The sequence below is a fragment of the Streptomyces sp. yr375 genome, assembly GCF_900110755.1.
Taxonomy (GTDB): domain Bacteria; phylum Actinomycetota; class Actinomycetes; order Streptomycetales; family Streptomycetaceae; genus Streptomyces.
Genome location: NZ_FOFF01000015.1, coordinates 113986 through 160099, shown reverse-complemented (window position 1 = coordinate 160099; position 46114 = coordinate 113986). Strand labels below are relative to the sequence as shown.

46 protein-coding genes and 1 pseudogene (1 of these 47 cut by a window edge) are annotated in these 46114 nt (G+C 71.5%); 24 read left to right on the top strand and 23 right to left on the bottom strand.

The window, feature by feature from the left end; genetic code table 11:
- Positions 1-95: 95 nt before the first annotated feature.
- The 4 genes from BMZ82_RS17895 to BMZ82_RS17880 all read right to left on the bottom strand — a co-directional run bounded on the left by BMZ82_RS17895 (position 96) and on the right by BMZ82_RS17880 (position 4330).
- Positions 96-782: an ABC transporter ATP-binding protein gene (locus tag BMZ82_RS17895; protein ID WP_093776877.1), complete on the bottom strand. Its 687-nt coding sequence runs from the start codon at positions 780-782 to the stop codon at positions 96-98.
- A 55-nt stretch (positions 783-837) separates the two neighbouring features.
- Positions 838-2322, bottom strand: a complete 1485-nt coding sequence (locus BMZ82_RS17890) for an ABC transporter permease (RefSeq protein ID WP_093776875.1) — start codon at positions 2320-2322, stop codon at positions 838-840.
- A 144-nt stretch (positions 2323-2466) separates the two neighbouring features.
- Complete coding sequence (locus BMZ82_RS17885; RefSeq protein ID WP_093776873.1) at positions 2467-3732, bottom strand: L,D-transpeptidase; 1266 nt, start codon at positions 3730-3732, stop codon at positions 2467-2469.
- Between the two features lie 199 nt (positions 3733-3931).
- The gene (locus BMZ82_RS17880) at positions 3932-4330 is read right to left on the bottom strand and encodes a hypothetical protein (RefSeq protein ID WP_093776871.1); all 399 of its coding nucleotides are present in this window, start codon (positions 4328-4330) and stop codon (positions 3932-3934) included.
- A gap of 109 nt (positions 4331-4439) precedes the next feature.
- Here BMZ82_RS17880 and BMZ82_RS17875 point away from each other — a divergent pair, with 109 nt between their 5' ends.
- Both BMZ82_RS17875 and BMZ82_RS17870 read left to right on the top strand, forming a co-directional pair.
- Positions 4440-4784, top strand: a complete 345-nt coding sequence (locus BMZ82_RS17875; protein ID WP_177244534.1) for a cell wall protein — start codon at positions 4440-4442, stop codon at positions 4782-4784.
- Positions 4785-4826: 42 nt separating this feature from the next.
- Positions 4827-5624, top strand: coding sequence for a hypothetical protein (locus BMZ82_RS17870; protein WP_093776867.1), 798 nt, complete (start codon positions 4827-4829; stop codon positions 5622-5624).
- Positions 5625-5673: 49 nt separating this feature from the next.
- Here the strand turns inward: BMZ82_RS17870 and hutH are convergent, their stop codons facing one another.
- The 3 genes from hutH to BMZ82_RS17855 form a co-directional block, all read right to left on the bottom strand.
- Positions 5674-7212, bottom strand: coding sequence for a histidine ammonia-lyase (gene hutH / locus BMZ82_RS17865; protein WP_093776865.1), 1539 nt, complete (start codon positions 7210-7212; stop codon positions 5674-5676).
- Positions 7213-7314: 102 nt separating this feature from the next.
- Positions 7315-8457: a GGDEF domain-containing protein gene (locus BMZ82_RS17860; protein ID WP_093776863.1), complete on the bottom strand. Its 1143-nt coding sequence runs from the start codon at positions 8455-8457 to the stop codon at positions 7315-7317.
- Positions 8458-8567: 110 nt separating this feature from the next.
- Positions 8568-9374 (bottom strand): enoyl-CoA hydratase/isomerase family protein, encoded by an 807-nt coding sequence (locus BMZ82_RS17855; protein ID WP_093776861.1) that lies wholly within the window; start codon positions 9372-9374, stop codon positions 8568-8570.
- Between the two features lie 196 nt (positions 9375-9570).
- Between BMZ82_RS17855 and BMZ82_RS17850 the strand changes: the two genes are divergently transcribed.
- On the top strand, positions 9571-10305 hold the full coding sequence (locus BMZ82_RS17850; RefSeq protein ID WP_256251965.1) for a hypothetical protein: 735 nt from the start codon (positions 9571-9573) through the stop codon (positions 10303-10305).
- Between the two features lie 16 nt (positions 10306-10321).
- Here the strand turns inward: BMZ82_RS17850 and BMZ82_RS17845 are convergent, their stop codons facing one another.
- Entirely contained in the window at positions 10322-11476 is a 1155-nt protein-coding gene (locus BMZ82_RS17845; RefSeq protein ID WP_093776859.1) for an adenylate/guanylate cyclase domain-containing protein, read from the bottom strand.
- Positions 11477-11570: 94 nt separating this feature from the next.
- Positions 11571-12443 (bottom strand): biotin--[acetyl-CoA-carboxylase] ligase, encoded by an 873-nt coding sequence (locus tag BMZ82_RS17840; protein WP_093776857.1) that lies wholly within the window; start codon positions 12441-12443, stop codon positions 11571-11573.
- Positions 12444-12553: 110 nt separating this feature from the next.
- Between BMZ82_RS17840 and BMZ82_RS17835 the strand changes: the two genes are divergently transcribed.
- The 4 genes from BMZ82_RS17835 (at position 12554) to BMZ82_RS17820 (ending at position 15299) form a co-directional block, all read left to right on the top strand.
- Positions 12554-14176 carry an acyl-CoA carboxylase subunit beta gene (locus BMZ82_RS17835; RefSeq protein ID WP_093776855.1) on the top strand — a complete coding sequence of 541 codons (1623 nt, stop codon included), beginning with the start codon at positions 12554-12556 and terminating at the stop codon, positions 14174-14176.
- 10 nt (positions 14177-14186) lie between these two features.
- Positions 14187-14396, top strand: coding sequence for an acyl-CoA carboxylase epsilon subunit (locus tag BMZ82_RS17830; RefSeq protein ID WP_093776853.1), 210 nt, complete (start codon positions 14187-14189; stop codon positions 14394-14396).
- A 142-nt stretch (positions 14397-14538) separates the two neighbouring features.
- On the top strand, positions 14539-14667 hold the full coding sequence (gene mmpB / locus BMZ82_RS41855; protein WP_093776851.1) for a morphogenic membrane protein MmpB: 129 nt from the start codon (positions 14539-14541) through the stop codon (positions 14665-14667).
- Between the two features lie 26 nt (positions 14668-14693).
- Positions 14694-15299 (top strand): Maf family protein, encoded by a 606-nt coding sequence (locus BMZ82_RS17820; protein ID WP_093776849.1) that lies wholly within the window; start codon positions 14694-14696, stop codon positions 15297-15299.
- On the opposite strand, the gene BMZ82_RS17815 is transcribed toward BMZ82_RS17820, so the two are convergent.
- Complete coding sequence (locus BMZ82_RS17815; protein ID WP_093776847.1) at positions 15268-15699, bottom strand: hypothetical protein; 432 nt, start codon at positions 15697-15699, stop codon at positions 15268-15270. The genes BMZ82_RS17820 and BMZ82_RS17815 overlap by 32 nt on opposite strands.
- A 351-nt stretch (positions 15700-16050) precedes the next feature.
- Here BMZ82_RS17815 and BMZ82_RS17810 point away from each other — a divergent pair, with 351 nt between their 5' ends.
- Positions 16051-17823: an acetyl/propionyl/methylcrotonyl-CoA carboxylase subunit alpha gene (locus tag BMZ82_RS17810; RefSeq protein WP_093776845.1), complete on the top strand. Its 1773-nt coding sequence runs from the start codon at positions 16051-16053 to the stop codon at positions 17821-17823.
- A 193-nt stretch (positions 17824-18016) separates the two neighbouring features.
- Here BMZ82_RS17810 and BMZ82_RS17805 read toward each other — a convergent pair whose 3' ends face one another.
- The gene (locus BMZ82_RS17805) at positions 18017-18982 is read right to left on the bottom strand and encodes a DeoR/GlpR family DNA-binding transcription regulator (protein ID WP_093776843.1); all 966 of its coding nucleotides are present in this window, start codon (positions 18980-18982) and stop codon (positions 18017-18019) included.
- A gap of 131 nt (positions 18983-19113) precedes the next feature.
- Entirely contained in the window at positions 19114-20562 is a 1449-nt protein-coding gene (locus BMZ82_RS17800) for an NAD(P)H-quinone dehydrogenase (RefSeq protein WP_093776841.1), read from the bottom strand.
- Positions 20563-20659: 97 nt separating this feature from the next.
- Here BMZ82_RS17800 and BMZ82_RS17795 point away from each other — a divergent pair, with 97 nt between their 5' ends.
- The 3 genes from BMZ82_RS17795 (at position 20660) to BMZ82_RS17785 (ending at position 23829) form a co-directional block, all read left to right on the top strand.
- Positions 20660-21106, top strand: a complete 447-nt coding sequence (locus tag BMZ82_RS17795) for a gamma-glutamylcyclotransferase family protein (protein WP_093776839.1) — start codon at positions 20660-20662, stop codon at positions 21104-21106.
- A 115-nt stretch (positions 21107-21221) separates the two neighbouring features.
- A complete protein-coding gene (locus BMZ82_RS17790) occupies positions 21222-22058 on the top strand; it encodes a purine-nucleoside phosphorylase (protein WP_093776837.1) in 837 nt (278 codons plus the stop codon).
- 139 nt (positions 22059-22197) lie between these two features.
- Positions 22198-23829, top strand: coding sequence for a phospho-sugar mutase (locus BMZ82_RS17785; protein WP_093776835.1), 1632 nt, complete (start codon positions 22198-22200; stop codon positions 23827-23829).
- 402 nt (positions 23830-24231) lie between these two features.
- On the opposite strand, the gene BMZ82_RS17780 is transcribed toward BMZ82_RS17785, so the two are convergent.
- On the bottom strand, positions 24232-24978 hold the full coding sequence (locus BMZ82_RS17780; protein ID WP_093776833.1) for a PH domain-containing protein: 747 nt from the start codon (positions 24976-24978) through the stop codon (positions 24232-24234).
- 123 nt (positions 24979-25101) lie between these two features.
- Between BMZ82_RS17780 and deoC the strand changes: the two genes are divergently transcribed.
- Genes deoC through BMZ82_RS17765 form a run of 3 tightly spaced genes read left to right on the top strand, consistent with a single transcriptional unit; the run spans position 25102 to position 28395 of the window.
- The gene (gene deoC, locus BMZ82_RS17775) at positions 25102-26061 is read left to right on the top strand and encodes a deoxyribose-phosphate aldolase (RefSeq protein ID WP_093776831.1); all 960 of its coding nucleotides are present in this window, start codon (positions 25102-25104) and stop codon (positions 26059-26061) included.
- Positions 26062-26066: 5 nt separating this feature from the next.
- Positions 26067-27503: an aldehyde dehydrogenase family protein gene (locus BMZ82_RS17770; protein WP_093776829.1), complete on the top strand. Its 1437-nt coding sequence runs from the start codon at positions 26067-26069 to the stop codon at positions 27501-27503.
- Positions 27496-28395, top strand: coding sequence for an aldehyde dehydrogenase family protein (locus BMZ82_RS17765; protein WP_093776827.1), 900 nt, complete (start codon positions 27496-27498; stop codon positions 28393-28395). The genes BMZ82_RS17770 and BMZ82_RS17765 overlap by 8 nt, the downstream gene beginning before the upstream one ends.
- A 73-nt stretch (positions 28396-28468) precedes the next feature.
- On the opposite strand, the gene BMZ82_RS17760 is transcribed toward BMZ82_RS17765, so the two are convergent.
- Positions 28469-28876, bottom strand: a complete 408-nt coding sequence (locus BMZ82_RS17760) for a hypothetical protein (protein WP_093776825.1) — start codon at positions 28874-28876, stop codon at positions 28469-28471.
- Positions 28877-29003: 127 nt separating this feature from the next.
- On the opposite strand from BMZ82_RS17760, the gene BMZ82_RS17755 reads away from it, so the two are divergent.
- Positions 29004-29642, top strand: coding sequence for a uridine kinase family protein (locus BMZ82_RS17755; RefSeq protein ID WP_093776823.1), 639 nt, complete (start codon positions 29004-29006; stop codon positions 29640-29642).
- Between the two features lie 257 nt (positions 29643-29899).
- Here the strand turns inward: BMZ82_RS17755 and BMZ82_RS17750 are convergent, their stop codons facing one another.
- On the bottom strand, positions 29900-30598 hold the full coding sequence (locus tag BMZ82_RS17750) for a SigE family RNA polymerase sigma factor (protein WP_093776821.1): 699 nt from the start codon (positions 30596-30598) through the stop codon (positions 29900-29902).
- A 324-nt stretch (positions 30599-30922) separates the two neighbouring features.
- Here BMZ82_RS17750 and afsQ1 point away from each other — a divergent pair, with 324 nt between their 5' ends.
- From afsQ1 to BMZ82_RS17725, 5 genes are all read left to right on the top strand, one after another.
- Positions 30923-31600: a two-component system response regulator AfsQ1 gene (gene afsQ1 / locus BMZ82_RS17745; protein WP_093776897.1), complete on the top strand. Its 678-nt coding sequence runs from the start codon at positions 30923-30925 to the stop codon at positions 31598-31600.
- A 20-nt stretch (positions 31601-31620) separates the two neighbouring features.
- A complete protein-coding gene (locus tag BMZ82_RS17740) occupies positions 31621-33225 on the top strand; it encodes a sensor histidine kinase (protein WP_093776899.1) in 1605 nt (534 codons plus the stop codon).
- Positions 33225-33851, top strand: a complete 627-nt coding sequence (locus BMZ82_RS17735; RefSeq protein ID WP_093776819.1) for a hypothetical protein — start codon at positions 33225-33227, stop codon at positions 33849-33851. The genes BMZ82_RS17740 and BMZ82_RS17735 overlap by 1 nt, the downstream gene beginning before the upstream one ends.
- Positions 33852-33948: 97 nt before the next feature.
- A complete protein-coding gene (locus BMZ82_RS17730; RefSeq protein WP_093776817.1) occupies positions 33949-34500 on the top strand; it encodes a VanZ family protein in 552 nt (183 codons plus the stop codon).
- Between the two features lie 95 nt (positions 34501-34595).
- Positions 34596-34796 (top strand): PspC domain-containing protein, encoded by a 201-nt coding sequence (locus tag BMZ82_RS17725; protein WP_093776815.1) that lies wholly within the window; start codon positions 34596-34598, stop codon positions 34794-34796.
- 109 nt (positions 34797-34905) lie between these two features.
- On the opposite strand, the gene BMZ82_RS17720 is transcribed toward BMZ82_RS17725, so the two are convergent.
- Positions 34906-35259 carry an ATP-binding protein gene (locus BMZ82_RS17720; RefSeq protein WP_093776813.1) on the bottom strand — a complete coding sequence of 118 codons (354 nt, stop codon included), beginning with the start codon at positions 35257-35259 and terminating at the stop codon, positions 34906-34908.
- A gap of 143 nt (positions 35260-35402) precedes the next feature.
- Positions 35403-36566: an adenosine deaminase gene (locus tag BMZ82_RS17715; protein ID WP_093776811.1), complete on the bottom strand. Its 1164-nt coding sequence runs from the start codon at positions 36564-36566 to the stop codon at positions 35403-35405.
- A gap of 137 nt (positions 36567-36703) precedes the next feature.
- On the opposite strand from BMZ82_RS17715, the gene BMZ82_RS17710 reads away from it, so the two are divergent.
- Positions 36704-37468 (top strand): alpha/beta hydrolase, encoded by a 765-nt coding sequence (locus tag BMZ82_RS17710; protein WP_093776809.1) that lies wholly within the window; start codon positions 36704-36706, stop codon positions 37466-37468.
- Positions 37469-37691: 223 nt separating this feature from the next.
- Here the strand turns inward: BMZ82_RS17710 and BMZ82_RS17705 are convergent, their stop codons facing one another.
- Complete coding sequence (locus tag BMZ82_RS17705; protein WP_093776807.1) at positions 37692-38645, bottom strand: LysR family transcriptional regulator; 954 nt, start codon at positions 38643-38645, stop codon at positions 37692-37694.
- Positions 38646-38707: 62 nt separating this feature from the next.
- On the opposite strand from BMZ82_RS17705, the gene BMZ82_RS17700 reads away from it, so the two are divergent.
- From BMZ82_RS17700 to BMZ82_RS17690, 3 genes are all read left to right on the top strand, one after another.
- Positions 38708-40012 (top strand): MFS transporter, encoded by a 1305-nt coding sequence (locus tag BMZ82_RS17700; RefSeq protein ID WP_093776805.1) that lies wholly within the window; start codon positions 38708-38710, stop codon positions 40010-40012.
- A 108-nt stretch (positions 40013-40120) separates the two neighbouring features.
- Positions 40121-41254, top strand: a complete 1134-nt coding sequence (gene dnaN, locus BMZ82_RS17695) for a DNA polymerase III subunit beta (RefSeq protein WP_093776895.1) — start codon at positions 40121-40123, stop codon at positions 41252-41254.
- A gap of 152 nt (positions 41255-41406) precedes the next feature.
- Positions 41407-42435, top strand: coding sequence for a sigma-70 family RNA polymerase sigma factor (locus BMZ82_RS17690; protein WP_093776803.1), 1029 nt, complete (start codon positions 41407-41409; stop codon positions 42433-42435).
- Positions 42436-42465: 30 nt separating this feature from the next.
- On the opposite strand, the pseudogene BMZ82_RS41850 reads toward BMZ82_RS17690, so the two are convergent.
- The 5 genes and pseudogenes from BMZ82_RS41850 to BMZ82_RS17665 all read right to left on the bottom strand — a co-directional run.
- Positions 42466-42615: pseudogene (locus BMZ82_RS41850) on the bottom strand (hypothetical protein); the annotation flags it as partial.
- An 81-nt stretch (positions 42616-42696) separates the two neighbouring features.
- Positions 42697-43335 carry a Uma2 family endonuclease gene (locus BMZ82_RS17680; protein WP_093776893.1) on the bottom strand — a complete coding sequence of 213 codons (639 nt, stop codon included), beginning with the start codon at positions 43333-43335 and terminating at the stop codon, positions 42697-42699.
- Between the two features lie 87 nt (positions 43336-43422).
- Positions 43423-44706 (bottom strand): thymidine phosphorylase, encoded by a 1284-nt coding sequence (locus BMZ82_RS17675; protein WP_093776799.1) that lies wholly within the window; start codon positions 44704-44706, stop codon positions 43423-43425.
- A gap of 90 nt (positions 44707-44796) precedes the next feature.
- Complete coding sequence (locus BMZ82_RS17670; protein ID WP_093776797.1) at positions 44797-45210, bottom strand: cytidine deaminase; 414 nt, start codon at positions 45208-45210, stop codon at positions 44797-44799.
- Positions 45207-46114 carry the 3' portion of an ABC transporter permease gene (locus BMZ82_RS17665; protein ID WP_093776795.1) on the bottom strand. It continues 355 nt past the right edge of the window, so the window shows 908 of its 1263 coding nt (coding positions 356-1263); its start codon lies off the right edge, out of view; the stop codon is at positions 45207-45209. Before BMZ82_RS17665 ends, BMZ82_RS17670 begins: the two co-directional genes overlap by 4 nt.

Here is a 46114-nt window from a genome sequence, read left to right as displayed (position 1 = left end):
ACGCCGGACGGGCTGAAAAGCAGACACCCGACCAGCGCTTGGATCGGTGCCGGACGGGCTGAAATTCCCGGGCCGAACTCCCCCGTGTGACCCGGTCAGGGCGTTTTCGCGTTCTCCTTCACCGTGAGTTTGCCCTTGCGGATTGTTGCCACCCTTGGGGCCTTCTTCGCTATCGACGAGTCGTGGGTGACCATGATGAAGGTCAGCCCGTGTTCCTTCCACAGGGTGTGCAGGACGTCCATGATCTCGTCGCGCATGCTTTCGTCGAGGTTGCCGGTCGGCTCGTCGGCGAGGAGTACCTTCGGCTGTTTCACCAGGGCGCGGGCGATCGCGACGCGCTGTTGCTGGCCGCCGGACATCTCGGACGGCAGGTGTCCGAGCCGCTCGCCGAGTCCCACCGACTTCAGTGCCTCGGCGGCCCGTTCGCGGCGTTCCTTGGGCTTCACGCCGAGCGGGACGAGGGCGGTCTCGACGTTCTCCTGTGCGTTGAGCGTCGGGATGAGGTTGAAGGACTGGAAGACGAAGCCGATGTTCTCGCTGCGCACCTTCGTCAGCCTGGCCTCGGAGAGCTTGGCCAGGTCGACGCCGTCGAGGACGATCTCACCCTCGGACGGCCGGTCGAGCGCGCCGATCATCTGGAGCAGCGTGGACTTGCCGCCGCCGGTGGGGCCCTGGATGACGAGCCGGTCGCCGTCCGGGATGGTCAGGTCGACGCCGGCCAGGGCGTGGACCGTCTCCTTGCCCCGGGTGTAGCGCTTGGTGACGCCTTTGAGTTCGTACATGGGGACTACAACTCCTGTCGGTCGTAGGGGGGTTCGTTGGGAGGGGTGGTGGTGGCTACTCGACTCGGCGCAGTGCGTCCGCCGGGCGCAGTCGTGATGCCCGCCAGCCGCCGAACGCCCCCGCGATCAGGCCGCCGGCCACGGCGAGGCCCACCGCGACGGCCACCGTCGTGACGCTCACCGGAGCCGTCAGCGCGACGTCGAGGGTCTTGGCCGCCGCCCGACGACCCGCACCGCCGAAGCCACCACCACCGAAGCCACCGGGACCGCCCTGGCCGCCGCCTCCCCCGCCGCCGCCCAACTGGGCTTGCAGCGTGGGGCTGATCGCCGTCACCGCGTACGCGCCCGCCAGGCCCAGCGCGATGCCCAGAGCGCCGCCCAGCAAGCCGTTGACCATGGCCTCGCCGACCACCTGCCGGGTGACCCGGCCCGACTTCCAGCCCAGCGCCTTCAGCGTGCCGAACTCCCGCACGCGCCTGGACACCGCCGAGGAGGTGAGCAGCCCGGCGACCAGGAACGCGGCGATCAGGACCGCGATCGACAGCCACTTGCCGACGTTCGTGGCGAGGGAGGAGGCCGTGGAGAGGGAGCCGGAGACGGTGTCGGCGAGGTCGGCGGAGGTCGTCACCGTCGTACCCGAGACGTTCTTCTGGATGGTCGACTTGACGCCGTCGATCCGCTGCGAGTCGGTCGCCTTGACGTAGATCGTGGTGACCTTGTTCTTCGAGTCGCTGAGGGTCTGGGCCTGGGCCAGCGGAAGGTAGACGTTGGCGGCGGCGTCGCCGCTGTCCGCCGTGGCGATGCCGATCACCGCGAACTTCACGCTGTGGATGGTGAGCGTGGAGCCGACCTTGAGCGACTTCTCCTTGGCGTACGCCGAGTCGACGACGGCGACCTTGCCGCTGCTCTCCGTCGTCTTGAAGGTACGGCCGCCGGTGATCGTCGACGAGGTCAGCGGGCCGAGCGCGGGCTTGGTGACGTCGGTGCCGTAGACGGAGTAGCTGTCGACGTCGAAGTCCGCGCCGCCGCCCCGCACTTCACCCTGCGGCTGGCCGCTGCCCTGCCTGCCGCCATAGCCGCCTCGGCCGCCACCGCTACCCCTGCCGTTGCCGTTCTGCTGGAACTGGCCGCGGGTGAACTGGCCGTCGACCTTGAGCACGCGCAGGCTCAGTCCGCCGACCGCGTCGGAGACCCCGCTCTGCTCGCCGACCTTGGCGACGGTCGCGCTCGACAGGGTCTGGAAGCCCTGCACCATGACGCGGTCGGTGCTCTGCTGCGCGCCGGAGTCGTTGTCCTGCGCGTCGAACTGGAAGCGCGGGCGGCCCGAGGCGTTCGCGGTGGGCGTCGCGGCCTTGGTGACCGTCATGTCCGTACCCAGGCCGTACAGGGACTGGAGGACCTTGTCCTGGGCCTTCCCCATGCCCGCCGACACGGAGGTGACCACGATGACCAGCGCGATGCCCAGCGCCAGTCCGGAGGCGACGACGAGGGCCGCTTTTCTGCGGCGGCGCAGTTCGCGCCTCAGGTAGGTGAAGAACATGGCCGCACGGTAGGTACGCCGCGTGATGAAGCCATAAGGCCGACATAAGAGAACGATGAGAAGGCTGTGACCGGGCCCGGAAACACCGATGCCGCCCCTGAGGGCGGCATCGGAAAGCTGTGAGCGGACTGTCGGTCGGGTCGGTCAGACGGCCGAACCGGCCTTCCACTGCGCCCAGTCCATGTTCCAGCCGTTGAGGCCGTTGTCCGGGGCGACCGTCTTGTCGCCGGTGTTCTTGACCACCACGACGTCACCGACGATCGAGTTGGTGAAGAACCAGTAGCCCGCCGTGCCCGTGTCGTTGGCACCCTTGGTGTCGGACAGGCCCACGCAGCCGTGGCTGGTGTTCACCGAGCCGAAGACGGACTTCGCGCCCCAGTAGTTGCCGTGCACGAAGGTGCCGGAGTTGGTGAGGCGGATGGCGTGCGGCACGTCCTTGATGTCGTACTCGCCCTTGCCGTCGTCGTCGGTGAAGCCCACGGTCGCGCCGTTCATGCGCGTCTCCTTGAACTTCTCCGACATCACCATCTGGCCCTCGTACGTCTTGTTCTCGGGCGAGCCGGCGGAGATCGGGATGGTCTTGATGACCGCGCCGTTGTGCGTGATCTTCATCTGCTTGGTCTGCGCGTCGACGTAACTCACCTGGTTACGGCCGATCTTGAAGGTGACCGTCTTCTGCTGGACACCGAAGACACCACTGGCGCCCTCCACACCGTCGAGCGCGAGCTTGACCGTGACGGTGGAGTTCTCCTTCCAGTAGTCCTCGGGCCGGCAGTCCATGCGCTGGGTCGAGAACCAGTGGCAGACGACTTCCTGGCCGCTGGTGGAGGTGACGGTGACGCCCTTCTGGACGGCCGCCTTGTTGGTGATCTCCTTGTTGAAGTTGATCGACACCGGCATGCCCACGCCGACGGTCGAGCCGTCCTCAGGCGTGAAGTTGCCTATGAAGCTGTTGTCCGGGGAGACCGTGGTGAAGGAGGCGTTCTCGTGGGCTTCGAGGCCCGCGGAGTCCTTCGCGCTGGCCGCCACCTTGTAGGTGGTGGAGCGCTCCAACTGACCGGTCGGCTTCCAACTGGTCTTGTCGGCGGAGAGCGCGCCCTCGACCGCGGTCCCCTCGGCGGTGGTCATCGTCACCGTGGTGAGCGTGCCCTTGCTCACCGTGACAGCCGCCGAGTTGTTGATGGAGGCGTTGTCCGAACCGTCCGCCGGCGTGATCTTGATCTGGGCCTCGGAGGACTTCTTGGCCGCCGCCTCGTCGGCCTTGGCCTGCGAGGAGCCGCCTCCGCCGTCGGAAGCGCCGCTGTCGCCGCCGCCGGAACACGCAGAGAGCATCAGAACACCGCCGAGCAGTGCGGACGCCGTCATGAGACCCCGACGCCGCCTACTGTCCGTCATCACACGCTTCTCCATCGTTGCCGATTACAAAACCCGCGAGAGTTCCCGTCGAAACAGTTCAACGCCACGACCGGTTCGTCCCGTTCCGCATTTCCCGAAGATGTGGGGCACGCCACCTTGGCGACGCGAGTGACTCGGGTGACACGGGACGCAGTCAGAGACGAAGGAACCCCGGCCGGCGGTTGCCGTCCGGGGTCACAATTTCCCGAGACGCTCAGCCGATACGGACTTCTTCCGCGGACTCCTCGCCCTCGGACTCCTCGCCCTCGGACTCGTCGTCCTCGGACCCCTCATCCTCGTACTCATCATCCTCGTCGAGGTCCCACTCCGGCGAATCCGGGTCGTAGTCGATCCGCTCGCTGGACCAGGAGGCCTGCTGGAGTTCGACCCCGGGCACCTGACTGACCAGGTCGAACGGGTCGACGAGGTAGGCGAGGGACTCCGCGGTGTCTTCCGTCACAGCGGACTCGGCGTGCGCGCGCTCGTCGTCCGGCAGTTCCGCGTCGCCGGCCAGCTTCCGCAGAGCCGCCGCGGTCACGGCGTCCTCCTCGTGAATCTCGAGGACGAGTTCCACCCGAAGCCGTACAAAACGTGATGTCTCTTCAGTGTTCATGGCCGGAGCGTACGGCTCACAGCTCCCGCAACTTTCCCACGACCCGCGCCTTTCATTAGCATCGGACCACACGGCCAATTCGCCAGCGTCACAAGGGGATCGATATTCCGTGTCATCCGCCCGCCGTCCGTTGCTGACCGCCACCGCCGCGGGGACCCTGCTGGGTGCCCTGTGGTTCGTCCCGTCCGCCAACGCGTCCCAGGACGCCCCGGTCAGAACGGAGCCGACGAAGCAGGTCACGACCCAGGCACGGGCCGTGTCGACGACGACGTCCGACGCGACGTCGCAGTCCACGGCTTCCACGGCCCGGACGACGGCCGCCGACGACGGCATCCGGCTCGCCGACACCGGAAGCTTCGACACGACCCCGTACGTCGTCGGCGGGACCACGTTTCTCGCGCTGGGCGCAGGCTTCGTCGTGTATTCGGTTCGTCGCGAACGTCTCGATTTTTAAATGAACTTGACTGTTCTTTGACACGTTCTTCATAGTTCGGCCATGAACAGAACATCGGGGGCGCGGCTGTGCTCCACGGCCGCAATAGCCGCACTGTCGCTCTCCCTTCTCACCGCCTGCTCCGGCGAGGGCTCGAAGAACTCCGCGGACTCCAAGACGTCCGCGTCCGCATCGGCTTCGGCTTCGGCTTCCGCGTCGGACTCGTCGGCTCCGGCCGCGAAGGCGCTCACCGTCGCCGAGTTGAAGAAGCTGCTGCTCGCGCAGGGCGACCTCAAGGGCTACAAGGTCGACGACGACGAGGCCGTCGAGACCAGCAAGTCGGCGGTGAAGGTCGACAAGGCGGCGTGCGCCCCGCTCGCCTGGGCCACGAACGGGCTCCCGCCGGGCGACACGGAGGCGAACGTCTCCAACAGCCTCACCGAGGAGAAGGGTTCGGCCGCAAGCGAGCAGCCGAAGGACGTCGAGGACGCCCTCGACCTCACCATGACGTTCGTCGCCCTCTCCTCCTACGAGGCCGACGGCGCCGCGAAGACCGTCAAGGCGCTGTCCGACGGCGTCACGGCCTGTGCCGGCGGGTACGGCTTCACCTCCGAGGGCGAGACCTCGAAGGTCACCAAGGTCGCCGCGGAGAAGGGCTCCGGGAAGGGCGACGAGTCGGTGGCGTTCGCCCAGGACATCGTGGTGGAGGGCCAGACGATCACCGCCCACACCGAGGTGATCCGCAAGGGCGGCACCCTCGCCACCCTCTTCACGATGAACATCACCGCGCTCACGAAGGGCGGCGACATGGGTGCCATCCCCGTGGCCGTGGCCGACGCCCAGATCGCCAAGCTCAAGTAACCCCGCCAGCTCCCGCACCGCACAGGGGCCCCGCTGCGTCCCAACTGCCTTACCGCAGCGGCCCCGTGACCGTCTCCGCCGCCGTGACGACCCCTCCGGCGCGTACGAACGCGTCCGCCGCCGCGAGGTCGGGGGCGAGGTAGCGGTCCGGGCCGGGGCCCTGGACGCCCGCCTTGCGTACGGCGTCGATGACCGCGCGGGTCGCGGGCGCCGGGGTCAGCCCCTCGCGCAGCTCCACGCCCCGGGTGGCGGCGTACAGCTCGACGGCGAGGACGCGCGTGAGGTTGTCGACGGCGGTGCGCAGCTTGCGGGCGGCGGACCAGCCCATCGACACGTGGTCCTCCTGCATCGCGGAGGACGGGATCGAGTCGGCGGACGCCGGTACGGCCAGCCGCTTCAACTCGCTGACCAGCGCGGCCTGCGTGTACTGGGCGATCATCAGCCCGGAGTCGACGCCGGCGTCGTCCGCGAGGAACGGCGGCAGGCCGTGGCTGCGGTTCTTGTCCAGCAGCCGGTCCGTGCGCCGCTCGGCGATGGAGGCGAGGTCGGCGACCGCGATGGCGAGGAAGTCGAGGACGTAGGCGACCGGCGCGCCATGGAAGTTGCCGTTGGACTCGACACGGCCGTCGGGCAGCACCACCGGGTTGTCGACGGCCGACGCCAACTCCCGTTCGGCGACGAGCCGGGCGTGCGCCATGGTGTCGCGGCCGGCGCCGGCGACCTGCGGGGCGCAGCGCACCGAGTAGGCGTCCTGGACGCGGGGCGCGTCGTCCTGATGATGCCCGGTCAGCTCCGAACCGGCGAGCACCGCGAGCATGTTGGCGGCGCTGGCCCCCTGTCCCGGGTGCGGGCGGATGGCGTGCAGCTCGGGCGCGAGGACCTTGTCGGTGCCGAGCAGGGCCTCCAGCGACAGCGCGGCCGTGACGTCGGCGGACTTGTAGAGCATGTCCAGGTCGGCGAGGGCCATGACCAGCATGCCGAGCATGCCGTCGGTGCCGTTGAGGAGCGCCAGCCCCTCCTTCTCTCGCAGCTCGACGGGGACGATGCCGTGCTCGGCGAGCAGCTCGCCCGCGGGCCGTACGACTCCGTCCGGGCCCTCCGCGTCGCCCTCGCCCATGAGTGTGAGGGCGCAGTGCGAGAGCGGGGCCAGGTCGCCGGAGCAGCCGAGGGAGCCGTACTCGTGGACGACCGGGGTGATGCCGGCGTTCAGGATGTCGGCCATGGTCTGCGCGACCTCGGGCCGCACGCCGGTGTGCCCGGAGCAGACGGTCTTCAGCCGCAGGAACATCAGCGCCCTGACGACCTCCCGCTCCACGCGCGGGCCCATGCCGGCGGCGTGCGAGCGGACGATGTTGCGCTGTAGTCGGGCGCGGAGTTCGGGGCTGATGTGCCGGGAGGCGAGGGCGCCGAACCCGGTGGAGACGCCGTAGACCGGCTCGGGCTTGGCCGCCAGCGCGTCCACGATCCCGCGGGCCGCGGCGAGGGCCGCCACCGCCTCCCCGGAGAGCTCGATGCGGGCGCCGTCGCGCGCCACCGCGAGTACGTCGGACGCGGTCACGCCGGACGTCCCCACCACCACAGTGTGCATATCCATATTCAGGAGCGTACGCAGTGAAGACGAAGATGTCACCAGTGGATGGGGGGTTCACCCCTTACCGAATACGTCACACCCGCCGGGGCGACTTCGGCCTCAGGGCCGCCCCCTGAACCTCCGCCGCTCGGCGGCCCCCTCGCGCGACGGCTCGTCGGCCAGGCGTACGACCGGGTCCTCGGGACCCTCGCGGCCCGCGACCACCGGGCGGGCGGCCCGTACGGCCTTGGCACGGTACTGGGCGGCGTCGGCGAGCCGGAAGAGCCGACGGGCGGAGCACACCGGCCCGATGGGGTCCTCGGTGGACGCGACCCCGCAGGCCACGCCCTCGCCGAGCTCCAGCTCCCCGGCCCTGCGGCACAGTTCACCGGCGACCTCGACGACGTCGTCGGCGGGCGGCCCGACGGCCAGCAGACAGAACTCGTCCCCGCCGAGCCGGGCGGCCAGCGCGCCGGGCAGCATGGCCCCGCACAGCGACAGCACCGACCCGAACCGCTCCAGCAGCCGGTCCCCGACGGCGTGCCCAAGGGTGTCGTTGACCCGCTTCAGCCCGTTGAGGTCACACACCGCGAGGCTGACGACGACCCCCTCGGCGCGATGCCGCTCGACCGCCTCCTCCAGCCGTACGTCGACGGCGCGGCGGTTGGCCAGACCGGTGAGGGCGTCGGTGAACGCCAGCCGGCGGGCCTCCTCCAGCCGCTCGGTCTGGGCGAGCCCGGCGGCGACGACGGCGGCGAGGACGGTCGCGAAGTCGGCGTCGGCGCGGCCGAAGACGGGCGTGCCGGTGGGGCGGGCGACATACAGCTCACCCCAGGCCCGGCCGTGCAGCACGATCGGCGCGACCACACAGGAGCCGCGCCCCCGGCGACGCAGCGCGGCGACGCGCTGATGGCAGTAGCCGGGCCGCCCGGCGGCGAGCCCCTGAGCCGTCTCCACCCAGGCGTTGGGCTCACCGCCGGCCACCCACCGCTCGTGCAGGAACTCGGTGATCTCGGGAAACTGGTGAACCGGGTAGGCCTCGTCGTCCGGGAACTCGTCCTCGTCGGCGGCCCGGTCGCCCACATTGGCCAGGACCCGCAGCCGACCGCGGTCGCGCTCCCACACCGAGAGCGCGGCGAACCCGCCGGACAGCGCCCGGCAGGCCCCGAGGGCCGCCGCGCGCCACGACTCGCGGGGGGTGTGCGCCGCCGCCATCCCCTGCGCGAGCTCCACCACGGCCACCAGGCGTCTGTCCTCACCCATCTCCCCAGGCTAGGGATATTTAGGTGAAAAAGAGACATGAAGGACCACTTAGAGTGACGTCGCCGCCCACAGGAGCCGGTTATCGGCAGCCGGTCATCGGCAGCCGGGGCTCATTCGCCCGGCCACTGCGGCTTCCGCTTCTCATTGAACGCCGCCACCCCCTCCGCCCGGTCCCCCGAGAACGCCACCGACCGCCACGCCGCGTCCTCCACCTCAAGACCGGCCCGCAGATCCAGCCCGTGCCCGAGCCGCAGCGCCCGCTTCGCCGCCCGCAGCCCCACCGGCGAGTTGGCGGCGATCCGCGCAGCCAGCGCCAACGCCTCCGTCCTGTCCTGCCCCTCCTCCACCAGGACGTCCACCAGCCCCAGTTCGCGAGCCTCGGCCGCCGCCACCCGGCGGGCCGTGAAGATCAGCTCGGCCGCCCGGGCGGCCCCCACCCGGCGCGGCAGCAACTGCGTCCCGCCGCCCCCGGGGAGCACGCCCACCGACACCTCGGGCAGCCCCACCACGGCCGTGCCGTCGGCCACGATGATGTCGCAGGCCAGCGCCAGTTCGAAGCCGCCGCCCAGCGCGAACCCGTGCACCGCCGCGACCGTGGGCACCGGCAGCTCGAGCACCCCGGTGTACGCCCCCCGCGCGACGGGCCGCTGCCGGACCAGCTCGGCGTCACTGAAGGAGTTCCGTTCCTTGAGGTCGGCGCCGACGCAGAACGCCCGCTCGTTGGTCGAGGTCAGCACGACCACCCGGACGTCCCGGTCCTCGCCCAGCGCCGCGCACGCCCCGGCGATCGACCGGGCCATGTCGGTGGAGACGGCGTTCATGGCCTTCGGCCGGTCGAGGGCCAGCTCCGCGACATGCCCGCCGCCCCCGTGCCGCCGCACCACCACGAACTCCCCGAACCGCTCCTCGCCGCCCATGACACCCTCCAGTTAACGCCGGTTAACATCTCTCGCTCGCCCGATCATCGCAGCCGGGACGCCCGGACGAAAGAGGGGCCCCACCCACCCGTACGAGTGACATCCCGCCCAACTCCCTCCGCACCGCTCACGGGAGCGCATAACGTGCGTCCGCCCCGGCGCATCGGGGGCGCGACCGCATCGGGGAGGGGACGCGATGACGAGCACGCGGACCAGGCAGTACGAGACGACGACCCGTCAGGAGCCGGAGTCAGGGCCGGAATGGGGGTCGGAATGGGGGTCGGAGTCAGGGCCGGGGTCGGACCAGTTGTGGGCCCCGCGCGCCCGGGGCCGGCACCGTCGGCCCCGCCCCCGCAAGGTGCTGTTCGCGGCGGGCGGCCTGGCGCTGGCCGCCGGGGTACTGAGCCTCGTCCGCATCTCCCCCGACTCCGGCGGCGGCGTCGGTGTCGGCGGCCTCGGCGCGGCGGAGGCCGAACCCCAGCCCGACCCGGCCACGGGCACGGAGAACGGCACCGATACAGGGACAAGCACAGGAACGGGAACCGGTACCAGCACCGGCACCGGCCGCTCGGCCGGCGCGGCGGCGACCGTCGTAGCCACCCCGACCGCCCCCAGCCCCATGGGCGGCGCGAGCGCGCGCCCGACGCCCGAGGTCAGCCTCGTCCCCGGCACCCCGGGCTCACCGACGTCCGTGTCGCTCACCCCGGGCGCCACCTACACCCCGGCCCCCGCGCCCACGAAAACCACCGCCCCGCGCCCCTCCGCGACACCGGCACCGACGCCGCCCCCGGCGTCCGCCCCGCCGACGGCAGCACCCGCGCCCCAGCCGCAGCCACAGCAGCCCACCCGTCCGCCCCGTCAGCCGGGCGTCTGCGTCCCCGTCATCGGCCTCTGCGTGGACCCACTGGCCGCACCCGTGCCCAAGCTCTAGACGCTCCTGTGGAAGGTCAGTCCTCGACGACGCCGTGCCGCCGGGTGAGCAGCCAGGGTTCGACGACGCCGAGGCCGCGCACCGGGCGCTGCCACATCGGCTGGAGCGCGAAGCGGTACGTAGGCGGCTCCTCGCCCTCCTTCTCGGCGGCGGCCGCGGCCTCCACCGCGTCCGCCTCGGAGGCCGGGGCGTCGCCGGTGCGGATCAGCTCCTCGGCGAAGGCGCTGTCGACGAGGACGGCGTCCCGTGGCGCTATCGACGTCAGCCGCGAGGCCAGGTTGACGGTCGTGCCGAACACATCGCCCATCCGGGTGGTGACCGTGCCGAAGGCCATGCCGACGCGCAGTTCGGGCATCGTGTCGTCGTTGCTCATCGTCTCGACCAGCAGCAGCGCGATGTCGGCGGCGGTGCCCGCGTCGTCGGCGGCGTACAGCACCTCGTCGCCGAGGGTCTTGATGAGGCGTCCGCCGCGGGCGGCGACCAGGTCGGCGCAGGTGGTCTCGAAGGCCTCGACCAGCTCGCCGAGTTCCTCCTCCTCCATCCGGCGGGTCAGCCGGGTGAAGCCGACGAGGTCGGCGAAACAGACGGCGAGCCGCCGGTCGATCATCTCCTCGTCGTCCGCGGCCTGCACGACCCGGCCGGCCGACGCGGAGAGCTGCCTGCGCCACACGTAGACGAGGAACTCCTCCAGCTCGGGCAGCAGCAGCTCGACGATGGGATACGTGACCTCGGTGCGGGTCATGCCCGGCTCGGGCGGCTCGGTCAGGCCCTCCAGGAAGGAGTCGATCTGCCATTCGGCCAGCCGGGCGGTGGTCTGCCCGGTGGACCGGGCCACCTGCACGGCCATCGCCTCGCTCAGCAGCCCCGCCTCGACGAGACCGGCCAGCCGCCGCAGGGCGAGGACGTCGGCCTCGGTGAGCGCCTTGGCCTGCCCGATGTCGGCGAAGCCCATGGCCCGCCAGAAACGCGACGCCAGCTCCATGGAGACACCGGCGCTGCGGGCGGCCTGAAAGGGCGTGTAGCGGCGCTCGGCGCCGAGGATGAGCTGTTCGAGGCGCAGCGCGAGAGGATGCGGGTCCTCACCGGGGTCGCCCGGCTCGCCGGGTTCCGCGGCCGGCAGGTTCTCCCGGCCGTCCGCGCCCGCGCCGGAGCCCGTGTCGTCGACGGTCACGCCTGCTGCCCTTCCGATCTTCCGCGGCCAGGTATCGACCGGCCTCAACTCTACGTCAGGTGTGCCCCAGCTCACTCCGTCCCGTTGGGGTCCCTCACGCCGGCCGCAGATGGACGATGTCGCCCGCTCCCACCGGCGCCTGCACCCCTTCCTCCGTGGCGATCACGAGCCGTCCGTCGCCGTCCACGGCGACCGCCTCGCCCACCAGGGACCGGTCCCCCGGCAGCTCGGCCCGCACCCTCCGTCCCAGGGTCGCGCACCCGGCCGCGTACGTCTCCTGGAGACCGCTCGCGCCCGGGTCGCCGCCGGCCGCCCGCCAGCGTCCGTACCACTCCTCCAGCGACCGCAGGACGGCCCGCAGCAGCGGGTCCCGGTCGGTGTTCGCCGCGCCGGCCAGGGCCAGCGAACCCGCCTGGGGTACGGGGAGTTCGTCCGCGCGCAGGGTGACGTTGACGCCGACGCCGACGACCACCGAGTCCTCGCCGGCCCGCTCCGCGAGGATGCCGCCGGCCTTGCGTTCCTCGTCCCCGACGGTCACCAGGAGGTCGTTGGGCCACTTGAGTGCCAGGTCGACGCCCGCCGCCCGGGCCAGCCCGGTCGCGACGGCGACCCCGGTGAGCAGCGGCAGCCAGCCCCAGCGGGACACCGGCACCTCGTCCGGGGTCAGCAGGACCGAGAAGAACAGCCCGGAGCGCGGGGGCGCCGACCACCGGCGGTCGAGCCGGCCCCGGCCCGCCGTCTGCTCCTCGGCGACGAGGACCGCGCCCTCGGCCGCCTGGCCCGCGCTCGCCGCCGCCACCAGGTCGGCGTTGGTGGAACCGGTGCGCTGCACCACCTCCACGCCCGACCACAGCCCGTCCCGGCGCACCAGCGCCCGGCGCAGCGCCGTGGCGTCGAGGGGCGGACGGTCCAGATCGGACCAGCGGCCGCCGCCTGCGTCTGCGTCTGCTGCATCTCGCGGTGTCATGCAAGCCACCCTAGGTGTGTTGAATGCCGCACTGCCGATCCCCAGGGCCAGCACTACGCTACGGGTGAGTAATCGTCCCCCCTTTTGAGCAGGCAGGGAGCCGCATCCCGATGTCCGAGCCGGAAGAGCGTCCCGAGATCCCAGCGATCACAGGGATCGACATCCACACGACCGCGGGCAAGCTCGCGGATCTCCAGCGCCGCATCCAGGAAGCGACACACGCCGGTTCGGCACGCGCCGTCGAAAAGCAGCACGCCAAGGGCAAGTTGACGGCGCGTGAGCGGATCGACCTGCTGCTGGACGAGGGTTCGTTCGTCGAGTTCGACGAGTTCGCCCGGCACCGCTCGACGGACTTCGGCCTGGAGAAGAACCGTCCGTACGGGGACGGTGTCGTCTCCGGCTACGGCACGGTCGACGGCCGTCCGGTCGCCGTGTTCTCGCAGGACTTCACGGTGTTCGGCGGCGCGCTCGGCGAGGTCTACGGCCAGAAGATCGTCAAGGTCATGGACTTCGCGCTGAAGACGGGCTGCCCGGTCATCGGCATCAACGACTCCGGCGGCGCCCGTATCCAGGAGGGCGTGGCCTCGCTGGGCGCGTACGGCGAGATCTTCCGCCGCAACACGCACGCGAGCGGTGTCATTCCGCAGATCAGCCTCGTCGTCGGCCCGTGCGCGGGCGGCGCGGTGTACTCCCCCGCGATCACCGACTTCACGGTCATGGTCGACCAGACGTCGCACATGTTCATCACCGGACCGGACGTCATCAAGACGGTCACCGGCGAGGACGTCGGCTTCGAGGAGCTGGGCGGCGCGCGCACCCACAACTCCGTCTCGGGCGTGGCGCACCACATGGCCGGCGACGAGAAGGACGCCGTCGAGTACGTCAAGCAACTGCTGTCGTACCTGCCGTCCAACAACCTCAGCGAGCCCCCGGCGTTCCCGGAGGAGGCGGACCTGTCCGTCACCGGCGAGGACCTGGAGCTGGACGGCATCGTCCCGGACAGCGCGAACCAGCCGTACGACATGCACACGGTGATCGAACACGTCCTGGACGACGCCGAGTTCTTCGAGACGCAGGCCCTGTTCGCGCCGAACATCCTCACCGGTTTCGGCCGGGTCGAGGGCCGCCCGGTCGGCATCGTCGCCAACCAGCCGATGCAGTTCGCGGGCTGCCTCGACATCACGGCCTCCGAGAAGGCGGCCCGCTTCGTGCGCACCTGCGACGCCTTCAACCTCCCGGTCCTCACCTTCGTGGACGTCCCCGGCTTCCTCCCCGGCGTCGACCAGGAGCACGACGGCATCATCCGCCGCGGCGCCAAGCTGATCTACGCGTACGCGGAGGCGACGGTCCCGCTCATCACGGTGATCACCCGCAAGGCCTTCGGCGGCGCCTACGACGTCATGGGCTCCAAGCACCTGGGCGCCGACATCAACCTGGCCTGGCCGACGGCCCAGATCGCCGTGATGGGCGCTCAGGGCGCGGTCAACATCCTGCACCGCCGCACGATCGCGGAGGCGGAGGCGGCCGGCGAGGACCTGGAGGCGGTGCGCGCCCGGCTGATCCGGGAGTACGAGGACACCCTCCTCAACCCGTACACCGCGGCCGAGCGCGGCTACATCGACGCGGTGGTCATGCCGTCCGACACCCGCCGCCACATCGTCCGCGGCCTGCGTCAACTGCGCACCAAGCGGGAATCCCTGCCCCCGAAGAAGCACGGCAACATCCCCCTCTAAAGGAGCCGCTGTGACGATCAAGGTCCTACGGGGCAACCCGACCCCAGAGGAACTGGCAGCCGCCCTGGCAGTGGTCCGAGCCCGCGCGGCGGCGGCCATACCGATGCCGTCCGACGCACCGACCCCCAGGGACGCGTGGTCCGACCCGTCCCGCATAGCGACACGACGCGTCCCGCAACCGAGCGCGGCAGCATGGACCCGCACGTACTGGCCAAGTTAGGGGCAGCCAACCCTCTTTCTTGGGGGCGCGGGGCTGTATCGATATGCGGCTCCGCCGCGTGGGCGCACAGAGGAACAACACAGGGCGCGAATTAAGTACCCGTACTCAGGCGCACTCCCCTGCCAAGCCGCAGGCTAGTGGCATGTTGTGGTCCGACCCGAAGAACGAGCCGCCTCAGGAACTCCGCGACACGCAGGAGTCCCTGAGACGGCTCGGCCTCTTTCTGGCGCTGGCCATGGTCGTAGCCATGATCGTGCTGGGCCTCAGGTAACGGCACCGCGCCGCTAGGCTGACCGCATGCGCAGACTCGTCCTCGCCTCCCAGTCCCCCGCCCGGCTGAACCTCCTCCGCCAGGCCGGCCTGACCCCGGAGGTCATCGTCAGCGGCGTCGACGAGGACGCCGTCACCGCCCCCACCCCCGCCGACCTGGCTCTCGCCCTCGCCGAGGCGAAGGCGGGCGTGGTGGCCGCGAAGCCCGAGGTCAAGGGTGCTCTGGTGATCGGCTGCGACTCGGTCCTCGACCTGGACGGCGAGGCGCTCGGCAAGCCCGCGGACGCCGAGGAGGCCACCGCGCGCTGGAAGGCGATGCGCGGCCGGGCCGGCACGCTCCAGACCGGCCACTGCGTCTACGACACCCTCAGCGGCCGCTACACCTCCGCCACCGCCTCCACCGTGGTCCGCTTCGGCGAGCCGACGGACGAGGAGATCGCGGCGTACGTCGCCACGGGCGAACCCCTCTACGTCGCCGGGGCGTTCACCCTCGACGGCCGCTCGGCCCCGTTCATCGACGGCATCGACGGCGACCACGGCAACGTGATCGGCATCAGCCTCCCCCTCGTACGCCGCCTGCTGGCCCAACTGGGCGTAGGGATCACGGAGTTGTGGGCGCCGCAGGAGGCGTGACGGGCTCGCGCTGGGCGTCGTACGTCATCAGGAGCAGGACGACGAGGGCCAGCACGGCGACCATGAACAGGAACTGCGGCACGCCCAGCAGCCCCCACGCGAAGGCGCCCAGCAGCCCGTGCACGACGGCGACGCTGATGAGCAGGACGCGGCCGAGGCCGGCGGGCGCGCGGTCGCGCAGGGCGACGAGCAGGGCGACCACGCCGCACAGCGCGAAGTAGAGGCCGAAGACGATCCCGCCGACCTTCGAGGACATCGACATGACGTCCGGGTCCAGACCGGCCAGGGACATGTCCTGCCGGTCCACCACGATGCCCAGCAACCAGTTCACGGCGGCGACCCCGAACGCCTCCACGAAGAGCACGACCGCGACGATCCATGCCACCGGTCTGCGCACCACCGGTCCCCACCCACTTTCGACCCCGACGCGTATGTTCGAGACAACCTGAACGCTACTAACGGGTAAACCCTGGGACAAGGGTTGTGCGGGCGGCAAAGAATCGTTGGGCCATTCGTAGGGACTCGACAAAGAAACGGCGTGGGCCGCAGCACGCTCTCACAGAGACCTTGGCCACATGGGAGGGCTAGGGTTTGCCGGAGGAGTGCTGCGTACGGCGGTACTGCAAGGGATTTCGGGGCCGAGTGAGCCAGGTATCACGCTCCGTGTGGGCAAGCTCACCGTTGAGGACGGGTCGATGATCCGTGTCGGCAGTCCCTAAACTCGGCTTGTTTCAAGGAGGGAGCCTCAATCGTGCGCAAGGTGCTCATCGCCAACCGTGGCGAAATCGCAGTCCGCGTGGCCCGGGCTTGCCGGGATGCCGGCATCGCGAGCGTGGCCGTGTACGCCGACCCGGACCGGGACGCTCTGCATGTCCGCGCTGCGGATGAGGCGTTCGCGCTGGGCGGTGACACTCCCGGGACCAGCTATCTCGACATCGAGAAGGTGCTGAACGCGGCGCGGGAGTCGGAAGCCGACGCCGTCCACCCCGGGTACGGCTTCCTCTCGGAGAACGCCGAGTTCGCCCAGGCCGTCCTGGACGCGGGTCTGATCTGGATCGGCCCGCCCCCGCAGGCCATCCGCGACCTCGGTGACAAGGTCGCCGCCCGGCACATCGCCCAGCGCGCCGGCGCGCCTCTGGTCGCCGGCACGCCCGACCCGGTGTCCGGCGCCGACGAGGTCGTCGCCTTCGCCGAGGAGCACGGGCTGCCGATCGCGATCAAGGCCGCCTTCGGCGGTGGCGGTCGCGGTCTGAAGGTCGCCAGGACGCTGGAAGAGGTCCCCGAGCTGTACGAGTCGGCGGTGCGCGAGGCGGTCGCCGCGTTCGGTCGCGGCGAGTGCTTCGTCGAGCGGTACCTCGACAAGCCGCGGCACGTGGAGACGCAGTGCCTGGCCGACAGCCACGGCAACGTGGTCGTCGTCTCGACCCGTGACTGCTCCCTCCAGCGCCGCCACCAGAAGCTGGTCGAGGAGGCCCCCGCGCCGTTCCTCTCGGACGCCCAGGTCGCGGAGCTGTACTCCTCGTCCAAGGCGATCCTGAAGGAGGCCGGTTACGTCGGCGCGGGGACCGTCGAGTTCCTGGTCGGCGTGGACGGCACGATCTCCTTCCTGGAGGTCAACACCCGTCTCCAGGTCGAGCACCCGGTGACCGAGGAGGTCGCGGGCATCGACCTGGTGCGCGAGATGTTCCGGATCGCCGACGGCGAGGAGCTCGGGTACGGCGACCCGGAGCTGCGGGGTCACTCCTTCGAGTTCCGTATCAACGGCGAGGACCCGGGCCGCAACTTCCTCCCGGCGCCCGGCACGGTCACCTCGTTCGCCCCGCCGTCGGGTCCGGGCGTACGGCTGGACGCGGGTGTGGAGTCCGGCTCGGTCATCGGCCCGGCGTGGGACTCCCTGCTGGCGAAGCTGATCGTCACGGGCGCCACCCGTGCGCAGGCGCTCCAGCGGGCGGCGCGCGCGCTGGCGGAGTTCCAGGTCGAGGGCATGGCGACGGCGATCCCGTTCCACCGCGCGGTGGTCACGGACCCGGCGTTCGCCCCCGAACTGACCGGTTCCGCCGACCCGTTCACGGTGCACACGCGGTGGATCGAGACCGAGTTCGTCAACGAGATCCCGGTCTTCGCGGCCCCGGCCGACACCGAGGCCGAGGACGAGACGGACCGCGAGACGATCGTCGTCGAGGTCGGCGGCAAGCGGCTTGAGGTCTCCCTCCCGTCCTCGCTCGGCATGACCCTGGCCCGGACGGGCCTCGCGGCGGGCGCCAAGCCCAAGCGCCGCGCGGCCAAGAAGTCCGGCCCGATGGCCTCCGGCGACACCCTCGCCTCCCCGATGCAGGGCACCATCGTGAAGGTGGCCGTCGAGGAGGGCCAGGAGGTCAAGGAGGGCGACCTCATCGTCGTACTCGAAGCGATGAAGATGGAACAGCCCCTCAACGCCCACCGCTCCGGCACGGTCAAGGGCCTGGCGGCAGAGGTCGGCGCGTCCATCACATCGGGCGCCCCGATCTGCGAAATCAAGGACTGAGGCCTCAACGGATCGAGGTCCCTTTAACGGACTGAAGTCCCTTTTCCAAAGGGATGAGGTCCCGTTCAAGGGCCCCTTTCCAAGCGCCGGGCGGGGACAATCCAGCCCGTCCGGCGTTTGAGGACGAGGCCCCTTCAGGGCCGATACGGGGGTCTGGGGGCAGAGCCCCCAGCACCGACCGTCACCACCCCTGTCAGCGCCGCCGCATATCAGCGACGCGGGCCCGTTCCGAGCCGGGCGGCTGCTCCCCCAGCGCCGCGTTGGCCCGCAACGTAGCGGCGACCCCCGGCACCTGCCCCCGCCGCGGAGCGGGCAGCGGCACATCCCGCCGCTGCTGCTGATGGCGCGCCGGAACCGCATCACCCCCCTGACTTCCCGACCCCCCGGCCACAGAGATCTGCACGCCCTGGTCAGCCAGGGCCTGCAACTCGGTGGCGGCACGATCGTCGTGCGCGGGCGGCTCGTCGGTGATGAGGCGCGTGACGAGTTCCGTGGGCACGGTCTGGAACATGGTGTCGGCGCCGAGCTTGGTGTGGTCGGCGAGGACGACGACCTCGGCGGCCGCCTGCACCAGCGCGCGGTCCACGGACGCGGACAGCATGTTGGACGTGGACAGCCCGCGCTCGGCGGTCAGCCCGCTCCCGGACAGGAAGGCCCGCGACACCCTGAGTCCCTGGAGGGACTGCTCCGCACCGCTGCCGACGAGCGCGTAGTTGGAACCGCGCAGGGTGCCCCCGGTCATCACGACCTCGACCCGGTTGGCATGGGCCAACGCCTGGGCGACGAGCAGTGAGTTGGTGACGACGGTCAGCCCCGGCACCCGGGCGAGCCGGCGGGCCAGCTCCTGGGTGGTGGTGCCCGCCCCGACCACGATGGCCTCGCCCTCTTCTACGAAGTTGGCGGCGAGGTCCGCGATGGCGGTCTTTTCGGCGGTCGCGAGATGGGATTTCTGCGGAAAGCCGGACTCCCGCGTAAAACCGCCCGGCAATACCGCACCGCCGTGTCGGCGGTCGAGGAGTCCTTCTGCCTCCAGTGCGCGCACGTCCCGCCGTACGGTCACTTCAGAGGTCTGGACGACGCGGGCGAGTTCACGGAGCGACACGGCCCCGTTCGCTCGCACCATTTCGAGGATCAATTGACGACGTTCTGCAGCGAACACGAAACTGACAGTAACGCGGACGACCGTCTGCTTTCAGCTCTTTCCGCCGAATAGTAGAAGTTGTTCGCACAGGGGGACGGGGAGTGGTATAGGACCCCAACCCGACGCCCGTACCCCTTAGATGCCTGCCATCAGGCCTCGTCCGCCGCCTTGCGCGTGTGCAGTTGCCGGGCGACCTCCGCGATCGACCCCGAAAGGGACGGGTACACGGTGAAGGCGTTCGCGATCTGTTCGACCGTCAGATTGTTGTCGACGGCGATCGAGATGGGGTGGATCAGTTCCGAGGCGCGCGGTGACACGACCACGCCGCCGACGACGATCCCGGTGCCGGGCCGGCAGAGGATCTTGACGAAGCCGTCGCGGATGCCCTGCATCTTGGCGCGCGGGTTGCGCAGCAGCGGCAGCTTGACGACGCGGGCGTCGATCTTGCCGCCGTCGACGTCGGCCTGGGTGTAGCCGACGGTGGCGATCTCGGGGTCGGTGAAGACGTTGGAGGAGACCGTCTTGAGGTTGAGGGGGGCCACCGCGTCGCCGAGGAAGTGGTACATGGCGATCCGGCCCTGCATGGCGGCGACGGAGGCCAGGGCGAAGATCCCGGTCACGTCACCGGCGGCGTACACGCCCGGGGCGGTGGTGCGGCTGACCTTGTCGGTCCAGATGTGCCCGGACTCGCGGACCTTGACGCCCGCCTCCGCGAGCCCGAGGCCCTCGCTGTTGGGGATGGCGCCGACCGCCATGAGGCAGTGCGAGCCGGTGATGACCCGGCCGTCGGCGAGGGTGACCTCGACCCGGTCGCCGACCCGCTTGGCGGACTCGGCGCGCGAGCGGGCCATCACGTTCATACCGCGGCGGCGGAAGACGTCCTCGAGGACGGCGGCGGCGTCCGGGTCCTCGCCGGGCAGCACGCGGTCGCGGGACGAGACGAGGGTGACCTTGGAGCCGAGGGCCTGGTAGGCGCCGGCGAACTCCGCGCCCGTCACACCCGAGCCGACCACGATGAGCTCCTCGGGGAGCTCGGCGAGGTCGTAGACCTGCGTCCAGTTCAGGATGCGCTCGCCGTCGGGCTGCGCGTCCGGCAGTTCGCGGGGGTGGGCGCCGGTGGCGAGCAGGACGGCGTCGGCGACGAGGGTCTCCTCGGTGCCGTCGACGGCGGTGACGACGACCTTGCGGGAGCCGTCCAGCGCCTGCATGCCCTCCAGCCGGCCGCGCCCGCGCAGCACCCGGGCGCCCGCCCGGGTCACGGAGGCGGTGATGTCGTGCGACTGGGCGAGCGCGAGGCGCTTCACCCGCCGGTTGACCTTGCCGAGGTCCACCCCGACGACCCGGGCCGCCTGCTCCAGCGGCGGGGTGTCGTCGGCGACGATGATGCCCAGCTCCTCGTACGAAGAGTCGAAGGTGGTCATCACCTCGGCCGTGGCGATCAGGGTCTTCGACGGCACGCAGTCGGTCAGCACCGACGCCCCGCCCAGACCGTCGCAGTCCACGACGGTCACCTCCGCGCCGAGCTGCGCGGCCACCAGCGCCGCTTCATAGCCGCCGGGTCCGCCACCGATGATCACGATCCGAGTCACGTACTCCATTGTCCTGCACGGGGCACGGTGGTACCGCCCCCGGGGGCCCCGAGGGCCGTCATCGTGACGAGAGTGACGCATGCGCGCACTGCCGTACTCTCCTTGCATGTCGCTCTACGCCGCGTACGCCGGCAACCTCGACGCGCGGCTGATGACCCGCCGCGCTCCCCACTCGCCGATGCGCGCCACCGGCTGGCTGAGCGGCTGGCGGCTGACGTTCGGCGGGGAGCAGATGGGCTGGGAGGGCGCGCTGGCGACGGTCGTCGAGGACGCCGAGGACCCCGGCGCGCAGGTCTTCGTCGCGCTGTACGACATCGCCCCCATGGACGAGGAGTCCCTCGACCGCTGGGAGGGCGTGGGCCTCGGCATCTACCGGCGCGCCCGGGTGCGGGTGCAGACGCTGGAGGGCGAGGAGTCGGTCTGGATGTACGTCCTGAACGGCTACGAGGGCGGACTGCCCTCGGCCCGCTACCTCGGCGAGATCGCCGACGCGGCGGAGTCGGCGGGCGCACCCCACGACTACGTGATGGAACTCCGCAAGCGCCCCTGCTGAACCACCCCTCCCCTCGCCTCTCGTCACCCCTCGTTGGAAACGACAAGACAACGATCGCCCTCCCGTGGGCTCTGTCATCTACGCGCGTAGGCCCAAAGCGGCTACCCTCAGGCGCGTGAACGCATCTCTTCTCCCGGACGACATCCAGGGCGCCACCCCAGTAGATCCCAGGGTCGCCGCCGACGCCGCGGCCGCGCGCCTGCGCGAACTGACCGGCGCCGAGACCCACGACGTCGCCCTCGTGATGGGCTCCGGCTGGGCGCCGGCCGTGGACGCCCTCGGCGCTCCCGACGCCGAGTTCCAGGTCACCGAGCTGCCCGGCTTCCCGCCGCCCGCGGTCGAGGGCCACGGCGGCACGATCCGCTCGTACCGGATCGGCGCGAAGCGGGCGCTGGTCTTCCTGGGCCGCACCCACTACTACGAGGGCCGCGGTGTCGCCTCGGTCGCGCACGGCGTCCGTACGGCGGTGGCGGCCGGCTGCAAGACGATCGTGCTGACCAACGGCTGCGGCGGTCTGCGCGAGGGCATGCGGCCGGGCCAGCCGGTGCTGATCAGCGACCACATCAACCTCACGGCGACGTCCCCGATCGTCGGCGCGAACTTCGTCGACCTGACGGACCTGTACTCGCCGCGGCTGCGCGCCCTGTGCAAGGAGATCGACGACACGCTGGAGGAGGGCGTCTACGCCCAGTTCCCCGGCCCGCACTACGAGACGCCGGCCGAGATCCGGATGGCCCGGACCATCGGGGCGGACCTGGTGGGCATGTCCACGGTGCTGGAGGCCATCGCGGCGCGGGAGGCGGGCGCGGAGGTGCTGGGCATCTCGCTCGTCACCAACCTCGCCGCCGGCATGACGGGCGAACCGCTGAACCACGAGGAGGTCCTCCAGGCCGGCCGCGACAGCGCCACCCGCATGGGCTCCTTGCTGGCCCAGGTACTCGGCCGACTGTAGACAGCGGTCCCTTCGGGGCGCCGGTCCGTGCAATTCAGCCCGTCCGGCGATTGAGGACGAGGCCCCTTAAGGGCCGACAGAGGGTCTGGGGCGCAGCCCCAGGTGCCCGCACACGAGACGACGAGAGGCTGATCCGGACGTGCACGACGAACTCATCGCGCAGGCCAACGCATGGCTCGCCGAGGACCCCGACCCGCAGACCCGCGCGGAGCTGGCCGAGCTGATCGAGGCCGAGAACGTCACGGAACTCGCCGCCCGTTTCAGCGGCACCCTCCAGTTCGGCACCGCGGGCCTGCGCGGCGAGCTGGGCGCCGGCCCGATGCGCATGAACCGCGCGGTCGTCATCCGCGCCGCCGCCGGTCTCGCCGCGTACCTCACGAAGAACGGCGGCACCGGCGGAGTCGTCGTCATCGGCTACGACGCCCGTCACAAGTCGGCGGACTTCGCGCGGGACACCGCCGCGGTGATGACGGGCGCGGGCTTCCGGGCGGCCGTACTGCCCCGCCCGCTGCCCACCCCGGTGCTGGCGTACGCCATAAGGCACCTCGGCGCGGTCGCCGGAGTCGAGGTCACCGCCAGTCACAACCCGCCGCGCGACAACGGCTACAAGGTGTACCTGGGCGACGGTTCGCAGATCGTGCCGCCCGCCGACGCCGGGATCGCGGCCGAGATCGACGCGATCGCCGCGCTGGCGGACGTCCCGCGTCCGGAGTCCGGCTGGCAGACCCTCGACGACGCCGTCCTCGACGCCTACCTGGCCCGCACGGACGCCGTCCTCGCCCAGGGCTCCCCCCGCACGGCCCGCACGGTCTACACGGCGATGCACGGCGTCGGCAAGGACGTCCTGCTCGCCGCGTTCGCCCGCGCGGGCTTCCCGGAGCCGGTGCTCGTCGCCGAACAGGCCGAGCCCGACCCGGACTTCCCCACCGTCGCCTTCCCCAACCCGGAGGAGCCCGGCGCGATGGACCTCGCCTTCGCGACGGCCCGCGCGAGCGCCCCCGACCTGATCATCGCCAACGACCCGGACGCCGACCGCTGCGCCGTGGCCGTCCCGCACGACGGCGACTGGCGGATGCTGCGCGGCGACGAGGTCGGCTCCCTGCTCGCCGCCCACCTCGTCCGGCGCGGTGTGCGGGGCACGTTCGCCGAGTCGATCGTCTCCTCCTCGCTCCTCGGCCGGATCGCCGAGAAGGCGGGCCTGCCCTACGAGGAGACCCTCACCGGCTTCAAGTGGATCGCCCGCGTCGACGGCCTGCGCTACGGCTACGAGGAGGCCCTCGGCTACTGCGTGGACCCCGAGGGCGTACGCGACAAGGACGGCATCACAGCGGCGCTGCTCATCACGGAACTGGCGTCGGAGCTCAAGGAAGAGGGCCGCAACCTCCTCGACCTGCTGGACGACCTCGCCGTGGAGCACGGCCTGCACGCCACCGACCAGCTCTCGGTGCGGGTGCAGGACCTGTCGGTCATCGCCCACGCGATGGAACGGCTCCGCAAGCAGCCCCCGACCGAACTCGCCGGCCTGCCCGTCACCCGCGCCGAGGACCTCACCCAGGGCACCACCGAACTGCCCCCCACCGACGGCCTGCGCTACACACTCGACGGCGCCCGCGTCATCGTCCGCCCCAGCGGCACCGAACCAAAACTGAAGTGCTACCTGGAAGTCGTCATCCCGGTCCCCACCCACACGGCCCTCCCGGCCGCCCACACCAAGGCCACCAACCTCCTGACAGCAATCAAGCGGGACCTGTCGGCGGCAGCCGGCATCTGACGGACGGTACGAGCCCCTGCGACGCCCGCACGAGGGGCACGAACCGGACCCGCCGACGCCCGCCCGAGCGGCACAAGCGGTACGAGCCACCCTTGCTACGACCGCACGAAGGGCACGAGCCGACTCGCCTACGCCCACCCGAGCGGTACGAGCGGTACGAGCGGTACGAGCCACCCTTGCTACGACCGCACGAAGGGCACGAGCCGACTCGCCTACGCCCGCCCGAGCGGTACGAGCGGTACGAGCGGTACAAAGCCGACCCTGCCTACAACCGCACGAGCCGCCCGGCCGACCTGCCCTGACCCACCGCCGGTCAGGGCAGGAGACGACCACCGCCAACCGCCTAGGCCCACGGCCTCGATGACGCCCCCAGCGGCCACAGCACCCCGGCGGCAGCCCACCTCACCCCATAACCAGCAGAATCCCCAGCACCACGGCGCCCGCCACCGCCGGCCCCACGATCTCCCAGGCCCACCGCACGGTGACCTCGCCCTGGGCGCTCTCCTCCTTCTCGCGTGCCTCCCACAGTTCCCGCAGCTCGTCCATCACCCGGTCGGTCTCGGCCCGCACGGGCCCGTCCGGCGCGGCCGCGGCACCGCCCCCACGCGACAACCCGCCGAACCCGAGCCCGCCGCCCAGGCCACCCCGGCCGCCCGCGCCACCCCGCGCCGCAGCCGCCGCCCGGGCCTTCTGCCGGTTCGCCTTCTTCCGCGCCCGCATCGACACCGGGACGGCCCACAACTGGAACTTCTTCCCCGACGCGGCGACGACCTCGTTGGAGTAACCGGACCGCAGCGCGGCGACCTGCCCCCAGGGCAGCACGATCAGCCGGAACGGATTGCGCACCCGCAGCCGGTCCTGGCCCGCGTACACGGCGGGCCGCAGTGTGAAGGCGACGGTCAGCGGCACGACCAGGATCAGCGACGCGAGCGCCAGCCACGGCGTCCGCCCGTCACCCGCGACGATCGCGTCGCCCCCGAGCCACCCGGCCAGCCCCAGCAACAGCACCCCACCGACCATGCCCGCGGGCGACCGATAGACACGGTCCTTGATCTCGAACCCCGAGAAACCCGAAGACCCTGAGGACTCCGAGGACCCCGAGGACTCCGAAGGTCGCTGCGCTGGTGACTGGTCTTCCGGGCTCGTCATGACCCCGATTCTGCCCGACGCCCCCTCCGCACCCCTACAGGGAAGCCCCAGCGCCGAACCTCCCCGCAAGGACTTCCCGGGGTGTACAGCCGCTACGCGCGTAGATATGCTCGTCTGGTGACCATGCCCACCAATGCACCCACCGCAGCCGATGCCCTTACGGACGTGACCGCGTCCGACAGCTCGCTGCGCCGCTTCCTCCACGGGCTGCCCGGCGTCGACGCGGTCGGCCTGGAGGCGCGCGCAGCCGCTCTCGGTACCCGTTCCATCAAGACGACCGCGAAGGCGTACGCCATCGACCTCGCCATCTCGATGGTCGACCTGACGACGCTGGAAGGCGCGGACACCCCGGGCAAGGTCCGGGCGCTCGGCGCGAAGGCGGTCCGCCCCGACCCGACCGACCGCAGCGCCCCCGCCACGGCCGCGGTCTGCGTCTACCCCGACATGGTGGCCACCGCGAAGGCGGCCGTCGCCGGCTCGCCGGTGAAGGTCGCCTCGGTCGCCACCGCCTTCCCGGCCGGCCGCGCCGCCCTCCCGGTGAAGCTGGCGGACGTCCGTGACGCGGTCGCCGCCGGCGCCGACGAGATCGACATGGTCATCGACCGCGGGGCGTTCCTCGGCGGCCACTACCTGAAGGTGTACGAGGAGATCGTCGCCGTGAAGGAGGCCTCGGGCGCCGCCCGCCTGAAGGTCATCTTCGAGACGGGCGAGCTGTCGACGTACGACAACATCCGGCGGGCGAGCTGGCTCGGCATGCTGGCCGGGGCGGACTTCATCAAGACGTCCACCGGCAAGGTCGCCGTCAACGCCACGCCCGCGAACACGCTCCTCATGCTGGAGGCGGTGCGCGACTTCCGGGCGCAGACCGGCGTCCAGGTGGGCGTGAAGCCGGCCGGCGGCATCCGTACCTCCAAGGACGCCGTCAAGTTCCTCGTGCTGGTCAACGAGACCGCCGGCGAGGACTGGCTGGACAACCACTGGTTCCGCTTCGGCGCCTCCTCGCTCCTCAACGACCTGCTGATGCAGCGTCAGAAGCTGGCCACCGGCCGCTACTCCGGTCCCGACTACGTGACGGTGGACTGATCACCATGGCTTCGGTATTCGAATACGCACCGGCGCCCGAGTCCCGCTCGGTCGTCGACATCGCCCCCTCCTACGGCCTGTTCATCGACGGCGAGTTCGTCGAGGCGGCCGACGGCAAGGTCTTCAAGACGGTCAGCCCCAGCACCGAGGAGGTGCTGTCGGAGATCGCCCAGGCCGGCGCGGAGGACGTCGACCGCGCGGTGAGGGCCGCCCGCAAGGCCTTCGAGAAGTGGTCCGCGCTGCCGGGCGCCGAGCGCGCGAAGTACCTCTTCCGCATCGCCCGCATCATCCAGGAGCGCAGCCGCGAGCTCGCCGTCCTGGAGACCCTCGACAACGGCAAGCCCATCAAGGAGACCCGCGACGCCGACCTCCCCCTGGTCGCCGCGCACTTCTTCTACTACGCGGGCTGGGCCGACAAGCTCGACCACGCGGGCTACGGCGCGAGCCCGCGGCCCCTGGGCGTCGCGGGCCAGGTCATCCCCTGGAACTTCCCCCTGCTGATGCTGGCGTGGAAGATCGCCCCGGCCCTGGCCACCGGCAACACGGTGGTGCTGAAGCCGGCCGAGACGACGCCTCTCTCCGCGCTCTTCTTCGCGGACGTGTGCCGCCAGGCGGGCCTGCCCCGGGGCGTCGTCAACATCCTCCCCGGCTACGGCGACACGGGCGCCGCGCTCATCGCGCACCCGGATGTCGACAAGGTGGCGTTCACCGGCTCCACGGCCGTCGGCAAGGAGATCGCCCGCACGGTCGCCGGCACCCGCAAGAAGCTCACGCTCGAACTGGGCGGCAAGGGCGCCAACATCGTCTTCGACGACGCCCCGATCGACCAGGCGGTGGAGGGGATCGTCAGCGGCATCTTCTTCAACCAGGGCCAGGTCTGCTGCGCGGGCAGCCGCCTGCTCGTCCAGGAGTCGATCCAGGACGAGCTGCTGGACTCCCTCAAGCGCCGCCTCGCCACCCTCCGGCTCGGCGACCCGCTCGACAAGAACACGGACATCGGCGCGATCAACTCCGCCGAGCAGCTCTCGCGCATCACCTCGCTCGTCGAGCAGGGCGAGGCCGAGGGCGCCGAGCGCTGGTCCGCGGCCTGCGAACTGCCCGCCTCCGGCTACTGGTTCGCGCCGACGCTCTTCACGAACGTCACCCAGGCCCACACCGTCGCCCGCGACGAGATCTTCGGCCCGGTCCTGTCGGTCCTGACCTTCCGTACGCCCGACGAGGCGGTCGCCAAGGCCAACAACAGCCAGTACGGCCTGTCGGCGGGCATCTGGACCGAGAAGGGCTCCCGCATCCTCGCGGTCGCGAGCAAGCTGCGCGCGGGCGTCATCTGGTCCAACACGTTCAACAAGTTCGACCCGACCTCGCCGTTCGGCGGCTACAAGGAATCGGGCTTCGGCCGCGAGGGCGGTCGCCACGGCCTGGAGGCGTACCTCGATGTCTGACCGCACCAACGAACGCCTCGGCGTCTTCAAGACCTACAAGCTGTACGTCGGGGGCAAGTTCCCGCGTTCCGAGAGCGGCCGGGTGTACGAGGTGACGGACTCCAAGGGCAAGTGGCTCGCGAACGCGCCGCAGTCGTCCCGCAAGGACGCCCGTGACGCCGTGGTGGCGGCCCGCAAGGCGTTCGGCGGCTGGGCCGGGGCGACGGCGTACAACCGGGGCCAGGTCCTCTACCGCGTCGCCGAGATGCTGGAGGGCCGCAAGGAGCAGTTCACCCGTGAGGTCGCGGACGCCGAGGGCCTGTCGAAGTCGAAGGCGGCCGTGCTCGTGGACGCCACGATCGACCGCTGGGTCTGGTACGCGGGCTGGACCGACAAGATCGCCCAGGTCGTGGGCGGCGCGAACCCGGTCGCCGGCCCGTACTTCAACCTCTCCTCGCCCGAGCCGACCGGCGTGGTCACGGTCCTGGCCCCCCAGGAGTCGTCGTTCCTGGGCCTGGTGAGCGTCCTGGCCCCGGTCATCGCGACGGGCAACACGGCGATCGTCGTCGCGAGCGAGAGGTCCCCGCTCCCGGCCCTCTCCCTCGGCGAGGTCCTGGCCACCTCCGACGTCCCCGGCGGCGTCGTCAACGTCCTCTCCGGCCGTACGGCAGAGCTCGCGGCGCCGCTCGCCGCCCACCAGGACGTCAACGCGATCGACCTCGCGGGCGCGGACGACGTCCTCGCGAAGGAGCTGGAGATCGCGGCGGCCGACAACCTCAAGCGCGTCCTGCGTCCACAGCCTGTGGACGACTGGTCGGCGGCCCCGGGCACCGAACGCCTGACGGCCTTCCTGGAGACCAAGACGGTCTGGCACCCGACCGGCTCCCTGGGCGCGTCCGGCTCCGCCTACTGAGCCACCCCGCGAACGAGCCGCGCCGCCCCTCCGTCCGGGGGCGGCGCGGCTCTCAAAGCTGTCGGTACGCGATTCAGCCGCCCAGCACCTTCGTGACGTCCCCCAGCACCGGGATCGACCCGATCGACTGCGCCTGGGCCACCGGCCCGGTCAGCATCTGGGAGGTCAGCGGCTTGAAGTCGGCGAGCTGGGTGCCGACTCCGTTGTCGAGGGGGTCGACGCCGGTGCCCGCGAGCGGGTTGGGCTTGAGGCCGGAGACGGTGCCGGTGACGTACGTCAGGGAGCCGAGCGCCCCCTGCAAGCCCGCCTGCGGGTCGATCCGGCCGAGCGAGGTGGGGTGCGTCCGCATCACGTCGACGACGGGCTCGGCGGTGGCCGCGGCGGCCGTACCGGCGCCCGCGCCCAGCGCCACGCCGGCGGTCGCGAGGGCGGCGAGGGCACGCCGGCCGGTGGAGGTGTGGGATGAGTCGTGTCGGGCCATCGCGTTGCCACCTTCTGATGCGCAAGGTAATGAGGTCGACACGAAGGGTAGTTGAGGTGTGACGCGCGCTTCAAAGCCGACCCGCGGGGTCGTTGACGGCCCGGGTGATGCCGCACACTGGTGACCCGTGACCTCCCCTCCGCCCATACCGACGCGAGTCGTGCTGCTCTGCGGCCCTTCCGGCTCCGGCAAGTCCCTGCTCGGCGCCCGCTCCGGCCTCCCGGTGCTGCGGCTCGACGACTTCTACAAAGAGGGCGACGACCCGACGCTGCCCCTGGTCGCCGGGAGTGCGGACATCGACTGGGACCACCCCGACTCGTGGGACGCGGACACGGCCGTCGCCGCGATCGTGGAACTGTGCGGCACGGGCCGTACGAACGTTCCCGTGTACGACATCTCGCTCAGCGCCCGCACCGGCGCGGACGCGGTCGAGATCGGGCGGACCCCGCTGTTCATCGCGGAGGGCATCTTCGCCGCCGAGATCGTGAACCGCTGCCGGGAACTGGGCGTCCTGGCCGACGCGCTGTGCCTGAGCCGCGGCCCGGTGAAGACGTTCCGCCGCCGCTTCCTGCGGGACCTGAAGGAGGGCCGCAAGTCGGTCCCCTTCCTGCTGCGCCGCGGCTGGCGCCTGATGCGCGCCGAACGCTCGATCGTGGCCCGCCAGACCGCGCTGGGCGCGTACGCCTGCGACCGCGACGAGGCGATGGGCCGCCTGGCGTCCGCCGCCGCCGGCCACCAGGCCCCGACATCCCGCACGGCCGCCTGAAGCCCGTACCTGTACGCCGCGCACGCAAAAGCGGGACTGAACGGACCCCCCGGCCCTCCAGTCCCGCTCTCTTGCGCTCCCCCGTGCCCACCCCGTGCCCCCCGGGTGGCGCTTCCCCTTACGTACGCGGTACCGCTCCCCCAACGTCCCCCGTCGGGCCCCCCGGTACCGCTCCCCCGCGACCGGCGAGAAGCCGGCCCTTTCCTCCCCCGTTCACCGGCTTCCCTGAGCGAAGCCGGGCCCTTCCCCCGTCACCTTCAGGCGACCAGCTCCCCGAAGGCGTCCTCCTCGTCACGGCCGAAGCTGAGGACCTCGTCCTCACGCAGCCGGCGGAGCGACCGCCAGATGCTGGACTTCACCGTGCCGACACTGATGTCGAGGATCTCCGCGATCTCCGGGTCGGTCCGGCCCTCGTAGTAACGCAGGACCAGCATCGTCCGCTGGAGTTCGGGCAGCCGGGCCAGCGCCTGCCACAGGACCGCGCGCAGTTCGGTGCCGCGCATCGCGTCCGTGTCGCCGGGCGTCTCCGGCAGTTCCTCGGTCGGGTACTCGTTCAGCTTGCGGCGGCGCCACGCGCTGATGTGCAGGTTGGTCATCGTCCGCCGCAGATATCCCCCGACGGCGGCCTTGTCACTGATCCGGTCCCACGCCCGGTACGTCGAGAACAGCGCGCTCTGCAGCAGGTCCTCGGCCTCGAAGCGGTCGCCGGTGAGGTGGTAGGCGGTGGCGTACAGGGAGGCGCGGCGCTCCTGGACGTAGGCGGTGAACTCCGCCTCGGTCAGCGAGGGACGCTCCGCCGTGTCGACCACCGTCATGCACGCGTTGTGCTGACGCCCGGTGCCGCGAGCGCACCCCCGTCCGCTCACCGCACCGGACTTCTCGGAACCCCGGTGCACGTCGTGCAGGCGGGTGACGACTGCGACTGCGTTGGTGCTCATACCGTGCAGCGTGTTCATCTCGCGCCCCCCGTCGTGGACTTCCGGTGTTCGGTCTTTCGCGTCGTGCGTGTCGCTCCGGTCCGGCTTCGCCGCTGTGTTCCGCGCCGCCGCCTTGCCCGTGTCGAAAAGATTGCCCGGGCCACTTCATGGCGGTGTCCGCCGACTGTCACAGACCTGTCACAGGGCCCTGTCACGGCGACACCACAGATCGCTCACAGCCGTCCGCAGTACGGCAGTTGACCCGCCGCCGAAACCGCAGGTCCACTGGTTGTGGAGCGGGCCCGGCGGCTCGTCCCGGCCCACAGGTCGAACGACGGCCCCCTCATGGGCCAGAATGAGCCCGTGCCTTCCCTGTTGCTGATCGAGGACGACGACGCCATCCGTACGGCCCTGGAGCTCTCGCTGACCCGCCAGGGACACCGGGTGGCCACCGCTGCCAGCGGTGAGGACGGTCTGAAGCTGCTGCGCGAGCAGCGGCCGGACCTCATCGTGCTGGACGTGATGCTGCCCGGCATCGACGGTTTCGAGGTGTGCCGGCGCATCCGGCGCACCGACCAGTTGCCGATCATTCTGCTCACCGCGCGCAGCGACGACATCGACGTCGTGGTCGGGCTGGAGTCCGGCGCCGACGACTATGTCGTCAAGCCCGTGCAGGGGCGGGTGCTGGACGCCCGGATCCGGGCCGTGCTGCGGCGCGGCGAGCGGGAGTCGAGCGATTCGGCGTCGTTCGGCAGCCTCGTCATCGACCGCGCGGCGATGACGGTCACGAAGAACGGCGAGGATCTCCAACTCACGCCGACCGAGCTGCGGCTGCTGCTCGAGCTGTCCCGGCGGCCGGGGCAGGCGCTGTCCCGGCAGCAGTTGCTGCGCCTCGTGTGGGAGCACGACTACCTCGGTGACTCGCGGCTGGTGGACGCCTGCGTCCAGCGGCTGCGGGCCAAGGTGGAGGACGTGCCGTCGTCCCCGGTCCTGATCCGTACCGTGCGTGGCGTCGGCTACCGCCTGGACGCCCCTCAGTGACCTCGACGGCGACATCGGCGGTGGCATCGGAGGAGGGCGGGCTGCGCGGCTGGTCCGCGGCGCGCCGGGGGCGACTGGCCCGGCTGCGGCTCACGAGCCTGCGGCTGCGGCTCGTCGTCGTCTTCGGGGCGGTGGCGCTGACCGCCGCCGTGTCCGCGTCCGGCATCGCGTACTGGCTCAACCGCGAGGCGGTGCTGAGCCGGACGCAGGGTGCGGTGCTGCGGGACTTCGAGCAGGAGATGCAGAACCGGGCGGGCGCGCTGCCCGAGCATCCCTCGCAGGACGAACTGCAGCACACCGCCGGGCAGATGGCCAACAGCAGCCAGCGCTTCAGTGTGCTGCTGGTGGGCGCGGACGCCGGCGGCACGACCGTGTACGGCAACTCGGGCGGGCTGAGCGGGTTCTCGCTGGAGGACGTGCCGGAGTCGCTGCGGGCGGCGGTGACCAAGCAGCAGGACCTGACCAGCGGCAACAAGTCGCCGTACCACCTGTACTGGCAGCGGGTCGTGGACCACGGGACGCCGTATCTGGTGGCCGGGACGAAGGTCATCGGGGGCGGTCCGACCGGGTACATGCGCAAGTCGCTGGAGCCGGAGGCGGACGATCTCAACTCGCTGGCCTGGTCGCTCGGGATCGCCACCGGGCTGGCGCTGATCGGGGCCGCGCTGCTCGCGCAGGCCGCCGCCACGACCGTACTGAAGCCGGTGCACCGGCTGGGCGTCGCGGCGCGGCGGCTCGGCGAGGGGCGGCTCGACACCCGGCTGCGGGTGTCGGGGACGGACGAACTCGCCGATCTGTCGCGGACGTTCAACCGGACGGCGGAGGCGCTGGAGAAGCGGGTCGACGACATGGCCGCCCGCGACAACGCCTCCCGGCGGTTCGTCGCCGACATGTCGCACGAGCTGCGGACGCCGCTGACCGCCATCACCGCCGTCACGGAGGTGCTGGAGGAGGAACTCGACGCCGAGTCGGGCAGCATCGACCCGATGATCGAGCCGGCGGTGCGGCTGGTGGTCAGTGAGACGCGGCGGCTGAACGACCTCGTCGAGAACCTGATGGAGGTCACCCGCTTCGACGCGGGGACGGCGCGGCTGGTCCTGGACGACGTCGACGTCGTCGACCAGATCACGCACTGCATCGACGCGCGCGCCTGGCTCGACGCCGTCGACCTGGACGCCGAGCGCGGCATCCACGCCCTGCTCGACCCGCGCCGCCTGGACGTCATCCTCGCCAACCTGATCGGCAACGCGCTCAAGCACGGCGGTTCGCCGGTGCGGGTGTCGGTGTCGAAGGCGGACGACGGGGCGGTCGTCATCGCCGTGCGCGACCACGGGCCGGGCATCCCCGAGGAGGTGCTGCCGCACGTCTTCGACCGGTTCTACAAGGCGAGCGCCTCCCGGCCGCGCTCCGAGGGCAGCGGCCTCGGCCTGTCCATCGCCCTGGAGAACGCCCACATCCACGGCGGCGAGATCACCGCCGCCAACTCCCCCGACGGCGGCGCGGTGTTCACCCTGCGCCTGCCGCAGGACATCGCCGACCTGACCGACCCGGACGACGAGGTCGGCGGGGGCGGCGCGGACGGCGGGCAGGACGAGAAGGCCGTGCAGGACAAGGGGGAGGCGTAGTGACCGGGGCCCGCGCGACGGCCGTACGACGACGACTGCTGGCAGTCCCCCTGCTGGCCGGGCTGCTCGCCGGCTGCGGGATCCGGGCGACCGAGGTGCCGACCGACTTCGGGGCCGCGCCCTCCCGGGCCCGCTGCTCGCTCACCGGACCGGACGGGACGGCGCCGTCCGGCCGCGCGGGCGTGCCGGTGCGGGTGTTCCTGCTGTGCGGTTCGTCGCTGGTCGCCGTGGACCGCTCCGTGCGGGTGCCGGACGGCACGGTGGACTCCGCGCGGCGCGCGCTGGTGGCGCAGGGGCTGCTCGACCAGCTCGCCGGGTCGCCGTCGGCCGCCGAGAAGAAGGCCGGCTACACGACGGACGTGCGCGGCGGCATGTCGGTGCGCGGCCCGGGGCCCAAGGACCCGGACGACGCCCTGCGGCTGAGCGTCTCCCCCGGCAGCCTGACCTCGTACGCCCTCGCCCAGCTCGTCTGCACGTTCTCCGACTCGGCGGCGGCCGAGGGCGACGGCGTCATCCTGGCCGGGCCCGCCCCCGACCCCCTGCGCCGCTACGAATGCACCGACGAGGTCCGCACCCGCCCCGGCAGCACGGAACCCCCGTCGTCGGCGGTCGCGGACGGCGGCTGAGGACGGCTGACGGCGGCTGAGCGCGTTCCGGGGGTGTGGTGGACGCCTCATGGGGTGGGCCGGAACCGATCGTGCCGGGGGGCGCGTCTTGGGGGGCGTGCAGCGTCAAGGCTCCATCGGCGGCAGCGCCGCGATCCGCATCCGCGCGACCGGGATTGTTCTCCTGGCCGCTCACCTCGGGCTCGTCGCCTGGGTCGCGCTGCGCCCACTGAACGTCCCTTGGGTCCTGCCCGCCAACCTGCACCCGTTCGCCGGGATCCGCGCCGACCTGGCGCTGGGCTGGCCCGAGGCGGCCCGCCGGATCGGCGCGGGGCTGGGGCTGCTCGCCCCGCTGGGCGTCCTGCTGCCGCTGGTGCACGGCAGGCTCCGGGTCTCACCGCTCGCCTCCCTGGTCCGTACGGTCACGGCGGGCGCCCTGTTGTCGCTGGGCATCGAGCTGTTGCAGACCGGGGTGCCGGGGCAGGTCGTGGACGTCGACTCGATGCTGCTGAACACCGTGGGCGTGGCCCTCGCGCATGTCGCGGTGGTGCCGGCGGTCCGCGCGTGGCTGCGCCGCAGGGAGGAGCGGCGGGGGCGGGCGGTGTTCCGTCAGGAGGAGGCGACTCAGGGTCGGACCCCGAGGATTCCCAGGGTCGGGGTCGCCCCGTAGAGCGATGCTTCGTCCCTCTTCGTCACCGTAGCGTCGATGTCAGACGGAGCAGCCGAAGAGGCCGCCTCCTACCGACGCTCACGAAGGAGCCGCAGATGTCCAGCCTCGCCCGCCCCACCAACGGCCGCATGATCGGCGGAGTGTGCGCCGCGCTGGCCCGCCGCTTCGGCACCTCGGCGACCACCATGCGCGTGATCTTCCTGCTCTCCTGCCTGCTGCCCGGCCCGCAGTTCCTGCTCTACATAGCGCTGTGGATCCTGCTCCCCTCGGAGGACAAGGCCCGCGTGGCCTGGTAACGACCGTCCACACCAACGCCGTTGGGGCGCACCCGGTGATTCCGGGTGCGCCCCAACGGCGTGGTGCGTGACGCGACGCGACGTGGCGTGAGCGGGCGGGCGGTGCGGCTCAGCCCAGCGGGATGCCGTTGACCGGCAGACCGTGCGTGGGCAGGCCCTTCAGCGGCAGACCGCCGAGGAGACCGGCGACGGGCGCGGTCGGGCCCTCGGCGAGCAGCTTCTCGGCGACCGGCTGCGCGGCGGCCAGGCTGGTGGTGAGGGCCGGCTGGGCCTGCGACAGGGACTCGGCGGCGGCGGGCAGCGCCTGGGCCACGTTCTCCGCCGGGAGCGTCCTGGTGATGCCGTCCAGGGCCTGCGTGGCGTCCGGCACGGCGGGGGCGGCGTTCGCGGCACCCGCGCCGACGGCGGCGAAGGCGGCACCGAGAGCGGCGACACCGAGGGTCTTGGCAGCAGACTGCTTCATGATGAATGCGTCCTCGAATGGGATACGGGGAACTGACTGAGCGGTTCTCGACCGTAAACACGGAACGGGGTCGGCGGCAAACATCGAAATGCGGACGGATGGTGAACACCCGCCCACATTCCGCGCCTCGAAAAACCCTGCCGTCAGCTCTCCGTGGCCACAGAACCGCTGGTGGAGGCGGTCTGCTGGAACAGCCATGCGGATTTCAGTTCTGCATAACCGGGCTTGATCACGTCATTGATCATGGCCAGGCGTTCATCGAAAGGAATGAATGCTGACTTCATAGCATTGACAGAGAACCACTGCAGATCGTCGAGCGTATAACCGAACGCCTCGACAAGGTGCTCGAATTCGCGGCTCATGCTGGTGCCGGACATCAGCCGGTTGTCGGTGTTCACGGTGGCCCGGAAGTGCAGGGTGCGCAGCAGTCCGATGGGGTGCTCGGCGTAGGAGGCGGCGGCGCCGGTCTGGAGGTTGGAGGAGGGGCACAGCTCCAGCGGGATCCGCTTGTCGCGGACGTAGGAGGCGAGCCGCCCCAACTTCACACTGCCGTCCTCGGCGACCTCGATGTCGTCGATGATGCGCACCCCGTGCCCGAGGCGGTCGGCGCCGCACCATTGCAGGGCCTGCCAGATGGACGGCAGGCCGAAGGCTTCGCCCGCGTGGATGGTGAAGTGGTTGTTCTCGCGCTTGAGGTACTCGAACGCGTCGAGGTGCCGGGTGGGCGGGTAACCGGCCTCCGCGCCCGCGATGTCGAAGCCGACCACCCCCAAGTCGCGGTGGCGGTTGGCGAGTTCGGCGATCTCCAGGGAGCGGGCCGCGTGCCGCATGGCGGTCAGCAGGGCGCCGACGCGGATGCGGTGCCCGTTGCGCCGGGCCGTCAACTCCCCTTCCCGGAAGCCCTCGTTGACGGCGTCGACGACCTCTTCGAGGCTCAGCCCGCCGTCGAGGTGCTGCTCGGGCGCGTACCGCACCTCGGCGTAGACGACACCGTCCTCGGCGAGGTCCTCGGCGCACTCGCGGGCCACCCGCACCAGCGCGGCGCGGGTCTGCATCACGCCGACGGTGTGCGAGAAGGTCTCCAAGTACCGTTCCAGGGAACCGGAGTCGGCGGCCTCGCGGAACCAGATGCCGAGCTTGTCGGCGTCGGTCTCGGGGAGTCCGGCGTACCCGGCGTCCCGGGCGAGGTCGACGATCGTGCCGGGGCGCAGCCCGCCGTCGAGATGGTCGTGCAGCAGAACCTTGGGCGCCTGCCGGATCTGGTCCGAACTCGGGGTGATGCCCGCCTGAATGCTCTGGCTCGTCATGTCCGCACTGTAACTCCTACGCGCGTAGATCGCGCGTTGTGTGACGCGGCCGATACGCGGGTGTATAACTCGGCCGATATGTAACGGTGACCGCATGGACGGGTGGAGTACACCGGGGCTTCTGACACTGTTCTGTCATGGGACAGGAAGTGACACCGGTTCGGGCGGCCAGGCTGGGGAGGGCGGTCGGCGTGGCGCCGGTGGGGGTGAGCGGGGTGGTGCTGCTGCTTCCGGGGGGTCAGGAGGTGTCCAGCCGCAGGCCCTCGCCCGTGTGGTCGGCGGCCTCCGTCCGGAGCCTGGGCCGCAGTCTCGCGCGGGCGCGGCGCGTGGAGGGCGGCCTCGCCGTGCACACCGTGCACTACCGCTACCTGGGCTGGAACGGCCATGAGGCGCATCTCGCGGCCGACGCGTCTTGGGCCGCCGACGAGGCCGTACGGCGTTACGGGGACGTTCCCGTGTGTCTGGCCGGCGTCGGCATGGGCGCGCGGGCCGCGCTGCGGGCGGGGGGTCACGAGGCCGTCAACTCCGTGCTGGCGGTCGCTCCCTGGCTGCCGGAGGAGGACATGGCCGCGCCACCCGAACCGGTGAAGCAGCTCGCGGGGCGGCGGGTGCTGATCGTGCACGGTACGAACGACGAGCGGTGCGACCCGGAGTTGTCGTTCCGGCTCGCCACGCGCGCGAAGAAAGCGAACCGGGATGTGTGCCGGTTCGAGGTGCACTCCGATGGTCACCGGCTGCGCCAGTACCGGGGTGAAGTCCTCGCGCTGGCCGAGGACTTCGTGATGGGCGCGTTGTTCGGGCGGGCGTTCGCGCGACCGGTGGCCGACGCGCTTGCGGCTCCGCCGCCGCTGGGGTTGCGGATGCCGTTGGCTGTGGGGTTCGGGCAGTCGTTGCGACGGTAGCGCCGTCGGTGTGTCGGTCGTGTTCGGCGTGCGGGTGCGTTGTGGCTGGTCGCGCAGTTCCCCGCGCCCCTTGGGTGCGGAGCGCCAGGTCGGTAACAGGTTGGCGCGTCTCGGCCGTAGGAAACCCGCAGTTGGAAACCCTGGGGTGCGGAGCGCCAGGTCGGGAGCGGGTTGGCGCGTCTCGGCCGTAGGAAAACCGCAGTTGGAAACCCTGGGGGGGGTGCTAGGTGGGGAGTAGGTTGCCGCGTCTTGATAGTAGGAACTTTTTGAAGGCTGCTACCGGTGGGGTGTCCGGGTGGCCGTCGAGCCAGGCCACGCCGATTTCTCGGGCCGCCTTGGGGGAGGTCACCGTCAGTTCCACCACGCCCGGGCGGGCCACGGCCGGTGGGGGCAGGAGGGCTACGCCCAGGCCTGCCGCCACCAGGCCGCGCAAGGTCTCTGCCTCCTCTCCCTCGAAGGCGATCCGGGGGCGGAAACCGGCCTCTTTGCAGAGGTCGTCGGTGATGCGGCGCAGGCCGTAGCCGGGTTCCAGGGTCACGAAGGTCTCGTCGGCGGCCTCGGCGAGGCGGACGCGGCGGCGGGCGGCGAGGCGGTGGTCGGCGGGGACGACCAGGCGCAGTTTCTGCTCGTCGAGGCGGCGGGCGACGAGGTCGGGGGCGTCCGGGACCGGCGAGGTGAGGCAGAGGTCCAGCTCGCCCGCCCGCAGCCGCTCGATCATCGCCTCGCCGTAGTTCTGGACGAGGCTGAAGCGCACGCGCGGATGGTCGGCGCGGAAGGCGTGGAGCAGCCCGGGGACGGTCTCGGCGCCCATGGTGTGCAGGAAGCCGAACGCGACCTTGCCGGTGGCCGCGTCGGCGTCCGCCCGGACCTCGTCGGCGGCCTTCCCGACCTCCGCGAGGGCGCGTTCGACGGAGGTGAGGAAGGTGCGGCCGGCGGGGGTGAGGGAGACCGTGCGGCCCCGGCGGGCGAACAGGTCGACGCCCAGGTCGCGTTCGAGACGGACCATGGCCCGCGACAGCGTCGACTGCGGGACGTTCATCTCCTGCGCGGCCCGGGTCACGTGCTCGGTACGGGCGACCCCGGCGAAGTACGCGAGCCGGGGCGCCAGCGACAGCACCATGTCTTCTGTGTCACTGGACGGTGACAGGTGGGGCTGTGACCTCTGCTGATGCGCCATGGGAACGATTATGGCCAGTTCATGCATTGGACGGATGACCGGGGCCGTCCTAGTTTCGAGGCATGTCTCCCGCCAGTACCGGGGCGTCCACCACCGTGGACGCCGCGACCTCCGCCTCCGCCGTCTCGTCCGTCTCCGCCGTCTCCTCCGCCGACACCCGGATGGCTCCGGGCGATCCCCGCTACCGCCGGATGAGCTTCGCGCTCTTCCTCGCGGGCGTGGCGACCTTCGCCCTGCTGTACTCCACACAGGCGCTCCTGCCGCTGATCTCCGGCGACTTCGGGGTCGCGGCGAGCGAGGCGAGCTGGACCGTGGCGGCGGCGACCGGCGGACTGGCCCTGTTCGTCCTGCCGATGAGCGCCCTCTCCGAGCGCTACGGCCGCCGTACGGTGATGACGGCCTCGCTGGCGGTCGCGGTGACCGTCGGGCTGCTGGTCCCCTTCGCGCCGTCCCTCGGCACGCTGGTCCTGCTGCGGGCGGTGCAGGGCGCTGCGCTGGCCGGGCTTCCGGCGTCGGCGACGGCGTATCTCGCGGAGGAGGTCCGGCCGAAGGCGCTGATCACCGCGATCGGACTGTTCGTGGCCGGCAACAGCGTCGGCGGGATGAGCGGCCGGGTCATCACCGGCTGGGTCGCGCAGGAGTGGGGCTGGCGGGTCGCGGTCGGCGTGATCGGCGCGCTGGCGGTGGCCTGCGCGGTCGCCTTCCGGCTGCTGCTGCCCGCGCCGAAGCACTTCAGGGCGGGCTCCCTGGCCCCCCGCGTCCTGGCCCGCACGGTCCGCGACCACCTCGCCAACCCGCTGCTGCGGCGGCTGTACGCGATCGGCGCGCTGTTCATGACCGTCTTCGGCGGCGTGTACACGGTCATCGGCTACCGCCTGACGGAGGCCCCCTTCTCGCTCCCGCAGGGCATCGTCGGCTCGATCTTCCTGGTGTACCTGGTGGGCACGGTGTCGGCGTCGACGGCGGGCCGGCTGGTCGGCCGGCTGGGGCGGCGCGGCGCGCTGTACCTGGCGGGCGGCACGACGGCCACGGGCCTGCTGCTGTCGCTCTCGGAGTCGCTGGCCCTGGTGCTGCTGGGCCTGGTCCTGATCACGGCGGGCTTCTTCGCGGGGCACGCGGTGGCGTCGTCGGCGGTCAGCAAGACGGCGACGACGGGCCGCGCCCAGGCCTCCGCCCTCTACCAGTCCGCGTACTACATCGGCTCCAGCACCGGTTCCACGGTCGGCGCGATCGCCTTCCACGCGGGCGGCTGGGCCGGCACGGTCGGCGTGGGCGTCCTGGCGGTGCTCGGCGTCGTGGCGATCACGGTGCTCGGGACCCGGGCGGCCCGGGTGGCGGCCCGCCGCGCGACGCCGGCGGCAGCCTGACCGTTCCCCCTCCGCATTCCCCCTGCTCAGGGCCGGTTGTCAGTGGTCGCCGTTAGCGTCGGTGGACATTGGCCGCAGGTTCGCGCAGGGGGTTTCGTGGTGTTCGGGATGGAGTTCCGGGTCGATCGGTCCGACCTCGTGGAGGCGGTGGGCTGGGCGGCCCGCGCACTGCCCACGCGTACGCCCGTGCCCGTCCTGGGCGGGCTGCTGCTGGACGCGGCGGCCGGGCGGCTGAGCGTGTCGGGCTTCGACTTCGAGACGGCGGCGCGGATCGAGACCGACGCGGAGGTGGGCGTCGAGGGGCAGGTGCTCGTCCTGGGGCGGCGGCTGCTGGACATCTGCAAGGTGCTGCCGGACGGCCCGGTGAGCTGCGCCCTGGACGGGACGCGGTTCACGGTCGAGGCGGGCGGCACCCGCTTCGGCCTGTCGACCCTCCCGCGCGAGGAGTACCCCGCCCCGCCCGCGCCGCCGCACACGTACGGCACGGTGGACGCGTCGGCGTTCGCGACCGCCGTCGCCCAGGTCGCGGTGGCGGCGGGCCGCGACGACACGCTGCCGGTGCTGACCGGCGTCCAACTGCGCCTGGACGGTACGGAGATGACGCTGTCGGCGTCGGACCGCTACCGGTACGCGGTGCGCCGGCTGGCGTGGAGACCGGAGGCGGAGGCGGCGGTCGGGGGCGCGGTGGAGGCGCTGGTGCCGGCGCGGCGGCTGCTGGACGTGGCCCGGTCGCTGGCGCGGTGCGGGGAGGTGCGGATCGGGCTCGACCCGGCGTCGGGGAGCGGGCCGATCGGGTTCGAGGGCGGGCGGCTGCGGTCGGTCGTACGGCCGCTGGACGGGCGGCTGCCGGGGTACGGGAAGCTGTTCGACATGGCCGGGGCCGGGGCGGCGGTCGCCGAGGTGGCGTGCGTGGCGCTGACGGAGGCGGTGCGGCGGGTCGCGGTGGTGGCGGAGGCGAACAGTCCGGTGCGGCTGGACTTCTCGGCGGCGGCGGAGTCGGTCGTGCTGCGCGCCGGGTACGGCGACGACGTGGCGACGCAGCGGCTGCCCGCCTCGCTGACCGGCGCCGAGGAGGTGACCGTGGCGTTCAACCCGGCGTACCTGCTGGACGCGCTGGCCTCCTTCGAGGCGTCGAGGCTGCGGGTGGAGCTGCTGGGCGCGGGGCAGCGGGCGCTGCTGGGCGCCCCGGACCTGCCCGGGGCGCACCGGCATCTGCTGATGTCCGTGAAGCAGTTGGTGTGAGGACCGCCCGCGCCCTCCGGCTTGCGCCGTTGACCTGGGGCTTTGAACTGGGGTTTTGTCGACTCGGCGGGCCATTGTCAGTGGGCTGCGGTAGCTTCCGAAGTGCTGGGCGCGTAGGCGCGTGACAGGACGGCCACAGGGGTGGGTGGACGATGAGTGACAGCACGGCGACGACGACGGACCTCGACGTCGCACTGGAGAAGTACCGGACCGAGCTGACCGGCTACTGCTACCGCATGCTCGGCTCGTCCTTCGAGGCGGAGGACGCGGTACAGGACACCCTGGTGCGCGCCTGGCGGAGCTACGACAAGTTCGAGGGCCGTTCCAGTCTGCGTTCGTGGCTGTACCGGATCGCGACGAACGTGTGTCTGGACATGCTGACGGCCGGCAACAAGCGGGCCAGACCGATGGACCTGTCCGAGGCCACCCCGCTCGCCCGCGCGGCCCTTTCCCCCCGCCCCGACCACACCTGGCTGGAGCCGATGCCGGACGCCCGGGTGCTGCCGACGGTGGAGGATCCGGCGGAGGCGGCGGTCGCGAAGGAGTCGGTGCGCCTCGCCTTCATGGCCGCGTTGCAGCAGCTCCCGGCGAAGCAGCGGGCGGTGCTGATCCTGCGGGAGGTGCTGGCGTGGCGGGCGAGCGAGGTCGCCGAGCTGCTCGACACCTCGGTCGCGTCGGTCAACAGCGCGTTGCAGCGGGCGCGGGCGACGCTGTCGGAGCGGGAGGCCGCCGGGGCGGACGCGGCGGTGTCCGACCCGTTGGACGAGGAGCAGCGCAAACTCCTCGACCGCTATGTGGCGGCCTTCGAGGGGTACGACATGACGGCGCTGACGGCCCTCCTCCACGAGGACGCCATCATGACGATGCCGCCGTTCGACCTGTGGCTGACCGGCCATGACGACATCACCGGCTTCATGACCACGATCGGCTCGGCCTGCGAGGGCTCGCGCCTGCTGCCGGTCCAGGTCAACGGCCTGCCGGGGTTCGCCCAGTACAAGCCGGACCCGGAGCGGGGCGGCCACTCCCCCTGGGCGATCCAGATCCTGGAGATCTCAGACGGCCGCCTCACCGGTTTCCACTTCTACCTCGACACCGCACGCTGGTTCCCCCTCTTCGGCCTCCCCCTCCATCTCCTCGACCACGTCGACGGCCAGCCCGACGAGATCGAGCAGGGCGCGTAGCGCGGGCTCGGGGGCGCGGAGCCGGATCCGTCCCCCGGCCCTGCGGGCGGCCAACTGGAGCCGCGCCACCAGTTCGACGACCGCCAGCCCCGGCGGCCCGACCCCGGCGACATCGCAGACGACGACCCCGGCCGCGCCGCCCTCCAGCAGCGCCCGTACATCGTCCGCCAGCCCTGTCACCCGGGTTCGGGTGACGGGGCCGGTCAGTACGAGTACGGGGGGTGTCGTCGCTTCCACGATCGGTAGACCGGGGTGGGGGGCCTAACTCATCGGGAAGCCCGTCGTGTCCAGGGTCACGGTGAAGGGGGCGGGCAGGTGGACCGGGTCGCCGAAGGCGTGGGTGGTGGAGTCGCGGTAGGCGGGGCCCTCGGGGGACTCGTACAGGGTGATCCTCGGGGCCTCCGGGGCCAGGCCGTCGATCAGGAGGTACAGGGGGACGCCGGCCTGGGCGTAGCCGGCGGGTTTGGTGACGCGGTCGTTGTGGGCCGTGGCCTTGGAGGTGATCTCCACGACCAGTCGGGCCGCCGCGGCGGGTACGTGGTCGTCGGCGTTCGCGCCCGTGCCGGGGGCGCGGGGCAGGACGACCAGGTCGGGGACGTAGAGGCCCAGGCGGGACGGGACGGCGGTGGCCAGCCACTGGTAGACGCCCCAGGTGTCGGGGATGACCTCGTAGAGGCAGCGGGTCACGCGTTCCGCGATGGCGTGGCCGGTGCCCGCCGACACCGGGGTCACGGAGACCAGGCCGTCGATGATCTCCGCCCGGCAGCCCTTGGGGACGACCGTGTGGCGCCAGACCCAGACCGCTTCGTCCCACTCGTCCCACGAGTTCCGCTCGTCCCGCTGGTTGTGCTGGTTGCGCTCGTCGCCGGTCCGGGCGTGGTCACCGAAGTGCGTGCTCATGATCGCCATCCAACAAGGCGGACGGGACCGGCGGCCAGCCACCGGTCCCGTTCACCCTGATGAGGGGAAAATCAGAGAAAGCGCAGGTCAGGCGATACGTTCCAGCACGACGGGGGACGCGTTGAAGACCGTTCCCGGCACGCTGATGTCGTACGAGCCGGTGACCGCCTGGAGGGCGTAGTCGAAGCGCTCGGGGGTGTCCGTGTGGAGGGTCAGGAGGGGCTGGCCCTCGGTCACCGTGTCGCCGGGCTTGGCGTGGAGTTCGACGCCCGCGCCCGCCTGCACCGGGTGCTCCTTGCGGGCGCGGCCCGCGCCCAGCCGCCAGGCCGCGACGCCGATGTCGTACGCGTCGAGGCGGGTCAGGACGCCCGAGGCGGACGCCTTCACCACGTGCTGCTCCTTCGACGTGGGGAGGGGGGCGTCAGGGTCGCCGCCCTGGGCCGCGATCATGCGACGCCAGACGTCCATGGCCGAGCCGTCGGCCAGGGCCTTCGCCGGGTCGGCGTCGCGCACGCCCGCCGCGTCCAGCATCTCGCGGGCCAGGGCGAGGGTCAGCTCCACCACGTCCGCCGGGCCGCCGCCCGCCAGGACCTCCACCGACTCGCGGACCTCCAGGGCGTTGCCCGCCGTGAGGCCGAGCGGGGTGGCCATGTCCGTGAGGAGCGCCACCGTCTTCACACCGTGGTCCGTGCCGAGGCCGACCATCGTCGAGGCCAGCTCGCGGGCGTCCTCGATCGTCTTCATGAAGGCGCCGGTGCCGACCTTCACGTCCAGGACCAGCGAGCCGGTACCCTCCGCGATCTTCTTCGACATGATCGAGGACGCGATCAGGGGGATCGCCTCGACCGTGCCGGTGACGTCCCGCAGGGCGTACAGCTTCTTGTCGGCGGGGGCCAGGCCGTCGCCCGCCGCGCAGATCACCGCGCCCGTGCCGTCCAGCACCGACAGCATCTCCTCGTTGGAGAGCAGGGCGCGCCAGCCGGGGATCGACTCCAGCTTGTCCAGGGTGCCGCCGGTGTGGCCGAGGCCCCGGCCGGAGAGCTGCGGGACCGCCGCGCCGCAGGCCGCCACGAGCGGGGCCAGCGGCAGCGTGATCTTGTCGCCGACGCCGCCCGTGGAGTGCTTGTCGGCGGTCGGGCGGGACAGCGACGAGAAGTCCATGCGCTCGCCGGAGGCGATCATCGCGGCCGTCCAGCGGGCGATCTCGGCGCGGTTCATGCCGTTGAGCAGGATGGCCATCGCGAGCGACGACATCTGCTCGTCGGCGACCTCGCCGCGGGTGTACGCGTCGATGACCCAGTCGATCTGCTCGTCGCTGAGCTCACCGCGGTCCCGCTTGGTGCGGATGACGGAGACGGCGTCCATGGCCATGCCTTTCCTTCAGACGTGCGCAAAAACGCGCATAAAAACGTGCGTAAAGTGCGCGGCCCCTCTGCGCCAGTCAGAGGGGCCGGGCGGGAGTTACTTGGTGAGGTGGTCCGGGCCGAAGGCCTGCGGGAGCATCTCGGAGAGGGGCAGGATCCCGGCCGGGGTCTCCAGCAGCAGGTCCGGGCCGCCGAACTCGTACAGCAGTTGGCGGCAGCGGCCGCACGGGACGAGGATCTCGCCCCGGCCGTCCACGCAGGTGAAGTGGGTGAGCCGGCCGCCGCCCGTGCGGTGCAGCTCCGAGACGAGCCCGCACTCGGCGCACAGGCCGAGCCCGTAGGAGGCGTTCTCGACGTTGCAGCCGGAGATCGTGCGGCCGTCGTCCACCAGGGCCGCGACCCCGACCGGGTAGCCCGAGTAGGGGGCGTACGCGTGGGACATGGCCTCGCGGGCCAGCTCGCGCAGCGCGTCCCAGTCGACCGGGGCGGCCGGTGCCGCGGCCGGGGTCACTTGCCCTGCCCCTTCCGGTAGGGCATGCCGTCCGCCTTCGGCATCCGCAGGGACTGCGCGGACAGCGACAGCACCAGCAGGGTGACGACGTACGGCGCGGCCGTGACGACCTGGCGCGGAACCTCGTCCGTGCCGACGTACCAGACGAACATCAGGGCCGAGATCAGCGCGGTGATGACGGCGGGGACGTACTTCTTCTGCCAGGCCAGGTAGGCCGCGCCGAACACCAGCAGGATCGCCAGCAGCAGGATCAGCGCGTGCACGTTGGTGGTGCCGCCGCGCAGGTTGAGGCTGTCGGTGTAGCCGAACAGGCCCGCGCCCAGGGCGAGGCCGCCCGGCATCCAGTTGCCGAAGATCATCGCGGCGAGGCCGATGTAGCCGCGGCCGGCGGTCTGGCCGTCCAGGTACACGTTCGAGGCGACGATGGACAGGAACGCGCCGCCGAGGCCCGCGAAGCCGCCGCTGATGATCACGGCGATGTACTTGTACTTGTAGACGTTGACGCCGAGGGACTCGGCCGCGATCGGGTTCTCGCCGCAGGAGCGCAGCCGCAGGCCGAACGCGGTGCGCCACAGGATCCACCAGGTGGCCGGGACGAGGGCGACGGCGACGACGGTCAGCGGCGACAGGTCGGTGATGAGACCGCCGACCAGGCCGGCGATGTCGGAGATCAGGAACCAGTGCTTCTCGTTGAGCGAGTCCAGCCAGCTCGACAGCCCCGGGATGTCGAAGGTGCCGAGCGAGTCGATCGGCGGGGACTGCTTGGAGGAGCCGCCGGCGGCGTTCTCGAAGGTGAACTTCGACAGGTAGCGGGTGACGCCCAGGGCCAGGATGTTGATGGCCACACCGGAGACGATGTGGTTCACGTTGAAGGTGACGGTCGCGACGGCGTGCAGGACCGCGC

Coding starts and splice junctions, on each gene's coding strand:
- BMZ82_RS17895 (WP_093776877.1), bottom strand. CDS start 782: ATGTACGAACTCAAAGGCGTCACCAAGCGCTACACCCGGGGCAAGGAG.
- BMZ82_RS17890 (WP_093776875.1), bottom strand. CDS start 2,322: ATGTTCTTCACCTACCTGAGGCGCGAACTGCGCCGCCGCAGAAAAGCG.
- BMZ82_RS17885 (WP_093776873.1), bottom strand. CDS start 3,732: ATGGAGAAGCGTGTGATGACGGACAGTAGGCGGCGTCGGGGTCTCATG.
- BMZ82_RS17880 (WP_093776871.1), bottom strand. CDS start 4,330: ATGAACACTGAAGAGACATCACGTTTTGTACGGCTTCGGGTGGAACTC.
- BMZ82_RS17870 (WP_093776867.1), top strand. CDS start 4,827: ATGAACAGAACATCGGGGGCGCGGCTGTGCTCCACGGCCGCAATAGCC.
- hutH (WP_093776865.1), bottom strand. CDS start 7,212: ATGCACACTGTGGTGGTGGGGACGTCCGGCGTGACCGCGTCCGACGTA.
- BMZ82_RS17860 (WP_093776863.1), bottom strand. CDS start 8,457: ATGGGTGAGGACAGACGCCTGGTGGCCGTGGTGGAGCTCGCGCAGGGG.
- BMZ82_RS17855 (WP_093776861.1), bottom strand. CDS start 9,374: ATGGGCGGCGAGGAGCGGTTCGGGGAGTTCGTGGTGGTGCGGCGGCAC.
- BMZ82_RS17850 (WP_256251965.1), top strand. CDS start 9,571: ATGACGAGCACGCGGACCAGGCAGTACGAGACGACGACCCGTCAGGAG.
- BMZ82_RS17840 (WP_093776857.1), bottom strand. CDS start 12,443: ATGACACCGCGAGATGCAGCAGACGCAGACGCAGGCGGCGGCCGCTGG.
- BMZ82_RS17835 (WP_093776855.1), top strand. CDS start 12,554: ATGTCCGAGCCGGAAGAGCGTCCCGAGATCCCAGCGATCACAGGGATC.
- mmpB (WP_093776851.1), top strand. CDS start 14,539: ATGTTGTGGTCCGACCCGAAGAACGAGCCGCCTCAGGAACTCCGCGAC.
- BMZ82_RS17820 (WP_093776849.1), top strand. CDS start 14,694: ATGCGCAGACTCGTCCTCGCCTCCCAGTCCCCCGCCCGGCTGAACCTC.
- BMZ82_RS17800 (WP_093776841.1), bottom strand. CDS start 20,562: ATGGAGTACGTGACTCGGATCGTGATCATCGGTGGCGGACCCGGCGGC.
- BMZ82_RS17795 (WP_093776839.1), top strand. CDS start 20,660: ATGTCGCTCTACGCCGCGTACGCCGGCAACCTCGACGCGCGGCTGATG.
- BMZ82_RS17780 (WP_093776833.1), bottom strand. CDS start 24,978: ATGACGAGCCCGGAAGACCAGTCACCAGCGCAGCGACCTTCGGAGTCC.
- deoC (WP_093776831.1), top strand. CDS start 25,102: ATGCCCACCAATGCACCCACCGCAGCCGATGCCCTTACGGACGTGACC.
- BMZ82_RS17770 (WP_093776829.1), top strand. CDS start 26,067: ATGGCTTCGGTATTCGAATACGCACCGGCGCCCGAGTCCCGCTCGGTC.
- BMZ82_RS17765 (WP_093776827.1), top strand. CDS start 27,496: ATGTCTGACCGCACCAACGAACGCCTCGGCGTCTTCAAGACCTACAAG.
- BMZ82_RS17760 (WP_093776825.1), bottom strand. CDS start 28,876: ATGGCCCGACACGACTCATCCCACACCTCCACCGGCCGGCGTGCCCTC.
- BMZ82_RS17750 (WP_093776821.1), bottom strand. CDS start 30,598: ATGAACACGCTGCACGGTATGAGCACCAACGCAGTCGCAGTCGTCACC.
- BMZ82_RS17725 (WP_093776815.1), top strand. CDS start 34,596: ATGTCCAGCCTCGCCCGCCCCACCAACGGCCGCATGATCGGCGGAGTG.
- BMZ82_RS17720 (WP_093776813.1), bottom strand. CDS start 35,259: ATGAAGCAGTCTGCTGCCAAGACCCTCGGTGTCGCCGCTCTCGGTGCC.
- BMZ82_RS17715 (WP_093776811.1), bottom strand. CDS start 36,566: ATGACGAGCCAGAGCATTCAGGCGGGCATCACCCCGAGTTCGGACCAG.
- BMZ82_RS17710 (WP_093776809.1), top strand. CDS start 36,704: ATGGGACAGGAAGTGACACCGGTTCGGGCGGCCAGGCTGGGGAGGGCG.
- BMZ82_RS17705 (WP_093776807.1), bottom strand. CDS start 38,645: ATGGCGCATCAGCAGAGGTCACAGCCCCACCTGTCACCGTCCAGTGAC.
- BMZ82_RS17700 (WP_093776805.1), top strand. CDS start 38,708: ATGTCTCCCGCCAGTACCGGGGCGTCCACCACCGTGGACGCCGCGACC.
- dnaN (WP_093776895.1), top strand. CDS start 40,121: ATGGAGTTCCGGGTCGATCGGTCCGACCTCGTGGAGGCGGTGGGCTGG.
- BMZ82_RS17690 (WP_093776803.1), top strand. CDS start 41,407: ATGAGTGACAGCACGGCGACGACGACGGACCTCGACGTCGCACTGGAG.
- BMZ82_RS17680 (WP_093776893.1), bottom strand. CDS start 43,335: ATGAGCACGCACTTCGGTGACCACGCCCGGACCGGCGACGAGCGCAAC.
- BMZ82_RS17675 (WP_093776799.1), bottom strand. CDS start 44,706: ATGGCCATGGACGCCGTCTCCGTCATCCGCACCAAGCGGGACCGCGGT.